Source organism: Terribacillus sp. 7520-G (assembly GCF_002271665.1).
GTDB lineage: Bacteria > Bacillota > Bacilli > Bacillales > Amphibacillaceae > Terribacillus.
In genome coordinates, this window is record NZ_NQFP01000015.1 from 171,630 (window position 1) to 224,979 (window position 53,350).

The following is a 53,350-nucleotide window of genomic DNA, read 5'->3' on the forward strand; positions in this document are numbered from 1 at the left end:
AGAAACAAACGTTGAAAAATGCTTTAGCTGCTGCCAAAGGAATGCAGCAGGGGCTCGAGCTGAGACTTAATAGAAATAGGGTGAACGGATGATGATCGACTTACAGCTTTTCCGTTATATACTCTATGGAAAAGTTACCATGCACGTAAAAAGAAAAGCGCATATCAATACCCGCATCCACCAGCGGCTGTATGAAAAGCTCACTGATTATCGTCCGGCTCCTTCTCTTCGGGATGTACCTTTCGAAGAACAGGATTTTACCGTCTTTGACCTGGAAACGACTGGACTGTTCCCTGATCTGGGACATGAAATCCTCTCGATCGGAGCAGTTCGCATGAAGGGAAATGTCATTCAATCAGAGGATGAATTCTATCAAATGACAAAGCCGCTGCTGAAGACGCCAAAGAAAATCATCAAGCTGACCAAGCTGGATCCCGACAAGATAGAAGAAGCACCATCATTCCCCGAGGCAATGGAGCGTTTCCTGGATTACAGCAAGGATACCATCCTTGTTGCCCATCCAGCTTCTTTCGATATCCGGTTCATCCAGACGATGCTGAAGCTGTATAAGCTTCCGCCATTGTCCTGTTACACACTTGATTCGCAGATGCTGGCGCGGATGTTTTTCAAAAAAAGGCAAAGCCGTCTGGACAGCTTGATCAGCCGCTTCCAAGTCCAGCAGCTGGAGCGCCATCACGCACTGGCAGATGCGAAGATGACCGCTGAGATTTTCGCGCACTTATTGAAGCTCGTATCCGAAAAAGGCATCAAGGATTATGCCGGGCTTCAGCTCCCGCTGGGAAAAATAAAAAGGAAAATCCGGACAACGCCATTTTAGGCGCTGTCCGGATTCTTTAATCCTGGAAAAATGCTTTGTACAATGATTGTACAGCCTCATTGATCTGATGGGCTTTGACACCGAACATCAAAGATACTTCAGAGGAACCTTGGTTGATCATTTCGATATTCACATTCGCATCGGTAAAAGCCTTTGTGGCTGTACTGGAAACACCGATTGTTTCGATCATCCCTTCCCCGACGATCATGATCATCGCAAGATCGCGGTCGATGGACACCTGATCGGCTTTCAGTTCCTCTTTGAGACGGCGGACGACCACTGCTTCTTTATCCGGCGGCAGCTGGCTTTCCCTGAGGATGACACTCATATCATCGATACCGGATGGAGCATGCTCAAAGGAAATGTTTTCTTCCTCGAGAATCTGCAATAGCTTCCGGCCGAAACCAAGCTCCCGGTTCATCAAGTATTTGCTGATATAGATGCTCAAGAAGCCTGTATCACTCGCAATGCCTATGACGGGATTTCCCGATACTTCCCTTTCCGCAACTATCATCGTTCCGGGTGCGGAAGGATTGTTCGTATTTTTCACACATACCGGTATTTTAGCTTGGAATGCCGGAATCAGTGCTTCGTCATGGAAGACAGAGAAGCCTGCATAAGATAACTCCCGCATTTCGCGATACGTCAATGTGTGGATTTCTTTAGGATTCTCCACGATATTCGGATTCACACTATAAACACTATCCACGTCTGTAAAGTTTTCATACAAGGAAGCCTTCACGCCTGCACTCACGATGGAGCCGGTGATATCCGAACCGCCTCTAGGGAAAGTGGCAAGTTTCCCCTCCTTCGTATAGCCAAAGAAACCAGGGATGACAAGCACCCCTTCCCGATCACGAAGTTTATATAAAAGCTCGAAGCTCTCATCAAGTATCCGTGCTCCTCCCAATTCCTCCCTCACAAGCAAACCTGCTTCTTGAGGGTTCACATAGGCAGCTTCGACACCTAATTTCTGAAGATATGCACTGAATACTTTTGCAAGGGAATCTTCCCCCGCCGCCTTCAATGCATCCATCTTGTTCACGGCAGGGATTGCATCGGACAGGATTCCATCCAGATGATCGGCTATCTGTCCGATAAGGTTATCATCAAGCTCCAATTCCTCGACGATGGATCGGAAACGCGATAGTACTTTTTCCACCTGTGTACTGACGTCTTCCCCTTTGTTGTGCGCCTCGCCTATTGCAATCAGCAAGTCCGTCACCTTCGTATCTGCTTTATCCCGTTTACCCGGTGCAGAAACGACGATGAACTTCCGCTCTTGATCGGCTTTCACGATTTGTGCTACTTTGCGGAGCTGCTCCGCACTTGCTACTGAACTACCACCAAATTTTGCTACCTTCATCTGTCTCTCTCCATTACGCTTTTTCTTTACATAAGTAAAATAGTATCACAGAGTTTCTTCTGCTGGCTATATGAAAGACATAATTTTGAGAAAAAATCGACAAAGATGGTTTACATAATAAAATTATGGTTAATAAAAGGCGTTTTCGGCTGTCCGATAAATGCCGTACCTGCAAACCAGAAATCCGATCGGATGACAACTGATTGCACCCAGATCCACTCATTCCATCCATTCCCGTCACCATTCCAGCCTTCTTTTCAATCCGAAATTCCTTGCATAAAAAACCGCACAGCCTTGCTGCTGTGCGGTCCACTTTTTCAGCTGTTCTTCTTCGGGTATCCGATAAGGATAGCGATGATTCCGCAGACACCGATGAGGATAGGATAGAAGGAGTATTGCAAAATGCTGACTGGTGATATACCAGCCACACCGGCAACCGCCAGTAATTGGCCGCCATATGGCAAAAGGCCTTGAATCGCACAGGAGAAAATATCCAATATACTTGCGGTCTTTCGCCGATCTATCCCGTATTGATCCGCAATGTTTTTAGCGAGCGGACCTACGATCAATATAGAAATTGTATTATTGGCCGTAGATAAATCAGTAACTCCAACCAGACCGGCAATGCTGAATTCAGCACCTTTTTTCGATTTAATCCTCCGTGTTGAAAGGTGAAGCAGGTAATCGATTCCGCCGTTATATTTAATGACCTCTACCATTCCTGCTATCAGTATTGCAAGGAAAGCAATCTCATACATATCTGCCATTCCTCCGCCCATCGTCTGCACAAGATCCATTACATGATAGCTGCCATCAACCAAGCCAACTGCTCCAGCTAAAACAACACCAGACGCCAGAACAAGGAAAACATTCATTCCAGATAATGCAAAGACAATAACCAGAATGTAAGGAAGTATTTTTACCCAGCTATAGCTTCCATGATCCACTTGAGCCGTCTCACCCATTGTCATAATGCCTAAGATGATGCTCGTTACAATAGCTGCCGGCAGGACAATCCAAAAGTTCACCTTGAATTTATCCTTCATTTGAACACCTTGTGATCGTACGGCAGTAATGGTTGTATCCGAGATAAAGGATAAATTATCACCAAACATGGAACCGCCAATGATCGCAGCCATTACCAGCGCCATCGAAAGATCGGTATGTTCGCTTATCCCCACTCCGATTGGAGCCAGCGCAACAATCGTACCCACCGAGGTACCCATTGCCAGGGAGATAAAGCAGGCTATGATGAATAAGCCCACGACAAGCAGGTTTTGCGGTACAAATGCTAACGCAAAGTTTACAGTGGAGTCTACTGCACCCATGCCCTCTGCCACCCCTGAAAAGGCACCAGCCAAAAGAAAGATAATGACCATCAGCATGACATTGGAGTTCCCTGCTCCTTGACAAAAGATGTCAACCTTCCGCGAAAATGATTCTTTCCGATTCATAGCAAGAGCGACAGCACCTGCAATGACAATCGCCACTAAGACAGGAAACGCATAAAAGTCACCTGTAATGACCCCTGAACCAATGAATAAAATCAAAAAAACAACAAATGGGATCAGCGCCCATGGATTTCCTTTCTTCATCATTCCACCTCCAAAAATAAAAGCGACAAGTCTTGTCCGTTTTTCCTCTCAAAAAAGGCCCCATCTTGACAAGCAAGAAGAGGCATCCTGGCACTTTTCTTATCTATCAAGCCTCGGCTTGCTGGAGTTGGCACAGCAACTTCATCATAAAGTTCCGCTGCCGAGATTTCATCGGGCCAGTCCCTCCATCTCTCTTAATAAGAAGAAAAAATCGATTTTTTTGTCACAATAAATAAGAGAATACAGGATTCGTATTGCTTTATCAACAAAAATCCCATGGTTATATTATACTTTCGAAGGGATATCGATAGGCAGTGGATAAGATAGGGATTTGTTTGCAAACCAAAAAGGCTGTCCATTAAGGACAACCTTTCAAGATGGACGTCGAAAGCAGAGAATCCATAAGCGGAGGCTTCTTATCCTCCGAGGGTCGCTGATGCAATAACCGCTTTCAGATCCGGTTAGGATTTCAGCAATTCAAGCGCTTACAAAAATCAACGAGTTCAGAGGGATAAATGCTATTTTATTCCTCATACCATGCTTAGCGACCCCGCAAGCTTAATCCTGCGGGGTCGGTGATTAGTTCACGGCTTGGAACTCGATGTTCTGTTTTTCAAAATGGTTGCTTGTGATGGAATCTATCCCTGTATCTGTGTAGACCTTCGAAATCCTATCCAGACCGGTGATTGTGGCGAAAGCACGCTTGCCGAATTTACTGGAATCGGCCAGGAGGATTGTTTGTTCCGCTATCTCGATCATTTGCTTCTTCACGATCGCCTGCTGTTCATTCGAGTCACTCAAACCATGCTCGAGATGGACACTCTTGCACGAAAGGAAAGTTTTATCTACATAATAGGTCGTCAATGATCTCTCCGTCAGCGGTCCGACATAGGATAATGATTTTGACAGCAGCTGTCCGCCGAGCGAAATGACACGGATCTGATCCTTTGTACTGCAGGCAAGTGCCACTTTGATACTGTTGGTTATGATCGTCAGCGGCATATTCGGCAATTCTTTTGCCATATACCATGCTGTCGTGCTGGCATCGAGAATGATTCGTTCCCCGGTGTGGATATCGGAGACTGCCGCTTTGGCAATCGCTTGCTTTTCCTGCATATGCATTACTTCGCGTGCTTCATGCGCAATCTCCGTTGCCCCTTCTTCGATCCGCACAGCTCCGCCATGACTGCGATGGAGCAGCTGCTCCTTTTCCAGCTTCTCGAGGTCGCGCCGTATCGTCTCCTCGGTCACATGGAAGAGGGAGCTAAGCTCGGTGACCCGGACGCTTGCCCGTTCGTTGACCAGCTCGACGATCTTCCTTTGTCTTTCTGCAACTAACATACCTTTTCCTGCCTTTACCACGTTTTGATTATAGTGTAGCATAATCTGGCGTGTTACCGGCGTGCCATTTCATTTCTTTCATACTCTTTGACATGCTGCCACCAGGCAGTTCCGCGGGGTACTTGCATTTCCTGACAGAAGTAATCCCAAATTGCGCCGAATGGGTAGCTTTTCAGTTCTTCCATCAGCATAAGCCTTTCCGTGAATTGCCCTTTCTCCTGATAGTCCTTCAGCTCTTCATGAGGCGTGAGAAGTGCATACAGCAGTGCCTTTTGCATATTGCGTGTCCCGATCACCCAAGCAGCAACGCGATTGATGCTGGCATCAAAGAAATCAAGCCCGATGCGGATATTATCAAGTACTCGGTTCCGGACTAGCTCAAGTGCAATTTCCTTCAGCTCATCATCGAACGTCACCACATGGTCACTGTCCCAGCGGACCGGCCGGGAAACATGCAAGGCAATTTTATCGGTAAATGGCAGCATGCCACTGATCTTGTTGGAAACCATTTCTGTCGGATGATAATGCCCGGTGTCCATCAGCAGATGCTTGCCTCGAGTCAGCGCATAACCCATATAAAATTCATGGGATCCGACGACATAGGACTCGGAGCCAATGCCGAATAATTTGCTTTCCACAGCATCGATATTATATTTTTCATCGATTTCGACAGCAAATATTTGATCGAGTGAGCGTTTCAGACGTTCCCTTGGCGTCAGGCGGTCACTCGGCACATCCTTATATCCATCAGGGACCCAGATATTTGTAAGACTTGCCGTACCTAGTTCTTTGCCGAAATATTCCCCGATCCTGCGTGAAGCGATACAATGCTCGATCCAGAATTGTCGGATTTCTTCATTTGGGTGGGCAAGTGTCAGACCGTCGGCAGCTTTTTCATGCGAGAAGACAGTTGGATTGAAATCCAGCCCCAGCTCATGCTGCTTCGCCCACTCTACCCAATTGCGGAAATGCTCGGGCTTTATTTCATTACGCTCGACATGCTGGCCATCTGTCTCTGCATAGATGGCGTGCAGGTTAATGCGATGCTTACCCGGAATGAGGCGAAGCGCCATTTCAAGATCGGAGCGCAGCTCTTCGGGTGTCGTCGCTTTCCCTGGATAATTTCCAGTTACATCGATACCGCCTGACAGTTCATTCTGCTGCACTTCAAAACCGCCGATATCGTCACCCTGCCAGCAGTGAATGCTTATTGGTATCATTTTCAATTTTGCCAATGCTGCTTCGACATCGACACCTGCTGATTCGTATACTGATTTTGCCATTTCAAACGCTTTGATCACTGTCATCTGTCTTCCCCCTTAATCTAAATGGAATACCTCTTTCATCGTCTCGCTGACCGGACTATCATCGGGATTTGTCTGCATGATATCCTGCATGTATGCCCACCATCGGCGACAGGCTTCCGTCTCTGCAATTTTCGCATGCATTTCCTCGGATTCCGCTTCCAGATAGGCAAACAGCATCGCAGTCGGTTCGTGCAGAAAAATGCTGTAGTTGCTGACGCCATGCCCCTTCAGCACTTGCTCCATCTCCGGCCATAGCTTATCATGGCGTTTTTTATACTCATCGAATTTATCCCGATACACATACATCACACTAGCTTTTCGAATCATGGACCTTCCTCCTTTTCTTATCCGGCAGATAGGTTTCCACAGGGAAGGAGGCACGGATAAGCCGCCTGCCTGCTTCCAAGGAATCCAGCTCCCCTGCGGCTATCATTTGGACGATCAGATTACCGAGCGCTGTCGCTTCTGTAGGACCGGCGATTACCTGCAAGCCGCTGTAATCGGCTGTCAGCTGATTGAGCACCTGATTCCGGGAACCGCCTCCGACTATGTGCAATGTGTGTATGCTTGTTCCTGTCAGCAGCTCCAGCTCCTCCAAAGCTTCCCTGTAAAGCATGGCCAGGTTATGATAAACCGTAAAACTCAGCTCTCCGATGGTGCTTGGCACATATTGATTCGTTTCACGGCAGTAGTCCTGCAGTTCCTCGATCATATTATCCGGCTTCAAGAACCTTTTGTCATTCAGATCTACGGAAGGCACCTGCTCCAAGTCCGTCCGGCTCGCTTCCTCGACCATCTCACCAAAATTATAATCCACCGGATATAGCCTTCTTATCTCCTGAACCATCCACATGCCGATGATATTTTTTAAATATCTGTAGGTTTTGTTTATTCCCCACTCATTCGTGAAATTCTTATCCAAGCTGCTGTCGCCTAAGATAGGCTCGCTTCTCTCTGTCCCGATCAAGGACCAGGTGCCGCTGCTAAGATAGGCCCAGTCCTGTCCGGCTGCAGGCACACCAGCAATGGCAGATGCCGTATCATGGGTTGCGACAGCGATGACAGTGCATGCGGGCAGGTCATATTGCGTTCGCAGGGTCTCCTTGATTTCCCCGATGACGGTACCAGCTTCAATCAGCGGTGCAAACTGATCTGGTTGAAAACCGGTCAAAGCAAGCAAATCTTCATCGAAATCACGTGTAAGCGGATTCAATAATTGCATCGTGGAAGCATTGGTCGCTTCCATCACCTTTTCGCCGGTCAGCCGGTAATGGAGATAATCCGGCACAAGCAGCACAGTTTCGGTCTTCCTGATCAGCTCCTCGCTTTCCGTAAACAGCTGATAGATTGTATTGAAGGGCTGGAATTGGATGCCTGTTTTGCGGTAGACATCTCGCTTTGGCACCCTTTTCCACACTTGTTCCATCACTTCATCCGTCCGGGAATCCCGGTAAGCGATCATCTCACGCAATCGCTCACCATCCTTCCCAAGCAGCACGTAGTCCACTGCCCATGTATCGATCCCTAGCGTGCAGGAATGGATGCCATTCTGTTTGGCAATTTGTAAACCACGCAAAATCTGTTCCTCGAGATGATCAATATCCCAGCATTGATAAGCTCCTTGTTTCTGATAGCCATTCGCAAACCGGTGAATCTCTTGTATGACGAGCTTCCCCTCTGTCAGTTCGCCAGTGACCAGCCGGCCGCTTGATGCTCCAATATCGACTGCAATATGCATCTGATAGCCCCCTATCTAGTAAAGGCAGCCGGCACGCCGCCATCGACCGTAATCATGCAGCCAGTCGTCTTCGATGCTGCATCCGAGGCAAAGAAAGCAATTGATTCCGCAATATCCTTTGGATAAATATTGACACCCAATGTCGTCCGTTTACGATAATGCTCCTCCAGATCATCTGGAGAAATATTATAAGCAGCGGCTCGCTCTTCACGCCATTTGGATCCCCAAATCGCCGAGCCTTGCAGCACGGCATCAGGCAGGACACCGTTTACCCGAATGCCATAGCTGCCGCCTTCTGCAGCAATACATCTGGCCAAATGCATTTCCATCGCCTTCACCGCACTGTAAGCCGCAACATTCTTCCCTGCATAGACGGAGTTTTTCGACCCTACGAACACCATGCTGCCGCCGATTCCTTGCTGCTTCATCAAGCGGAAGGCTTCACGGGCAACCAGGAAATACCCTGTACCCAATACATCCATATTTAGCTGCCATTCTTTTAATGTCGTTTCATCGAAAGGACTGCTCGTTGCAAGCCCTGCATTATTGACGATATGGTCGATTCCTCCATACTGAAGTACAGCCGTCTTGAATGCTTCTGCGATCGCTGCTTCATCGGTCACATCCATTTTGACGGCAATCGCACGTCCTGCACCGTAGGTATCGTTAAGCTCCCGGGCAACCTTTTCTGCTCCTTCGATATTGATATCCGTCACAACAGCATGGGCGCCGCCTTCGAGGAAAACACGCAATGTTGCACTGCCGATGCCGCCTGCTCCGCCAGTGACAAGAACGACAGAGCGGCTGAATCTTGCCTCCGGCGGAGCCAGGGACAGCTTATACAGCTCCAATGGCCAATATTCCACCTGGAACGATTCCGATTCGGACAGTGACACGAAGTCACCCAGTGCAGCAGCTCCCTTCATTACGGCAATGGCGCGATGATACAAGGCTGCACTTATATCAGCGGCCTTTTTGTCCTTGCCTGTCGTGACCATTCCGACGCCAGGAATCAGGACGACTCTTGGCACAGGCTCGAACATGACATCCCCCTCTGATGCATGGCGCTTGAAATACTCTTGATAATCATCGGCAAAGCCCCGGATGCCTGTTTCCACTTTCTGCAGCAGGTCATCCGCATTGTCCGCAGTTGGATCGAATTCAATATACAAAGGCGTCCGCTTTGTATGCACAAGGTGATCCGGGCAAGCAGCACCTACCTGGCTCAGCTGCTGTGCCTGTTCACTGTTCACGAATTCCAGCACATCATCACTGTCATCGAAGCTGAGGATCATTTTCTTTTCTCCGCTCACGGCTCCTCTGATAGCTGGCATCACCTTCGTGATCAGCTTATGCCGTTCTTCCTTATTCAAAGCGGAAACCTTTTCCCCGCCGAAGGCTTTGGCCCCGGATTGTTTCTGACTGATATGGCTTTCCGCTTCATTGATGACAGCAATCGTGCGATCATAGCTCTCCTTTGCTGTATCTCCCCAGACAACCAATCCATGCTTTTCCATCAATACAAGCTCAGCCTCCGGATTCGCAGCCACTGCTTCAGCTATCATCTTGGAAAGTGTGAACCCAGGACGGATATAGGGCACCCATACGAACCTGCTTCCGAAAATCTCCTTGGCGATTTCCTGTCCATTGTCCGCACAGCACAGACTGATGATGCTGTCGGGATGTGTGTGGTCGACATGCTTAAACGGTAGGAACGCATGCAGTAATGTTTCAATCGAAGCACGCGGATGGCTTGCATCGATCATGCATTGGCTTAAGTAGGCAACCATCTCTTCATCAGTCATCGATTCCCTCTCGATAAGCGGCCGGATATCATCCATTCGCAAGCCCGTGAAATTATGCTCTCCCATGGTGGCAAGGTCTGATCCGCTGCCTTTGACATACATCACTTCGACCGGACGCCCGCGAAAATCCTCAACAGTCGTTTTCATCGATGTATTCCCGCCGCCCCAGTTGCAAACGGAACGGTCGCTTCCGATCAAATTGGAACGGTACACCAGCTCCCCCAATCCTTCAAATTTCCTTGCATCTGATTCATTCCACTTATTTTGTACCAATTCTAACACTCCTTCCGCATTTGATGAAGCGCTTTCAATATTTAAACTCATTATACAATAAACGAAAACCTTTTTGTGTATTTATCTTTATTTTTATTTGTTTATTTTTGTTTTGTTAATTCCTTGCTTGGCGAGCAGCTTCCGGCTTTCCCCCATAACGCTCTTCCTGGATCTCTTCCAATGACTTGCCTCGAGTTTCCGGTGCCATTGTCAGACCCACGACAGCAGCGATGAGCAGAAATCCTATCATGATCAAACCCGCTGTCCGGAACCCCAGTGAACTGATCATCACCGGAACAACAAGGGAAATCAGCCCTACAGCTATCCGCGCCAAAGCAAATATGAATCCTTGCGCCTTGGCCCGATAACGGGTATGGAACAATTCCCCCGCCCACAAACCATAGAAAGCCTGCGCACCAAAGCCAGCAGCAATCCCCCAAAGAACCACAAATGTAAACAATTCAAACATCCCCATACCGCCAAACGTAAGAACAAGCCAAGCAGCGATACCCATGGCGGCCCCTATTCCATAAAGCAGCTTGCGATTCACCCTGTCACCGAGTTTGATAAAGACGAAATAGGTTCCCGCCACCGTCAAAGTCCAAAGGAAACCTTGCAGCAAATTCGCCTGCGAAGCCGATAGACCGCCTACTGTTTCATAAATATATGGCATGAAATAGCCCATTACACCCGCAACCAGATTCCAGAATACATAGATTCCAACCAGCAGCACGATTGCCTTTAGATTGGCTTTCACCGTAAAGAGCTGCTTCCATGACACATCTTGTGATCCTGCAGCTTGGCGGCTTTTCTCTTCTGTCCAAATCGCCGATTCATTGATTTGCTGCTGGAGAACCCACGTAATGAGTGCGACGACGAAGAGCTGGGCAAAAATGATACGGCTGCCAAGCAAACCCAAAGGAGCCAGCAATACGGATAGGAACAGCGTGATTGCCGGTCCGATCGACCAAGCGAACTGGCCCCAGCCTACGCGGGCAGCCCTCTCTCGCTTCGGAGCCTCTTCCGCTATGTATGTCCAGGCAGCGGGTATTGCCGCACCGACTGCAATTCCCGTTACAACATAACCGATCAACAGCATCGGGAAATGGAATGCAAATGTAATGAGCAGAATACCCAGCATATATACAAGCAGGTCATATTTATAGATGAACTTCCTGCCGAACCTATCCACCAGGATACCGCCAAGAAATGCACCTATCGCCGAGCCGAAACCATTGGCACTCAACGCCCCCAGCAGCCCGAGCTTTGCATCATTGAGATTCAAATACTCCATCCATAATGTAAGACCGCCAGCACCGGCAACAATCGAACCCGCCTCCAGGTAATTGGACATTGCCACCGTGATGGTCGCCTTCAAACTTCCTTGCTTTGCTGCCAATTTTCTTCCCCCTCCTGTATTTTCATTTTTAAAGCGCTTACATATAGCTTTATGATGGATTATACAATATTTTGTTTTGTTTGTGTCAATTTATTTTTGTTTATTTTTATTTCGAGTCTATTCACTCAAATATTTTAGTTTACATAATTTTATTATAGTAAACAAAAAACCTGTACTATCCATTCACTGATAGTACAGGCAGTCCATAACAGAATACTCCTATCACCAAGCGTATCAGAGTCAATACATGATAAGCCCTTGTGTATCAAAACATTCTTATCAAAATCACTCCTGCCAAAATCATGATCAAACCGATAATCTGGATCCAGTCAACCTGCGTTTTTTGGGAACCCATCCATCCAAAACGCTGTATGAGCAAACTTCCCGCAATTTGTCCGAATAAAACCAATACAACAGTTTGACCCGTCCCGACTTGCCCTACTAAATAAATGTTGATCAGAACATATGCAGCTCCCAAAAATCCTCCCAGCCAGACCCACCAAGGTGCTTTTTGTTTTATTGGATTGCTGACTTTGACAAAGGAGCGTTCTTTTACGCCTACGACAATGATCAATGTGAGCGCTCCGACCACAAAGGAGACAAAAGCTGCTTGTATGGAGGAATCCAGCACAACACCAAGCTGCCCATTGATTGCTACTTGCATCGACATCAGCATTCCAGATACGACCCCGATGATACGCCAGATCCATAAATATAAGTCATTCCCCTTATTTTTTTCCTGCCGATGCCTTACTTCCTGTATGGCAATAGCAAAAAATACCCCCACCAAAACTAAACATATTCCGATTAAACGATAACTATCGAAAGCTTTCCGCATGGAATGGAACCATCCAAAATTATCAATCAGCATCCCCATGATGATTTGACCCAGGATTGGCATGATGGCCGTCTGCACACTTCCAAGCTTAGGGAATAACAAAATATTGACCGTGAGGAAAATGACCCCCAGAACTCCCCCAAGCCAAATCCAAGCTGGCTCATTTCCGATAAGCTTCCATGATATTCCCAGCGGTGAACCAATCACCAAGGATATGACAGTCAAAAAGAGTGCACCAATCACGAATGAGATCATGGATGCCAAGTATGGGGAGATGACAAACTTCCTCAGCTGCGAATTAACAGCTGTTTGAATGGACAGCCCCGTACCAATTAAAATACCTATCAATGCAGTAATCATAAACATAACTCCCTAAAGATAATTTCATCTATAACTTCATCGTTATGATACATTAAGTGTATGACAATGAATCATAGTGATCCTTCCTCGTTTATCTCTTCCTCTCTTAGATGATGAACTTATTTTATACCTCTTATGTAGCTGTAAGTCAACTAAGTCAATCTAATCAGCTCCATGATGAAACGCTCCTTTTATCGGCAACGGATAAAAGGAGCGCAACACATGTAAAAAGGAGAAAACCCTTATTCATTTAAACATTTGCAGAAGAATAGCCACCAGTATCTTTAGTGGTCATTAGGCAGCGTTTGCCGAAGAATGAAGCCTGTGTCGATTTTTATTGTCCGCTTGAACAAGCCTTTAGCCTTATCATCATTTATATTGATACCCATTTGAACTACAGCAACCAAATTCCGATGATGGTAGAAAGTAAAAGTCCGGTAACGACCGGTATAAAACATTGCCGCACTACTTCCATCACCGGCACCCGTGCGAATCCAGCGATCGCTACGATGGAGGACCAGGCAATCAGCGTGCCGCCGCCAACCCAAATCGCGCCCATTTGCCCGATTGCAGCAAGGGTAGAAGCATCCATGCCGACTGCCGGTGCCAGGGCGCCAGAAAGGGCCCCGACAAGAGGAAGACCGGAAAAGCCTGAACCGTCCAAGCCGGTTACCATGCCGACTACCAGCAAACCGAATCCGGCGAAAATTGGATTCTCGGGAATATGATGCTGTCCAGCCTCTACTAAATCAAAAAGAAACGAAGGAGCCTGCGCAGCATCTTCCAGTCCGAATATCCTGGCAGATATCTCTCCGCTCCCTAAAAAGAAGAAACCTGCAATCGGAATGACCGGTCCCATTGCCCGAAAAGCAAATGTAAAGCCATCTACCAAGTGTTCACTTACGTTATGCAAAGATTGTTTCCAATTGCAAGCAATCGCTGCGGCAATCATGAGCAGGATAGCAGCACCTCCGATCAAAGCAGCGCCAGCTCCGCCCTCAAGGGAAGCCGTATTGCTGAAGGCAGCATAGGCCATGTAGATAACGACGACAAGAAAGGCTGCGGGCACCAGAATTGCAAACAAGATACTCAACCTTGATTTTTCAGCTGGATGAGCTGCACTGGGCGCATCGTTCCCGTTCCATCTTTCCAGGTGCACAATGGAAGGGGAAGAGATTTTTTTCCGGGTACGGAAGTATGCCAGCAGCAAGGCTGTGATACCTGTGATAAGAGATAAAATAAGCGCTTTGTCTGCCACCGCAGCAGTATCTGTGCCAGCTGCGGAAGCACTCAGCATCGGAGCAATTTTAATGATATAGTCGGCAGAAAGCGCCATGCCCTGACCGGAAATCGCCATCGCCACACCAGTTGCCAATGGCGGCAGACCGGCTCTGATAGCGACAGGGAGCAGGATTGCACCCACGAGCGGCACGGCAGGTGTAGGCCAAAAGAACAGGGAAATACAATACGTAATGAATGCCAATACCCAAAAGGAAGTATGGCCGTTCGTCATAATATAACCAAAAGGGCGAATCATCCGTTCATCTGCCCGCAATGCTTTTAAAGACTGCAGCAGTGCAGTCATGACGGTAATGATCAAGAAAATATTGAATAATTCCGAGGCAGCTGTGAGACTTGCACTGAAGGTTGCCTGCAATCCTTCTACAAGCGTCCCTGTGTACATCCACCCTACCAAGAAGGTCATCAATAATGATGGAACCAACACATTCTGCCGAATAAGCATCGTTAAAATAATCAAAAGTGTTCCTGCCAGATACATCCAATGGGCCATCGTCAATTCGGTCAAGCGGGTTCCTCCTTCATCTCATCATGTGCCATAGCCTATGTAAGACAGAAGGTCCTGGTGACTATCGTTTAATTCGATGAAGCAAAGTATCGTATGTCACGTGCGCTGATTTTTTCAGTCTAATCAAAAAATGTCCACACAGCAAAAAACGCCCTCCTTTACCGGACAGACCCGATAAATTAGGACGCTCATACATTTTCGAATATTTATTTATACATTGCCGATAGGAGTTTATCGGTATATTTCCGCAGAGTTTAATGTAAGAATCACATAAGAAGAACGGCTTAGGAGGCACGGTGCTCCAGCCGCAAACGGTCCGCCACCATCGCAATGAACTCGGAATTGGTCGGCTTTGCTTTGGAGATGCTTACCGTGTACCCGAACAAGGAAGAGATGGAATCCATATTGCCGCGGTTCCAAGCTACTTCGATGGCATGGCGGATTGCCCTTTCCACACGGGAAGCAGTGGTATTATATGTTTTGGCGATATCCGGATAAAGCACTTTGGTTATGGAGCCAAGCAAGTCGATATCATTGTAGACCATCGTGATGGCCTCACGCAGGTACATATAGCCTTTGATATGTGCAGGCACACCGATTTCATGGATGATGTTCGTGATGCTTGCTTCCAGATTCGGTTTCTTATCCCGTTTCTTCTCTTTTGTCACTCGGATCGGACTTGCTTCGTAGCTTCCGCCATGCCCGCTCACCTGACGGATCTGAGCTGCCAGGTTCTCCAAATCGAAAGGTTTAAGGATAAAATAAGCAGCGCCTAGATCGACAGCCTTCTTTGTCACTTCTTCCTGGCCAAAGGCTGTCAGCATGATCACATGCGGCATCGGTGCGGATGTTCTCTCCCGCAGTGTGCGGAGAACCGCCAGACCATCGACATGCGGCATGATGATGTCAAGGACGACGACATCCGGCTGGAGATCTTCCAGCATATCTAAACAATCTTTTCCATTATAAGCAGTGCCAATTACCTCTATATCGGATTGGTCTTCGAAATATTCCTCCATAAGCTGCACAAGCTCTCGATTGTCATCGACCAAAACTGCTTTAATCTTTTCCATTCCCAGCTTCCTCCCTTAATATCCCTTATGATTCCACGTTATAGTTTCGACACATCAAGGTCAATTCCTGCCAAATTGAAAAAAACCTCGCTTTTATTTCCAGCGGATGAAATTCTGCCCATCATTCGACAGCATCCGACGCAGTGTGTTCCGAACAGATGTTTCTTGTCTTTACAGTATAACGTATGACTTGAAAAAGAAAAAGACAATCCCATTCGTGAACGAACAGGAATTGCCTTTTTCAGCTAGCTTTTTTATCGCTTTTATAAATGTCGATACCTGCTTCCTGCAGCATCCATTCGATATGCACACCGTAGCCGGATGTCGGATCATTAACGAATACATGTGTCACGGCACCGATCAATTTACCATCCTGGATGATCGGGCTTCCGCTCATTCCTTGGACGATTCCGCCGGTCTTGGCAAGCAGACGCTTGTCTGTCACCTTGATGATCATTCCCTTTGTTGCCGGGTGATCCTGTGGTACACTGTTGACGATTTCCACATCGAATTCTTCAATCTTTTCTCCATCCACCACTGTCCGGATGACTGCCGGTCCTTTCTTCACTTCCTCACTCAATGCAATGGGCAGTGCTTTTGCTTCTTCCTTTTGACGCATATCACTTTCCAATTTGCCAAAAATACCAAAAGGGCTATTTTTCGTGATGGTTCCGATATAATTGCGGTTCATGCTGAATTCAGCGAGTTTTTCCCCTGGTTTGCCATTGTTTCCTTTTTGGATGCTCGTCACATTTGATCTGACGATTGTCCCGTCATGAATTTCAATTGGCTTTTGTGTATCCATATCCGAAATGACATGGCCCAAAGCACCATAGTTTTTCGATTCTGGATCATAGAAAGTCATGGTCCCGATACCTGCGGCTGAATCCCTGATATAGAGACCCATCCGGTATTGCTTGTCTTTTTCATCGAGTGCCGGATTCAATTCGGTTGTCAATGTCTGATTGCCGCGTTTCACTTTAATGCTGACTGGTTTCCCTGCCTTGCCAGCTTTTTCGATCAGCGGAGCCACTTCTTCCATTTTGCGGATTTCCTGACCGTCTATTTCCAAAAGGATATCCCCGGTATAAATGGCAGCATCCTCGCCAGGCGAAACAGTTTCCACCGCAGTCCGCACTTGATGATGGCCGACAACAAGAACACCCAGTGTATGGAGCTTCACCCCGACGGAATGACCGCCCGGGACGATCCGTATATCGGGAATGACGTTTACAGCAACCTTTTTGACAGGTATGCTGCCCAATGTATAGACAAGGTCTTGCTTACCAGTCGATTGACCGCGGAAAGCCTCCTGATCAAGTGCTTCTACAGCTTTTCCGTCACCAAAAACCGGAAGAGCTTCGGAAAGATCATTATTTGAAAACAAGGTCAATGTTTTGGGTATGCTCAGAAAGGACTGTACAGGTTGGGTCAATGGCGCCGCTACCAGCAAAGCAAGCAGGCAAAGACCAATGGCGAAGCGCAGTGCGTCTATCCTTTTCTTCATTTTCTCATCTCCTAGAAGTCCTATCCCTCAGCAGTTCAAGCTTGTTTATGTACTTCTAGTTTGACTTTCACGAGAGCATTTTAAACCCAGAAAACATCAGAAAAAGCGCCTATCTTTTCCTATGTATAAAACAAAGATCCTGCCGATATCAGGCAGGATCATGTTTGTTTGTATTGGCCGGCAAGCGTTATAAGTTCCTTTGCATGCTCTTTTGTCTTTTCCGTCAGCACCGTTCCGGTCATCATTCTGCTGATTTCCTCCACAGCAGCTTCCTGTCCGAGCTCGGTGACGGAAGTATGCGTGCTATCATTTTCCACATGTTTTTCGATCAGCAGATGCGTATCAGCCATTGATGCCACCTGCGGCAGATGTGTGATGCATAATACTTGAGATCCGACAGAGATACCGTAAATCTTCTCTCCTATCGCTTGTGCAACACGGCCGCTGACACCAGTATCCACTTCATCAAAAATGACACTCGTCACCCCTTGATGTCGCGAGAAAATACGCTTCAGTGCCAGCATGATACGGGATAATTCCCCTCCTGAAGCAACTTTGTGCAGCTCTTTCAGCGGTTCTCCCGGGTTTGTGGAGATATGGAATGTAATCGCATCAAAACCGTCTGCCGTTAATTGGACAGGCATCCCGTCGATTTCGGGATCGCCAGGCTTCCCGGCTTTGTACTGCACATCGACATGGAAACGGGCTTTCTCCAAGTACAGATCCTTCAGTTCCTCATGGATCGCATCCGTAAGCTGGCTAGCAGCTTGTACACGCAAATCATGCAGCTGCCTTGCCTCCAGCAAAGTATCTTCGCTGAGTTCCGCAATTTGCTGCTCCAGCTGGTGGATATGGGAATCACGGTTCTGAATACGATCGATTTCATCCTCTATACTGGCTGCATATTCCAGGATTTCTTCGACTGATTGCCCGTATTTCTTTTTCAATCGGTTTATTTCATTCAATCGCATTTCAATTTCGTTCAATCGTTCCGGATCATACGAGAGTGCGTCCAGCTGGCTGCTCAGTTGGAAAGTGAGATCCTCCAGCAAGTAGTATTGCTCGCTGATCATTTGATGATGCTTCTGGATATCGTCATCATAGGAACTCGCCGATTCAAGGCTGGCTAAAGCATGCCCTACCCAGTCCAAGCCTTTTTGTTCCCCGTAAAGTGCATGATAGGCATCATGGAGCGATTGATATATCCGTTCAAAGTTCATCAGCTTCGTCCGCTCTTCTGTAAGCTGCTCATCCTCACCCGGCTGAAGTGCAGCTTCTTTCAATTCATTATATTGAAATTGAAGCAAGTCAAGACGCTGCGCCATTTCCTGTTCATTTGTATTCCATTCCTTATATCGTTTTTTCAATTTCTGAAGCTCTTTGAATTGAAGCGTATAAGCCTCTTTTGCTTTGCCGATTGCATCGGCATCGTATAAATCAAGCAACTCGATATGCTTATCCGCATCCATCAAGGATTGCGTTTCATGCTGGGTATGGATATCAATCAATGATTTCCCGAATTCACGCAAAATCGCCAAAGTCACCAGCTTGCCATTGACACGGCAAATGCTTTTTCCGCTGGTTGTCATCGTCCTCTCCAGCACGATCATCCCATCATCGATATCGACACCGAATTGTTCTCCGATGGCATATATCGGATGATCAGGCGAATCAATGATGAATAACCCTTCCAGCTCGGCTTTCTTCTGACCATGGCGGATAAATTCCACGGAACCCCTTCCGCCGCTTAACAGCTGGACTGCATCAATGACAATGGACTTACCTGCACCAGTCTCTCCGGTCAGCACAGTAAGCCCTTCTTTGAAATGGATCCTTATATGGTCGATGATCGCAAAATCCTTGATCGAAAGCTCTGTAAGCATAATATCCCCTCATTTCACTTCCGTTTACAGCATGGACAGCAGTTTATCTTTGATAAGTTCCGTATCTGCCTCAGTACGGCAAATGATCAGAATCGTGTCATCCCCGCTGATTGTACCTAGGATCTCTTCCCAATCCAAGTTATCCAAAAGGACGGCCAGTGCATTCCCATTACCCGGCAGCGTCTTAAGCACAATGAAATGGCTCGTCGTATCAATGCTGACAAAAGCATCCATGATAAGCCGTTTCAGTTTTTCAAGCGGATTGAATCGATTATCCGCCGGCAAGCTGTACTTGTAAGACCCCTCCAATGTCGGAACCTTGACAAGATGCAATTCCTTGATATCACGGGAAACGGTCGCCTGGGTCACATTGAACCCGAGATCTTTCAAATGTTCGACCAATTCATCCTGCGTCTCGATATCATTATGTGTAATCAATTCGCGAATTTTGATATGCCGTTGAATTTTACTCATTGTCTTCCTCCATCGCTTCCCTTGATACGCCTTTTTTCGCAGATAGCTGCTGATGCGCATCCTCGACGACTGATTTGATTGCCTCTGTATCAGGGAAGTCACCTGCATTATCTTTATCCCAAGCCAAGTGTGCCAGGAATTCGATATTTCCGTCCCCGCCGGTTATTGGCGAAAAAGTCAGTCCTTCAAACTGAAAACCAAGAGATTGACCGAATTTCAGGGTATCTTCCAATACTTCCATGTGTACGCTGCGATCACGAACGATCCCTTTTTTACCGACCTGTTCACGTCCTGCTTCGAATTGCGGTTTGATGAGCGCCACCACATCACTCCCTGAAGCAAGGATGTCCTTCAATGCAGGTAAAATCAAACGAAGGGATATGAAAGATACATCGATCGATGCGAAATCCGGCAATCCTTCCGTCAGCATATCCGGTGTGACATAACGAAAATTGGTCCTTTCCATTACCACTACACGCGGATCGTTGCGCAGTTTCCAATCAAGCTGATTGTAGCCGACATCGATGGCATAGCTGCGTGCAGCACCACGCTGCAAGGCGCAATCGGTGAATCCCCCCGTCGAGGAACCGATATCAACCATCGTCCTTCCCGTAACATCGATGCCGAAATAGTCCAAAGCCTTTTCCAGTTTGAGACCGCCCCGCCCAACATAAGGGATGACCTTGCCTTTTACAGTCAAGTCAGCGGTATCATCAACTTTCATGCCTGGTTTATCCAGACGGTCCTGGCCGGAATATACGAGTCCTGCCATGATTGTCCGTTTTGCTTTTTCCCTTGTTTCAATTAGTCCCCTCTCGACGAGAAGAACATCCAATCTCACTTTAGCCATTCACTCAAGCCCTTTGCTGTTCATTCATTCGTACTATTTTCCGGAGTTTGTCAGCTGCATTTTCCTTCGTCAATCCAACTTCCTCCATCTGTTCCGGTACGCTTCCGTGCTCAACGAAGTAGTCAGGCACACCCATTCTCCTGACAGTAGATGCATCATAGTCATTCTCTTCGGCGAATTCCATCACGCCGCTGCCGAAGCCGCCTTTGAGAACGGCTTCCTCAATAGTCAAAATCGGCAGTCCTGAGGCAAAAATCCCATGCAGCATTGCTTCGTCCATTGGTTTGATGAACCGGGCATTCACGACACGGACAGAAATACCATCAGCTGCAAGTGACTCGCTCGCATCCAAGGCCAGCGGAATCGTTGTCCCGAATGTCAATATGACAGCATCCGTTCCTTCTCTCAGCACTTCCCAGCTGCCGATCGGCAATGCATGCGTGGTATCATCCACTGGAATACCAAGCGCATTACCGCGCGGATAACGCAATGCGATCGGTCCTTCTTCATGCGCCAATGCTGTATGCACCATATGCTGCGCTTCATTTTCATCCTTCGGCATCATGATCGTGAAATTCGGCAGCGCACGCAGGAATGAAATGTCGAATACACCCTGATGCGTCTCTCCGTCTGCGCCGACAAAGCCTGCCCGATCGATACCGACAAAAACATTGAGATTTTGTCTGGCAATGTCATGAAGCAGCTGATCATAAGCTCGCTGCAGGAAAGTGGAGTAAATGGCCAGGAAGGGTTTCACACCTTGAGTCGCCATGCCGGCAGCCATGGTTGTGGCATGCTGCTCAGCGATTCCGACGTCGAAAAGCCGATCCGGCATTTCTTTTTTGAAATTATCCAGCTTCGATCCGAGGATCATTGCGGGTGTGATGACTGCAATCCGTTTATCCATACGTGCCTTTTCCAGTACTGCTTCACTGATCACCTTGCTCCAGGCTGGTGCAGTGGCAAAGCTTTTGATCTTTTCACCGGATTCGATCTTATAGGGGCCGACACCGTGCCAATTATCTGTCGTATCTGTTTCGGCAGGTTGATAGCCTTTCCCTTTCTGGGTGACAACATGAATGATTTTTGGTCCTTTTGTCTTTTTGGCATAGCTTATCGCCTCTTCCAGGTCCCGGAAGTCATGCCCGTCAACAGGCCCGAAATAAGTAAAGCCCAGCTCTTCAAAGAACATGCCGGGAACCATGAAATATTTCATGCTATCCTTCATACGCTCTGCGGCAGTAGCCAGCTTGCCGCCGACAGCAGGGATTTTTTTGAGCAGCGTTTCCATTTCATCCTTTGCACGCCTGTACTTACCGGCACTGCGCATTCTGCCAAGCACATGATGCAGGGCACCGACATTATTCGCTATCGACATCTCATTGTCATTCAGTATGACGGTGATATTCTTTTTTTCATCCCCGATATTGTTCAGTGCTTCCAAGGCCATACCGCCTGTCAGCGCACCATCCCCAATGATAGGCACTACCTCATAATCCTCGTCCATCATATCCCTTGCCGCTGCCATTCCCATTGCAGCAGAAAGCGATGTGGAACTATGTCCTGTTTCCCACACATCATGTTCGCTCTCGATTCGCTTCGGGAAGCCGCACAACCCTTTGTATTGCCGCAATGTATCGAAGTCAGCTGTTCTGCCGGTCAATATCTTATGGATATATGCCTGATGCCCCACATCCCAAATGAATTTATCCTGCGGACTGTTGTATGCTTTATGCAAAGCGAGTGTAAGTTCCACAACACCCAGATTCGCTCCCAGGTGCCCTCCTGTGATGGACAGCTTTTCGATCAGGAATGTCCGGATGGAAGCTGCAAGCTCACGAAGCTCCTCATTGGACATTTCCTTCAAGAATGCCGGATTCTTAATTGCTGTTAAATCCATATTACCTTCCCCTTTTGTCATCAGCCTGATCAGCCAGACAGCATAGTATAAATAGGTACATTTCTGCGCCGGACGAAGAATTTATTCCTGTAGGCCTTTACCCTGTTTTATCCTGCCTACATCATATCCAGACAATTTCTGCACTTTCGGCCGTGCAGGAGCCTATTTAAAAATAGCCGCTAGCACATATGTGATAACGGCGTTTTCTATGTTCGTACGTATCAGTTCTGTCCTATATTCCTAGTAGCAATATATCACAGTTGGCCTCAAGCTTACAATCAATAACAGTCAGCTCGTCCTCCTGCTCAAATAGACAGTCAGCTCATGCAGTCTGGATGACTTGATATTCGCTTGCTCCAGGCATTGATGGGCAAGGTCGACATACTTCTCCATTTGTTCTTTTGCTCCTTCAAGACCAAGCAGTTTTGGATACGTACTTTTTTTGTTCGCTTCATCACTGCCGACCGGCTTTCCGATCACGGATTCATCACCGGTCACATCCAGGATATCATCTTGTATTTGGAAGATCAGGCCGATATACATACCGAACTGCTTCATCAGCTCCAGTGTTTCCTGCTTGGCTCCAGCCAAAAAGGCACCGGCAACGATCGCATATGTTAATAACTTGCCCGTTTTCAGAATATGTATTTGCTCTAATTCATGCAGCAGGCTCTCTTTTCCTTCTGCTTCCATATCAAGAGCTTGTCCGGCAATCATGCCCGTCGCACCGGCTGCTTCCGACAGATAGGACATAAGAAATACCTTCTCCTCGGGCCTCAATTCGTCCGCTTGCCCGATGATGGAAAAACTTCTTGTCAATAGTGCATCGCCTGCCAAAATGGCTGTAGCCTCCCCGAACTTCTTGTGATTCGTCAGCTGTCCGCGGCGATAATCATCATCGTCCATTGCCGGCAGATCATCATGGATCAAGGAGTAAGTATGCACCATTTCAAGTGCGGCAGCTGCCGGCAGAACCTTATCGCCTTGACCGCCGAAGGATTCGAATGCTGCCTGCATCAAAATCGGGCGGAGGCGTTTTCCCCCAGCCCGCATGCTGTAAAGGACGGATTCCGATAGAGCAGCCGGAAGCATCTTATCCTTTTCGAGCAAACCGATCATATACATATTGATGCGATGCTGCTCCGTCTTCAAATAATCCTGCAACGATTCACTCACTCAGTCTTCCTCCTGTACAGTGAATGGCTCGGTTTCACCGGCATTATTCACGATTTCCACCATTTGCTTCTCGACTTGCTCCAGTTTATCGCCGCAAATCTTGGAGAGCTTCATACCTTCCTGGTAATAGCCGATTGCCTGCTCAAGCGGTACATCACCTTGCTCGAGCTTGCTCACAATCTCCTCCAGCTGCTGCATCGCTTCCTCGAAGCTTTGTTTTTTCTCCTCAGCCATTTGTATCCTCCTTTACTTCCTTGACGATACAATCTATCGTGCCATCTGCAAGATGGATTTGCACATCATCGCCTTCGGTAACCTGATCCACGCTCTTCAAAAGGGTTTCCTCTTTATAGGAGATGCTATATCCCCGTTTCATCGTCTCCAATGGGTTCAATAAGGATAGCTTATTGATTTGATGAAGGAACTTCTGCCGCTCTCCTTCATGTCTCTTTTGCATAGCCTGCTGCAGCCTGTTTTGCAATACTGCCAGCTGCTGTCCATGATGCTGCGCCTGCTTGCCCGGATGTACAAGGGCAAGGCGATTCATCAGTGCCGTAAAGTGCTGCCTCCTTGCTGAAACAGCAGACGCCCCTGCCCTGCCCAGCCGATCGGAAAGCTTATCCAGTTCTATTTCCTTCTGCCTTAACAGCTGTTCAGGATAGCGGAAGGCATATGATCCCCGAAGCTTGGCTAGCCTGTTTGCTTCCTGCCGATAAGATTGACTTACAACGTACTGCATCCTATTGGTGAGCTGCGCTATGCGGTGCTGCAGCTCCTCCCGTGCCGGAACAGCCAATTCAGCGGCTCCGGTCGGGGTAGCGGCCCGGACATCGGCTACGAAATCACTGATCGTGAAATCCGTCTCGTGCCCGACAGCCGAGATGATCGGTATGCTTACACGGTGGATGGCACGGGCGACCATCTCTTCGTTGAAGCTCCAAAGCTCTTCGATCGAGCCGCCGCCACGTCCGATGATCAGGACATCGAAATCATGCTCTTCTGCATAAGACAGCGCATGGACAAGCGACGGAGCGGAACGATCACCTTGCACGGAAACAGGAAGCACCGTCACTCTGACAATCGGATAGCGCCGTTTGATCGTTGTCAGGATATCCCTGACAGCTGCTCCGGTCGGGGATGTAATGACGCCGATATGCTCGGGATAAGCAGGAAGGGCTTTTTTATGATCAGCAGAAAACAGCCCTTCCTTTTCCAGCTTCTCTTTCAGCTGTTCATAGGCCTGGTAAAGTGCCCCAACTCCATCCGGCTCCATATGCTGGATATAAAGCTGATATTGACCCTGGGGCTCATATAAGCCAATCTCACCGCGGATAAGGACGGTCATGCCGTTCTCCGGGACGAATTTCAGGCCTTTATTTTGTCCGGCAAACATGACGGACTGGATCCTGGCTCCGTCATCTTTCAATGTCATATACATATGGCCGCGGCTGTGATGCTTGAAGTTGGATATCTCCGCCCTGAGCCAGATATCCTTCAAATGCTTGTCCGTTTCCAGCTTCCGCTTCATGTAACGGGTCAGGGCGGTCACGGTCAAATAACGATCATCACTCATGCTGGATTTGCTCCTTATACGACTGCCGCTGCCTGGCGTCTGGCTGCTTTTATCGTATTGTGCATCAGCATGGTGATGGTCATCGGTCCTACACCGCCTGGTACCGGTGTGATGATCGAAGCCACTTCTTTCGCGTGTTCGAAATCGACATCACCTGTCAGCTTACCGGCTGCATTTCGATTGACACCGACGTCGATCACGATGGCACCTTCCTTGATATCCTCCGCCTTGATCATATGTTCACGGCCGACTGCTACGACAAGGATATCTGCTTGCTTCGTAAAGCTTCTGAGGTCCGGCGTGCGTGAATGGGTATGGATGACAGTCGCATGCTCATTGAGCAAAAGCTGTCCGACTGGCTTGCCGACAATATTGCTGCGTCCGACGATGACAGCAGTCTTGCCTGCAATATCAACATTTTTCGATTTGAGCATCTGAATGATGCCATAAGGTGTGCATGGATAATATGTATCTTCCCCGAGCATCATTTTCCCTACATTGGCAGGATGGAACCCATCTACATCCTTCTCCGGATCGATGCTGTCGATGACAGCTTGTTCATCGATATGGGCTGGAAGAGGTAATTGGACCAGGATTCCATTCACGTCCTTATCCGAGTTCAGACGCTGTATGAGATCCAGTAATTCCGTCTGTGTCGTCGAGCTTGGCAGCTCGATCAGCTCTGAGCTGATCCCGATTTCTGCGGATGCCTTCTCTTTTCCTTTCACATAAGATCTGGAGGCAGGATCGTCTCCGACTAGAACAACGGTCAGATGAGGCAGAATATCTTGTTTTTTCAATGCTGCTGCTTCTTGTTTCAGTTCTTCCCGAATAGTTGCTGCGAGTTCTTTACCATAGATCAATTCTGCTGTCATGCTCATCCGCTCCCTTAGTTTTTAATGATTCTGGATAGTACTCCATTAACGAATTTACCGGATTTTTCATCCCCGAACAAGTTGGATATCTCAATGGCTTCGTTGATGACTACGCCTTGCGGTACATCTGTGTGATGAAGCAGCTCATATACGGCTATACGCAATGCCGTCTTCTCCACACTGGCAAGCCGATCGAATGACCAATTCTCCAAATGCTCGGCAATTTTCGCATCGATTGCAGCTTTATGCTCCAATACACCGTTGATGAGGCTTGCCAAAAAAGCATTCTCAAGCGGCTCTCCTAATACATTTTCCACAGCCTCTTCCGGCTGAATATCGTTCATGTCCAATTGAAAGAGGACCTGGAAGGCAGTTTCCCGTGCCGTACGTCGTTTCATATTCTATCTCCTTTTAACTTATCTCATCAAATCATAACATGATATATAGGGTTAAATCTATCTTTGAACAAAAGAAAAGACCTCGGGGCGGAACCAGCCAAGGTCTTTTCCAGCGAATACGGTCTATTCGACAGTGTCCGCTTTTTGTTCGAGTTGTATACCTACAATATGGACATTGATCTCTTTCGTCGCAAGTGCCGTCATCGTCTGTAAAGCCTGGCGAATGTTCTGCTGGACGTTTTTTGCAACTTCAGGCATCCTGCAGTCGGCACTGACGGTGACAAAGACGTCGATGGCGACTCCTTGCTCCGTCAGTTCTACTTTGATGCCTTTCCCATGCGCCTTCTTGCCCAGCTTTTCTGCGACTCCCGTAGCAAACCCGCCGCGCATCGATATGACACCTTTCACTTCACTTGCTGCAATTCCTGCTATCACCTCGATGACGGCAGGCGATACCATGACATTGCCAAGCTCGCCTTTATGACCGATCGATACGAAAGATTGCTCTTGCAAAGATCTCACATCCTTTAGGTTTTTCACTCCATGATTGTATAATTCTCAAGGAAATTCGTATTGAAATCCCCTTCAACGAATACCGGATGCTCCATCATGCGGGCATGGAACGGGATTGTCGTATGGACACCTTCAATGACGAATTCACCCAATGCCCGTTTCATCCGAGCCACGGCTTCATCGCGTGTTTTACCAAATGCAATCAGCTTCGCAACCATACTGTCATAGAACGGCGGGATTGCATACCCCGGATAGGCCGCACCGTCCACACGGACACCATAGCCGCCAGGAGCAAGGTAAAGATCGATTTTACCTGGTGAAGGCATGAAGTTTTTGAACGGATTCTCTGCATTGATCCGGCACTCGATGGCCCAGCCCTCAAAAGTGATGTCCTCTTGTGTATAACGCAAGGTTTCGTTGTTGGCGATATGAATTTGTTCCTTGATCAAGTCGACACCAGTAACAAGCTCCGTCACTGGATGTTCCACCTGGATACGTGTGTTCATCTCCATGAAGTAGAATGTTTGATCTCTGCGATCGAAGATGAATTCAATCGTACCAGCACCGGAATAATCAACAGCGAGCGCCGCTTTGACAGCTGCTTCCCCCATTTTCTCACGGATTTCCGGGGTAAGGGCAGGTGAAGGAGATTCTTCGATCAGCTTCTGCATACGACGCTGTATTGTACAATCACGTTCACCTAAATGGATGGCATTCCCGTGATTATCAGCAAGCACCTGGATCTCCACATGACGGAAATCTTCTATGTATTTCTCTAAGTAGACACCAGGGTTTCCGAAAGCTGTAGCTGCTTCCTGCTGGGTGACACTGATACCTTTTACAAGCTCTTCCTCGGTGCGGGCGATTCGGATACCCTTGCCGCCTCCGCCGGCTGTTGCTTTGATGATGACCGGATAACCGATTTCCCGGGCAACCTGCTTGCCTTCTTCAGCGTCTGCAACGATACCGTTGGATCCTGGTACGACTGGGACACCAGCTTCGCGCATCGTTTCACGCGCAACGTCCTTGGTCCCCATTTTATTGATGGCATAAGCGCTTGGACCGACGAACGTGATGTTGCATTCGGCACACAGCTCTGCAAAATCAGGATTCTCCGCCAGGAAACCATAACCTGGATGGATGGCATCGACACCAGTCAATGTCGCTACACTGATGATATTCGAGAAATTCAAGTAACTGTCCTTACTTGCTGCCGGACCCACGCAATATGCTTCGTCCGCCAGCTGTACATGCAATGCTTCTTTATCTGCTTCCGAGTAGATGGCCACTGTCTCGATGCCCAGTTCCTTACAGGCACGGATAATCCGGACAGCAATCTCTCCTCGGTTGGCAATCAATAATTTCTTAATCACAACGAGTCAACCCCTTAGTTAGCTTTCACTCTGAACAGAGGTTGTCCATATTCAACAAGCTCTCCGTTTTCCACAAGCACTTCGACGATTTCACCAGATACATCTGCAGTGATTTCATTGAATAATTTCATCGCTTCCACGATGCATACGACTGTGTCTTTTTTCACTCGATCGCCTACTTTGACGAAGACATCGGAATCTGGGTTCGGTTTGCTGTAGAACGTTCCGACCATGAGTGAAGTGATTTCGTGATCATAATTTTTCGCAGCGGCTTCTGGAGCTTGCACTGCCGGTTCCGGCTGTGCTGCAGCTGCAGGAGCTTGCGGAGCGCTTGCCGCCGGCTGGATTGGTGCTGGCGCAGCTGCGACTTGTACAACCTCACTTTTTTTGCGAAGGGAGACTTTTTCCCCTTCGGTTTCATAATCGAATTCATCTATCGAAGATTGGTCAATCAAGGTGATAAGTTCTTTCAGTTCTTCTAATTTAAGCATATTGGCACTCCTTTACAATGGTCCTGCATAATGATTCAGACATGATTATCACTAACATATTTTACGCAAAGGTAAAAAAAATCGCAACACCTAACGATTCACGACGGTCTCAGCTGGTGGAAGCATGCTGCTTTTTCTCGTTCTGCAGCGCTGCATAAAAACCTTTTTGCTTCATGAGCTCCTGATGGTTTCCCTGCTCGATCAACTCACCATCCTGCAGCACAAAAATAGTATCAGCCTGTTCGATTGTATTGAGCCGGTGCGCCACCACAATACTTGTACGACCTTCCATCAAAACCTGCATCGCTTGCTGAATCCTATGCTCCGTTATTGTATCGATACTGGAGGTCGCCTCATCCAGCAAGAGGATATCCGGATCCCGCAGCAATGCTTTGGCAATGGAGAGAAGCTGGCGCTGACCGTGACTGAGTCCGCCGCCGTCCTGACCGATTAAAGTATCATAACCATCGGGAAGCCGGGTGATGAACCGATGTGCATTGGCCGCTTTGGCTGCCTCGATCACTTGGTCATCCGTGGCATCCAATCTGCCATAGCGAATATTATCCATGATGGTTCCCTTGAATAGGAAATCCTGCTGTAAGACCACCCCTATCCGATTTCGGTAGCTGCCCAAGTCCAGCTTGGACAGCGGCATGCCATCCATCGTGATCTGACCGCTGTCAGGCTGGTAGAATCCTGCGATCAAATTCATGATCGTCGTCTTGCCCGAACCCGTCGGTCCGACAAAAGCGGCTGTCTGCCCCGATCGGACAGAAAAGCTGATATCTTTCAGCGCCGGCTCCCCTTCATAAGCGAAGGTCACATTCTCGAACCGAATATTTCCTTTAAGCCGCGGTACTGTTTGTTTCGCCGTTTCCTCATGTTCTTCCTGCTCATCCAAAATTCCAAAAACCCGTTCAGCACCGGCAAGTGCCGAGAACAACGAATTGAATTGGTTTGCCAAGTCGTTCAGCGGACGTGTGAACTGCCTTGAATATTCCAGGAAGATAACGATCGTTCCGATTGTTATACCGGCCCATCCATTTCCAATCAAAAGGGCGCCGACACCGGCAATGACCGCAAAGCTGATGTTATTCAGCATATTCATCCACTTGGGGATGAAACCTGAGAATGTTTGGGCCCAGAAACCGGCTTGCTGCAGCTGCTTTGTCCTATCACGGAAAGCACCGATCACTCTGGATTCCTGGGCATAGGCTTTGATGACGGCTTGACCGGAAATGCTTTCCTCTGCAAAACCGTTCACGCTGCTGACAGCCTGCTGCTGTATCCGGAAGGCATGACGAGTGCGGTTGGTGATCCATTTGATTCCGATGAACATGATCGGCACAACCAGCAGGGTAATGATCGTGAGAATCGGGCTCAAGCTCAACATGACTCCCAGTATGCCGATAAAGGTGATGATGCTGGAAACGACCTGGACCATCGACGTATTCAGCGTCGTCGAGATATTATCCACATCATTGGTCATGCGGCTCATCAGCTCTCCATGCTGCCGTTTATCAAAGAAGGAAAGCTTCAGCTTCTGCAGATGCATAAACAAATCCTTCCTGATTGTGTATACAGCTGTCTGGGAGATGGTGATCATCCAATACCCCTGCAAAAATGTCATCACAGCAACAGCTGTATAAACGAGCAGCAGCCAGCCCAGCTGCCTCAGCAAATATCCTGCCGTATAATCCCCGCTGACAAAATGGTCGACGACATGACCAAGGATGACAGGTCCGATCAGTGCTAAGACAGAGCTGACAACTATCATGCCAAGTGTACTGAAAAGCAGCCGCTTTTCCAGGAGCATATAACGCCAGATCCTTAGGAGTGTCTCTTTTGGATTGTCTACCTTCGCTTTTTGTTTACGGGAACCGGCCGAATATACCGGCCGTTTGTACCGAAACGCTGCTGATAGCTTTTTCATGACGTCGCCTCCCTCTGCTTCTGCGAAGCCTGGATTGCGCGGAATAACGCTGATTGATCGAGAAGTTCCTCCGCAGTGCCATACGCTGTTCGTTTTCCGTCTTCCACAATGAGGATCCGATCGCATTGCATGGCTGTGCTGAGTTTTTGTGTCACCAGCACTGTCGTACACTCATATCGTTTGAGCGCATCCAATAATTTGCGTTCCGTCTGCAAATCCAGTGCACTGGTACTATCGTCAAGCAGCAATAGAGATGGATCCAACAGCAAAGCCCTGGCAATCGTCAGCCGCTGCTTCTGTCCGCCGGAAAGATTGATGCCATTTTGCCCGAGTTCCGTATCAAGCTTATCAGGCAGCTTGGCAATCGTATCGTAAATCTGGGCATCCTTTGCAGCGCGGGTGATGGCTTCATCGCTGGCATCTGGAATGCCCCAAGCGATATTCTCCCGGATCGTGCCGGAAAACAGCTGTACATCCTGAGAGACAAAACCTACCTGCTTCCTGAAAGACTTGATATCCAAATCGGCTAACGGTATGCCATCGGCCAGCACTTGTCCGTGATCGGGTTCGAATAAACCAATCATCAGCTGCAGCAAGGTCGATTTTCCAGAGCCTGTTTCACCTAGTATGGCGACCCTTTCTCCAGGTTTGATTTGCATCGAGAAATCTTCGATGACGGCAATTTTGCCATTTGGATATCGATATGTCACGTGCTGCATGTCTATGCCGCCGCGAAAATCCTCAGAGGTCATCATGCCTTTGCCTGTCATAATATCCAATTCAAGAACATCGCCGATCCGTTCACCGGACGCTTTTGCCCTGGCATAGAAGGTGATCAGCATACCGACGACACTCAATGCCCCCGTGATCCTTGTTGCATAGTTCACGATTGCTACAATATCCCCGACATTCGTTCGCTGCTGGATCCCGCCAATATAAAGAATCCCCAAAATAGCGATATTCATCACCAAAGTGAGCAGCGGTACCGACAGCTCCGTATATCGAAAGGCCCGAAGCATGTTTTGCCGCAGTTCATTGCTCGTATTTTCAAAACGCTTCTGTTCCTGCTCCTCCCTGACGAAAATCCTGATCAGACGAAGACCGACAAGATTTTCCCGCATCACATGGTTCACCTTGTCCACACTCCGCTGCACAACACCGAAATAACGGATGCCGCGCTTCATGATGAATCGGAGCACCATCAAGAGAATCGGGATGACGATCAATAAAATGAGTGCTATCTTCACGTTGACGACAAAAGCCATGACCGTCCCCCCGATGATCAGGAAAGGAGCCCTGATCATGAACCGGAAGAACATGACAAGTGTCAACTGGATCTGGTTGACGTCATTTGTAAGCCGCGTGAGGAGTGTACTCGTGCCAAAGCGCTGGATATCCTGCAATCCAGCCTGCTGCAGGCGCTCATACATGTGATCGCGCAGCTCTTTTCCCACACTCTGACCAAGGTGATCGGCAAAGAATATATTGATGATGCCTGCCCCGAAGCCTATTATCGCAATGGCCGCCATCCCCAGCCCCAGCTCGATCACCAGTCCATCATCACCAGCGGCAATCCCGTCATCGATCAGCTTTTGCAATAGGAATGGCTGCACCAGTTCCACGGAAAGCTCCATCAGGATAAAAATCAACGAAGTGATGATGATGAGCCAATAAGGTTTAAGATAACTGAATAATGTCTTCACTGCTTACGCCTTCCCCCTGCATATGTATAGCCTGCTGCTAATCATACCCTAGCATACCACCACTTGAAACAAAACTGTATAGAACGACTTCCAATGGAAAAAGGAGCATTCGCTGAATGCTCCCCACCTTTATTTCTGCGGTATATATTTGACATCCACATTTGCACCGGCGAATTCATCTGCCGCCATCTGCATGATGCTGTTAGCTTCTTGAGCAGTCATTTCATCTGCTTTCACCGTTATTTGCACATGTCCTTCTTCTGCCCTGACAAGCACTTCCTCATAGCCTTTTTCAGCAATGATCGATTCTTCCAGGATGGATTCCTTCGATGCGTATTGCTCCATCAGTTCAATCTGATTGACTGCTTCATTCTTTTCTTCTGTGCTTGTCGAAGAGCTGGCAACGATTTCTTCAAGTCTGGTTTTGGCCTCGCTTCGCTGATCCATCGTCTGCATCCGGATGCTGGCAAAAAGTTCATCGACATTGGCTGGTTCAGTCGTCACATCCTTTTCGCCTTCTTGCCCTTCCTCACCTGACTCGGAATCCCCTGATCCTCCTGAGTCACCTGAGTCCCCAGCAGTCGTGCTTGTCCCATTTTCTTCTGTATTATCATTGATGAAAGCCAGTTCATCCCCGTTAGGAGAAGTCATATAATAGACACTCAACACGATCAGCAAGCTCAGCATCGTCAATAGCCACACTGTTTGTTTCTTCAACATCCCAATTCCCCCTCAATTTTTCGGCATGACCGAAATACGATGTGTCGGTACATCCAGCACTCTTGATACTGCTTCCACAACCCATTCCTGTACAGTTGCTTGTTCGGCCCCTTTCGCAACGACAAGCACACCTCTTACTTCCGGCTTTCTCGTTTCCACCAGCAGCGGCACCTCTTGGTCACCCTGTCTGACGAGCACGACCTGCTGCTCCTCGTTTTCATCTTCCACGACTCGTTCACCGCCGTTTTGATCTGTCTCTTCAGAGGTCTGCCGGCCGATGATCAAGTTTTTTTCGTAGATTTTTTGGTGCGTGCTGTTCAGATTGACCATGACTTCCACTTCCGAAACACCTTTGATCTTTTCCAGCAGCCCGACTAGATCTTGTTCATATGCTGCTTCCAAATCAGCTGAAGAAGAGGAAGTGTCATTTTCTTTTTTGGCAAAAGTCTCTTCTGTATCCTCCTGTGCTGTATGCTGATCCTGCTGCGGTGTTTGTCCATCCGGCTCCTTCTGTTCTGTGAATAGGCCGCTTACGAGCAAAAGCAAAGCGCCAAGCAGCCCGATGATGACCAAATAACCAAGCTTTGTCGGTTTCCTGTTCTGGGAATCCTTCAGCTTCCATTGTTCCGAAAGCTTATCTAATAACTTTTTCATCCTGTCCCCCCTTTTTGGGTGACCTCAAGCGGCAGATCCTCGAGCTCCCAAATGTCAGCAAGATGGGATTTCACTCTCTCCAGTTCCTCCGTCTGCTCATTTGCTTCAATCGGATGGGAACTGTCGATGACTACGTCGCGGATTTCTCCTTCCGGTAAGTCCTGCTCGGTATCCTGCACCGTTACATGGATGGAATCGATTGCTTCGGCCGTTTCCTCATCCTCTCCCTCCTTAAAGGCGACTGCGATGTCCGTGATTTGCATATGAAATTTCTCTTGCAGCGTTGGATTTGCTTGGTCCTTTAATTGGACAGCCATCTGTTCCTCAATATATGCACGCTGTACGGAATCTATTTCACTTTTCTTTTGTTCGATCGAATTTTCCATGGATGGGGCATCTGTCAAAGCAGCAAAGCCGGCCATCGCTTCCTGTACCGCCCTGGTGGAATCGACTTGGAACAAGGCAAAGACAGGTTTAAGGAATAACAGCAGCAGCATCAGCCCCATCACCAATTTGACGTATTTGCGGATGTCTGTATCCGGCAGCACCATATCCAAAACAAAAGCAAGGAGGATGAACAGAATGATCTGCATCACCCAGGATTGCAATGTTTCCAAGTGATCAGCTCCTATCTCAGCATTAATGTGACATTGCTCGAAGCGACAATGATGACGATGGCAATAAAGAACATGAATGCGACAACGAGCAAGCAAGCGAAGATATACAGGATGTACTTACTCATCACCTGCATGGATTTGATTATCGGACCGTCACCCAGCGGCTGCAGCAGAGCGGCGGCTATCTTGTAAATCAGGGCGATGGCAAGAATCTTGATTGCCGGGAACAGGGCGATAGCCAAGACGATCAGTACCCCGACGATTCCGATGGCATTCTTCAAGAGGAGCGAAGCACTCAGCACCGTATCCGTTGCATCGGTGAACATACGGCCGATCACCGGGATGAAGTTGCCGGTGATGAATTTGGCTGTCTTCATCGCCACCCCATCCTGAACGGCCGTGACGGCACCCTGTACGGAAATGACACCAAGAAAGACGGAAAAGAAAATACCCAAAAGCCACAATCCGACATTTTTCAGTAAGTCAGCAAGCTGTGTGACAGGATATTCTTTGTTGATCGTACTGACCAGATGTAAAAGTGCACTCATGAGGAATAACGGAATGATGACTTTGGAGATCAGTAACCCACTGGCATGGATGAGGAACACGATGATCGGATGAAAGAAAGCGACAGCCGAAAGACTTCCGAATGATGCCATCAGCCCAAGGAGGAGCGGTATCAAGGCGAGCATGAAATCACTCATGCCATCGATGGCTTCCATCGTATAGCTAACCGATAAACGGAAGCTATTCAAAAGAAGTGTCAGCAGTACCATACAGACGATCAAATAGGCTACTTTACTGATGGAGCCTTTATTAAAGGCAGTCTGGATCGTCTGCAGGATGCTGCTGAAAAGCGTCAGGAGGATTAAAATCCCGAGCAGCTTGCCATTGAGTAGCAGTTCATACAGCAAATATTCAAAAAGCCCCTTCAGCCATGATTCGATGGAAATATCCCCTTGCTGCTGGATGAATTCCAGTAAGGAGCCTTTCTCCAATTCCGGGATATATTGTCCATATTTATCGGATAAAAGCTCCCAGTACCCGTTGATTTCCTCTGTCGGCAGGCCTTCAAAGGCTGTTACTGCCGCTTCCACTTCTTCTGACTGATTCGTCTCCCCGAAAGCTGCTGACGGATATACAAGTAAAGCGCTTAAAGCGAAAAGAATGACCAAGCAGCGTTTCAACATATCCAGCTCCTTATCCGCCCGGCATGAAACTGATTATTGTTTCGATGACTGCTGTCAGAATCGGGATGGCCACCGTGATGATGATGATTTTTCCGGCAAGCTCTATCTTTGCGGCAATGGCTGACAAGCCGGCATCCCGGGTCAAATGCGCCCCGAATTCCGTGATGTAGGCAATGCCGATGATTTTCAAAATCGTTTTGATATAAAGCCCCTCCACATTCGCCCTTTCACCCAGCTGCTCGATCAGGAGCAGGATGCCAGCGATTTTTTGCAGGATGAACAGGAAAATGATGATACCCGTCACCACGACAACAAAGAATGCAATGGAGGAATTCTGTTCCTTTACAATCAAGGCAAGCAAGCTTGCCACAATACCAATGGATACGATTATGATGATATCCATTTCGATCGCCTCATCCCTGGAATAAGAACACCGACTTGATCTGCTGGAATAACTCTGACAACTTGCCCAGGACGATGAGCAGCACAAGGATGAATCCCATCAGTGTCGTAAATTGTGCAATCTCTTCCTTCCCCATTTGCTTCAGCACTGTATGGATGATGGCAACGATCATCCCGATACCTGCAATTTGAAATAGAATCATTGCTTCTGAGAGCATAACGGACTCCTTTCCTAACTCGTTCAAATAAGCAGCAGCACGATAAGCAGTCCCGTCAGGAAGCCAAGGTTGCGAAACATTTTCCCATATCGCTGGTTTGCTTCTTCCGATTCCTCCAGCTCGCGTTCCAAATGGGTTCTGGCCAACTGGATATGTTTTTGCTGCTGCTCAAAATCATGCTGCCCGAGCGTACGGCCGAATTGCAGCCAGATATCCTTCTCAGCAGGTTTCAAGGCAGTGGTTCCTATCCAATTTTCTGTTGTCTCCTCCCAGCAGTCATACAATCCAGCCGGGTGCAGCTGCAGCTTATCCGAAAGAGAGCGGAAAAAAGAAGCTGCAGGCTGCGGAATTTGCTTAGCCAAATTATCACTGGTTTCGATGATGCTTGTCTGACTGTATAAGATTTCTGCCTCCATGACTTGCAGGCTGCTGATGAGCTGACGGATTTGCTTCGGTCGCTGCTGCAGTTTGCGGGATAGTTCAAACCCCGCCCAGGTTGCTGCTATGAGCACAAGGATCGCCCCTATCAGCTTCATCCGTTTACACCTGCCGGACTTGCTGTGTCGAGCAAAGCTTGTACCACTCCAGGTGAGGTGCCTTTCTTCAATATCACGATGCGTTCAAAGACCTTATGTTCAAACAGCGGTCGCAGGGATGGCCTGTGACGGATGGATTCCAAGCTGTCCCCATGGACACTGCAAACAATCGTCACACCTGCATGCAATGCCTCCATCAATGCTTGCACATCCCGTTCGCTTCCGATCTCATCTGCCACAATCACATCCGGGGACATCGACCGTATAAGCATCATCAATCCATCAGCCTTTGGGCACGCATCCATGATATCGGTTCTCCTTCCCAGGTCATGCTGCGGAACGCCGTTGATACTCCCCCCGATTTCGGACCGTTCATCGACGACTGCTGTTTTCAACGCCGGGTATTGCTGCCAGCCGGTGGATAGGGTACGGACAATATCGCGCAGAATGGTCGTTTTCCCGGACTTGGGCGGGCCTATGACAAGCGTGTGACGGCAGGAGCCATTGAAATGGTATAAGGATGGCATGATTTTATTCGCTGCACCCGGTTTTGCCTTCGCGATTCTTATATTGAAAGAAGATATATGCTTTAGCGCTTTGACCATTCCGCCTTCTGTGTTCACTTGACCGCTCAGTCCGATACGATGTCCGCCTGCAATGGTGATATATCCCTCCCGTAATTCATTTTCAAGTGCATATAAAGAGAAATCACTTAGTTGATTCAGCATGAAACGAGCATCATCCGCATTCATGAACGATGTTTCTATCCACTCGGTCGTGTCATCGAAGCATAACTCAAGCTGTTGATTCGTCCGGCATCGTATTTCCTGCAGCTTATTCCATCGATCCCCGATTTTTTCTGTTAACAGCGCTTGTAAAGGCGGTCGAAACAAGTTTTGGATTTCCTTCATAAGTTGTTCACCTCTGGCTTCGATTGGACATGTTGTCCATACTGTAATGTATGTGCCTCTTATTTGTTTATGCACAAAAAAGAGCCCCTCCCCAAGGTTGGGAAGAGACTCTTTCACGTTTGCTTATGCACGTGATACGTATTTACCATCGGATGTGCTGATGATCAGTACATCCCCTTCATTGATGAAGAAAGGAACTTGGACGCTCAAACCTGTTTCCAGGACAGCTGGCTTCGTACCGCCGCTCGCTGTATCCCCTTTGATGCCAGGTTCAGTTTCCACAACTTTCAATTCCACGTTGTTCGGCAGATCCACACCAAGTGTTTCGCCGCCATATGTCATCACGCTGATTTCCATGTTTTCTTTCAGGAATTTAAGTTCGTATTCGATCTGCGCTGTTTGAAGCTCCAGCTGCTCGAAAGACTCATTATCCATGAAAGTATGCGTATCACCAGCAGAATAAAGGTACTGCATTTTTTTGTGTTCGATATGCGCCCGGGAAACTTTTTCTCCGGCACGGAATGTTTTCTCCTGGATGTTGCCATTGCGCAGGTTGCGCAGCTTGGAACGGACGAAAGCCGCACCTTTACCAGGTTTTACGTGCTGGAAATCAAGTACCTGCCACAGGCCATTGTCTACTTCGATTGTAAGGCCCGTACGAAAATCGTTAACTGAAATCATTGTTTTCCTCCTTCGAAAACGGCTGTTACAAAGTAATTAAATCTTTGGTGGAGAACGTCAGGCGTTCGCTGCCATCCGCTGTCAGCACAAGATCATCTTCGATACGGCATCCGCCTACTTCAGGTATGTAGATCCCCGGTTCCACCGTCACGACCATACCCGGCTTCAGCACCGTGTCTGAGCGGAAGGATAAAGCTGGCGATTCGTGCACATCCATACCGAGTCCATGTCCGGTTGAATGCCCGAAGTATTGGCCATAGCCTTTTTCGCTGATGTAATCCCGTGTCAGTGCATCGGCTTCCTTACCAGTAATGCCTGGTTTCACCCCTGCTACTCCTCGAAGATTCGCCTCTAGTACTATATCATAAATCTCTCGTAATTTGTCACTTATCTCGCCTACTGCGAAAGTTCTGGTAATATCCGAGCAATATCCATTGTAAAGAGCCCCATAATCGAGTGTGACCAATTCACCCTTTTGAATCTCTTTTTCAGAAGCCACACCATGTGGCAAAGCGGAACGATAGCCTGACGCGACAATCGTATCGAAGCTGGATTGAGTCGCGCCCTGTTTGCGCATGAAGAACTCCAGCTCATTGGAAACCTCGATCTCCTTCATACCCGGTTTAACGAAAGTCAGGATATGTGTATAGGCAGCATCCGCAATCTCCGCAGCGGTTTTCATGATCTGCAGCTCTGCTTCTGATTTGATCAGACGCAATTCCTCGATCAACCCCGAAGCCGGGATGAGATCTGCTTTGACTGCATCCCGGAACTGCTGATACAGTGCGAAAGTGACATCTTCGTGCTCAAACCCGACCTGCTGCGCACCTTCTTTCAGCAGCTGGGCGGCAGTTTCGAGGACGATGGACTGTTTATGCTCGATGATTTCAAAATCAGGCGCTTGCTCGGCTGCCTGCTCGATATAGCGAAAATCGGTGATGAACAGCTGTTTGGCTTTGGTTATGACAAGAAGTCCCGCACTTCCGGTAAAGCCTGATATGTATCGGCGGTTCTGCCCACTCGTCACGATCAGTGCATCCAAATCCTTTTTTTCCATCAAAGCACGTAATTTCTCGAGTTTCTGCATTTGTTTCTTCCTCTCCCCTTCTTATTTCTCCAGCAGTGCCATAGCTGCATATCGATAGCCCTTGATACCCAGGCCGACGATCTGCGCTTTACACACGGATGCCAGCATCGAATGATGCCTGAACTCCTCCCGGGTATGGATATTGGAAATATGGACTTCTATCACCGGAATCGGGATACTGGCAATCGCATCCCTGATGGCAATGCTCGTATGTGTATAAGCAGCTGCATTGAGGATGATTCCGCTGCACGTGCGTCCCGCTTCCTGTATCTTATCCACCATCGCCCCTTCGTGGTTCGACTGAAAGTCTTCCAGCTCGTAATCAAAACTGTCCGTTACCTTCTTGACCTCCGCCACCACGTCCGACAATGTATGACTTCCATAAATACCAGGTTCCCTCGTGCCGAGTAAGTTCAAATTGGGTCCATTGATTAGCATTAAGCGATTCACTTTCTTCATCCTTTGGTTACATTATTTTAACTTTCACATAGTGTAACATAAGACGAAGATTTTGTGATTGAAAATTCGAAATGCTCATCCCTTCTCCTGATATGCCTCACTTTGCTGGTATTCAAAGCTGATACTGTATCCGATGAATACAGCATAAAGCAAATACAGGCACATTGTCGTTATATTTGTATCGCGATCGGCTTGAAGGGCACTATCCACTCCATGGATGATCGGCGCCAGCACAAGCTGGACAAGGACCCATAGTACCACGCCGAAGATCAAGCTAGGCATGATTCCTTTCTGCTGCTTCAAAAATAGGAAATACAGAAAAGCAATGAGAACCGAAAGGAAACCGACCAGGATTATGCTGATCAGTTCTCCGACCCATGTCTCGGCCCACGGCATCCATACCCATGAGCGCAGGACGAAATCCGCCACCGATAAATCGGTAAAATGAAAAAAGTAAGCTACCCAGGCAACCGCTGACCAGAGCACACCCCCGACGAATCCGGTCACGACCGCACTTCGGTTGAAACGGGATGCGGTTTTCCGATTTTGCTGCATATTCCTCACCTCATTACGTAGCATGCCTTGAATATACAATTTTAATCATGGCTGCCATCTAGTGTTCTCTGTATTTTTTTAGTAAAATAGAAGGAAATCGAAACGAGGCTGGTGAAATTATGTCAGATAAACAAACCAATACCTATGGCGGGCAAGCCGTCGTTGAAGGTGTCATGTTTGCGGGAAAAAACAGCTTCGTTACTGCCGTTCGCAGAAATGACGACAGCATTGATTACTTAACCGTCGAACGGAAAGATAACCCGAAACTATCCAAATTGAAAAAAATACCTATATTGCGGGGACTTGCAGCCATCGTACAGGCCAGCGCCAATGGAACGAAGCATTTGAATTTTTCTTCGGAGCGTTATGGTGTCAATCCCGAAGATGATGCAGATATCGTGCCTGAGGAGAAGAAATCCAGACTGGCAATGATCATCGGGATCGGTGCGGTGGGTGTGCTATCCTTCATTTTCGGAAAACTGATTTTCACACTCACCCCTGCATTAGTCGCGGATTTCTTCGAGAAATGGCTCCCTTCCCGCTTTGAACAAGTTGCACTGGAAGGATTCCTGAAGCTGATTCTGCTTCTTGCATACGTTTATCTTGTGTCATTGACACCAATAATTAAACGTGTATTCCAATATCATGGCGCCGAACATAAAGTGATCAATTGTTATGAAAACGGACTGCCGCTCACTGTCGAAAATGTACAGAAGCAATCCCGCCTGCATTATCGGTGCGGATCCAGTTTCATGCTGTTCACCGTCATAGTTGGTGTGATTGTATATATGTTCGTTGCAACGGATCCGCTATGGTGGCGCATGGTAAACAGGATCCTGCTCCTGCCGGTTGTCATCGGACTATCCTTCGAAGTGCTGCAGCTCACGAATAAGGTCAGGAATGTCCCTGTCCTTCGCTTCCTTGGATATCCCGGTTTATGGCTCCAGCTGCTTACGACAAAAGAGCCAAAGGATGACCAAGTGGAGGTTGCGCTCGCTTCTTTCAAAAAAGTGCTGGAAAATGATTCTGTACCGGTGAATAGTGGTATAAAGATAGTAAGATAACGAAACCATGTCTCCACCAAGGCATGGAAAGGAGGAAAATGGGTTGCGTAGATCTGGGTCTTCCATCATCGTTTTTGTTTTGATTGGGCTTGCTGCCATCGGCGTCGTCATGCAGCTCGTGACGAATCCAGGAGCATTCTTCCAGAATGTGCTCGTTTGGATTGGAGGTGCCGTCCTTTTCGGTGCAGTGCTTTATTTCATTCTTACACGCATGCGCGGCCGCGGCCCAGCTGGCGGCAGCAGCAGCGATATGCAGAAATATAAAAAGGCAGTGAAGCAGTCAAAACAAAAATACAAGCAGCCGAAAGCCCGTCCTGTCAATAAGCCAGCAAAATCTGCTGCCAGCATTAAAAAAGCATCTGCCTCAAAAAGAAAACGATCCATCAAAGATCGGTCCCGCGGTCCGCAGCTCCGTGTCATTGAAGGCAACAAACAGAAACGGAAAAAGTCGAGCATCTGATGCCCGACTTTTTTTATGGCCAGCGTTTCAGAAACTGCTCCGCCTTGTCCCTGCCGACTGCTATCAGCTTTTCCTTTTCAGCGGCAGAGATATGGAAATCGGCCATTCCGATGCCCTCCACCGGAATGAAAATGATATCTTTTGCGGTGTCCTGATTGATATGCCGCATATCATGCGCAACCTTCATCGTCTTGAAAAGCGCGTAAAATAAATCAAAGGATTGGTGGACCTTCTGCACTGGGATTTTCTGTACAGATTCACTCAGCTTCATCCCCAGGATCGGCCGTCTCAAGAGCCGGTCATCGCCCTCCAAGGTCCAAAGCGGAAAATTGCTCAGCAGCCCGCCATCCAGCAGCAGGCTTTTTTTCCGATTCCTATATATCAGTCTTGCCGGCATGAAAATGTACGGAATACCAGCACTCATCCGAATTGCCCGCGCCACCGGAAAACTGCCCCCGTCGATTCCATATGTCCCCGCCAGATCATCCGGGAACACGATCAATCGCCCGAGCGTGACATCGGCTGCAATCACTTTCAGTGTCTTTTGCTTCAAATCCTGGAATGTGTATACCTGCTTTTTGGCCAGGGCTTCGTATAGCCATCTTTCCAAGGCATTGCCCTTGTACAACCCCATCTTGAAATACAGTGTCAGCCAGTTGGCGAACGGGATGAACTTCGTCAGCTTGATGGGATCTGTGAATTTGCTGATATCCGTTTCCTGCAGCAAGGCCTCCAATTCTTCCCCGTCATAACCAGCTGCCAGCAAACCAGCAACAATCGCACCGGCAGAAGTGCCTGCAACATTCTCGAACTCGTATTTCTCCTTCTCCACCGCCTGAATGGCACCAATGAATGCGAACGCCTTCACACCGCCACCTGAAAAAACGCCGTCTATTTTCATTGAGCACGCTCCATGATGACTTTTTACTATACCTAATCAAGGAGCCGGTCTTTTAGAACAAAAAAACCATCCGAATTGGATGGCTGTTAAGACTTTTGGTCTTGCTGAACTTTGATTAATGCTTCTTGACGTCCTTTATCTTCCTGGAAGAATTGAACAAGATTGCCGATCCGTTCGATGGAATTCCAACTCAAGTGATGCTCGATCCCTTCTACATCATGGTAGATATTTTCTTCCTCGACACCAATGATCCGAAGAAAATCCTCCAAGAGTTCATGCCGGTAAACCAGGCGCTTGCCGACCCTCTCCCCTTTATCTGTAAGTATCAATCCCCGATATTTTTCATATTTCAGATATTCATCTTTATCCAGCTTCTGCACCATTTTCGTGACAGAAGAAGGATGGACCTGCAGATTCTCGGCTATATCCGAGACACGAGCGTATCCTTTTTGCTCCATCAATATGTAAATTTGTTCAATATAGTCCTCCATGCTGGGTGTAGGCATAAAACTCCTCCATTCAAACCACTGCGGCTTTTACATCTTTACATGATACACCTTTTCCATCAGACAAACAAGCCAACAAAGTTGAATCAGGACAAAAGTGTTACACTTACTTAAACGGCTGTAAAAATTCTTTGAAAATAAGTACATGATTGCTATAATATAAGCTGGAGTATCAGCAGATGGGGGAAATGACATGGAAGCAGTACTGGTTATCGGCATTGCACTCGTTGTATTCATTCTTTATAGTGTAATCCGTTATTTCATTCAGAAGAGACATTTAAAGACTCTTACAGAGGAAGAATTCAAAGCTGGCTACCGTAAAGCACAGCTGATTGATGTCCGTGAACCAAAAGAGTTCGATGGCGGACATATCCTGGGTGCCCGTAATATCCCGCTGACACAGCTTCGCTACCGTATGGCTGAGATCCGTAAGGACAAGCCAGTTTACTTATATGATCAAAACGGTACACGCACTGTCCGAGCTGCAGCAATGCTGCATAAAAAAGGATGTCAGGATCTTAATCAGCTTAAAGGCGGTTTCAAAGCCTGGAGCGGTAAAATCAAACGTAAAGGCGATTGAAAAGAGCTTTGCACATTGTGTGCAAAGCTCTTTTTTCATTCTGGGATATAGCGCAGGATAGGCTTTCTCGCAGCAGTCGTTTCATCCATTCTGCTCACGACTGTCGTATGCGGCGCCTCCTGGACGATTTCAGGATCATGCTCTGCATCTGCAGCAATTTCCAGCATCGTATCAATGAAACCATCCAATGTTTCCTTTGCTTCCGTCTCGGTCGGCTCGATCATCAGTGCTTCTTCGACGTTGAGCGGGAAGTAGATGGTCGGAGGATGGTACCCAAAATCAAGCAGTCGTTTCGCAATATCGAGTGTGCGGACACCCAGTTTTTTCTGTCTGCGTCCGGAAAGCACGAATTCATGCTTGCAATGCTGCGTATATGGCAAATCAAATGCTTCACTCAAGCGGCGCATCATATAATTTGCATTCAGCACAGCGTATTCACTCACCCGCTTCAACCCTTCCGGTCCCATTGTCCGGATATACGTATACGCACGGACATTGATACCGAAGTTGCCGTAATAAGGCTTCACGCGTCCGATGGAATCCGGGCGATTTTCGTCAAGGATGATTTCTTCCCCTTGCCTGCGAACGACCGGCTTTGGCAAAAAGGCCGCAAGCTCTTCAGAAACCCCGACTGGTCCGGAACCTGGACCGCCGCCGCCATGGGGACCGGTGAACGTTTTATGCAGATTCAAATGCACGACATCGAAGCCCATATCACCCGGGCGTGTATAGCCCATGATGGCATTCAGGTTGGCACCATCATAATACAGTTTACCGCCTGCTTCATGGACGATCTTGGCCATTTCCAGGATATCCTTTTCGAATAAACCCAGTGTATTCGGGTTTGTGAGCATCAGTGCCGCTGTATCTTCTCCGACGACACGACGCAAATCTTCCAAATCGACCAGTCCCTGTTCATTGGATTTGACCGTGACAGATTCAAATCCTGCCACTGTTGCCGAAGCGGGATTCGTACCATGGGCGGAATCCGGTACGATGACCTTGGTCCTCTGCGTCTCTCCGTTTTTCTCATGCAGCGCCCTGATCATCATCAGCCCAGTCCATTCCCCATGTGCTCCTGCAGCTGGCTGCAGGGAGACCTCATGCATGCCGGTGATTTCTTTCAGCTGCTCCTGAAGGTCAAACATGAGCTCCAGTGCACCTTGTGCCGTTTTGGGATCCTGATATGGATGTACGTGGCTGAAGCCTTCCATCCGGATGACATCTTCATTGATCTTCGGATTGTACTTCATCGTGCAGGAACCAAGCGGATAGAATCCGGAATCAACACCATAATTCCTCCGGGACAATGCTGTATAGTGCCGGATGATCTGAAGCTCGCTCAGCTCGGGCAGTGCAGCCGGTTCGGTACGGATGTAAGCCGGATCAAAGACTTCATTGATATCGGTTTCCGGCACATCAAGCGGCGGCAGGCTGTATCCTGTCCTTCCTGTCTTCGATAGCTCGAACAGCAATGGGAAATCAGTATTATTTTGCATGGAATGCCGCCACCTCTCTAACGAATGTATCAATCTGTTCCTTCGTACGCTGCTCCGTCACAGCAATAAGCATATGGTCCTTCCATCGATCATCCATCCGTCCCAAGTGATACCCCCCGATAAACCCTTGTGCAATCAGATGATCCTGCAATGCATCAAAATCCGTTTCCACCTTGATGACCAATTCATTGAAGAACGCGCCTTTAAACACAACTTCGAGACCATATGCTTCCAGCTGCTGCTTCATGTACAAAGCTTTCTGTACATTCAAGTGTGCCATCTCCGCAACGCCTTTTTTCCCCAAGGCGCTCATTGCCACAGATGAAGCCAGCGCATTCAGCGCCTGATTGGAACAAATATTCGATGTCGCCTTGTCCCGGCGGATATGCTGCTCCCGGGCTTGGAGTGTCAGGACGAAACCCCTTCTGCCTTCCTCATCCTTTGTCTGTCCGACAAGTCTTCCGGGCAATTTGCGCATCAGCTTGGCAGAGCTCGCAAAATATCCGCAATGCGGGCCGCCATATTGTGCCGGGATACCGAACACTTGCGTATCACCAACGACGATATCGGCCCCGAAGCTTCCTGGCGGTGTCAGGAAACCTAAAGCTAATGGATTGCTGGAAACGACCATCATCGCTTTTGGCTGTGCATCGATGATTTTTCGAATGTCAGCAAGCGGTTCGACCTGGCCGAAGAAATTCGGATATTGGATGATGACACTAGCTGTATCTTCATCCACCGCTTCTTCCAGCGCTTGCAAATCAGTCAATCCGTCCTTGAGCGGAATGGTGACAATCTCCAAGTGCTGCCCTCTTCCATAGGAATCGATCACTTGCCGTGATTCGGGGTGGACTGCTTCGGATACAATGATTTTTCTCTTTCTGGTATGCCCCGCGCTTAATGTCGCTGCCTCCGCAAGTGCTGTTCCGCCATCGTACATGGAACTATTGGCTACATCCATCCCTGTCAGCTCGGCAATCATGGTCTGAAATTCAAAAATGGCTTGCAGCTCCCCTTGGGAAATTTCAGGCTGATATGGCGTGTAAGCTGTATAAAACTCAGATCTCGAAATGACATGATCGACGATGGAAGGAATGTAATGATCGTACACACCTGCTCCAAGGAAGGAAGCATGTGTTTTCATCGTGACATTTCGATTGGCCAAAGCGGCAAGCTCCTCTTTCAATTCCCCTTCACTCTTCGGTTCCTTTATCCGAAGAGGCTCTTTGAGCCGGACCTCCTCCGGAATATCGGAGAAAAGCTCCTCCGTATCCTGCACACCTATCACTTGCAGCATTTCTTCTTTATCTTGGTCTGTCATTGGTAAGTACCTGAAATCCATGGCGTATCCCCCTATTTCCGCTTATAGAATGGTATTGCGACAACCTTGGCCTGCAATCTTTTTTTTCGGATTTGCACCTCCACAATATTTCCTTCTTCACAAGCATCCGCTTGCAGGAGGGCAAGACCGATTGATTTATCCAGCGTAGGTGATTTGGTGCCTGTTGTTACTTCACCAATCTGTACATCGCCTTTAAAAATCGGATATCCATGACGAGGGATTCCTTTATCCAGCATCTCGATACCGGCCAGCTTTCGCTCCGTTCCGTTCTCTTTTTGCTTTTTCAAGACTTCTTTGCCGATGAAGTCGGCGGACTTATTCGTTTTCACCGCAAAGCCGATGCCTGCTTCGACCGGTGTGATTTCTTTTGTCAATTCATTGCCGTATAAAGGCAAATTCGCTTCGAAACGCAATGTGTCCCTCGCACCCAGACCGATTGGCTGAAGATCATATTGCCCGCCTTTTTTTAACAGCAGTTCCCAGACAGCCTGGCCGCTTGCAGACGGTCCATAGATTTCAAAACCATCTTCGCCCGTATAGCCAGTGCGCGAAATCAGGAAATCCCCGTCTATCCCCTCCAGATTCACAGGATAAGCAAACCGGAAAAACGAAATTTCAGACAATTCCGTTCCTGTCAGCTGCTGAAGGATTTGCTCTGCCTTGGGTCCTTGGAGGGCAATCTGCATATAAGCCCCTGACTGATTTTCGATCTCCACGCCATCACGCTTATGGGTAAGCAGCCATTCGAAATCCTTTTCGATATTGGCAGCATTGACAACCAAAAGATAACAATCATCGTCCAGCATATAAACAATCAGATCGTCCACCGTTCCGCCATCCTCATAACACATGACGCTGTATTGCGCTTTGTTTGGAACAAGCAGTTCCAAGTCATTCGTCAGGACATACTGCAGGAAATCCTTACTCGCCGGCCCATGAACCAGGATCTCTCCCATATGGGAAACATCGAATAAGCCGGCAGCCTGCCGCACGGCATGATGCTCTTCCTGGATGCTGGTGAAATGGACCGGAAGCTCCCATCCGCCGAAATCGATCGTCTTGCTGTTTGCCTGATAAGCAGGATAAATCGGTGTTCTTTTCAACTCGCTCATCATCCTTCTCCTCTCTTTTGTACCTCGCAACGAAAAACAGAGCCACCTCGAAAAAACTTTGAGGGGCTCTGTCCATTTACCAGAAAGTTTCTTATCGTCCTTGGACCATAATTGCTTCTTGGGTGGCTCCCATTACGGAAGCACTCTCCAGAGTTGCGTCGTGCTGGAGTTCTTTTGCCTGAGAGATTCACTCAATATTTGCTCCTTCGGCGCCGCTTGCTGCGGTCTCTCCTCCAACATTCACTCGCGGTTTATGAAATTGTAAATCGCGGGCATACTAACAGACAATCAACCTATAAAAAAGCAAAATCCAAACATTCTAACAAAAAATATTGATAATGTTTGGTTTCAGCCCAATTATAACATAACAATTTTTGATTGTGTCTATCTTTTTTATGCTTTTTTCATGAAACTCCGAAGAATAAGGAGATGAGTTCACCATGCAAGCGGAAATACACGACGATGAACACTTCATCAATATGATGGATGAGGTACTGCAGAAAGAAGGAGAAACAGCATCCTGGGAGCATTTCCAAATGGCCTATACAGCTGCCAAAGAAACGAATATCGATACATTCACCGGCTTGGTCGCGCCCGGCTATCTGCCTCACATGACCTTCCACCCGCACCAGCTGGAAGCAAGCCGGCGGGTAGTCGAAGAGATGAATGGGCGCGCCATCCTTGCAGATGAAGTGGGGCTTGGTAAGACGATCGAAGCGGGTCTGGTATTGAAAGAATTGATGATACGCGGGTTGGTGAAAAAAGTGCTGCTGCTTGTGCCAGCATCCCTGGTCAATCAGTGGGTGAACGAATTGAATTCCAAGTTCCATATACCTGCCGCATCCCAGCGAAAGCAATATGTGTGGGAGCATTATGATGTGATCGTGTCCTCTATCGACTTGGCAAAACGCTCACCCCACCGTGAGATCATCTTGGAGCAAGACTATGATTTCGTACTTGTCGATGAAGCACACAAACTGAAGAACAGCCGAACAAAGAATTATGCCTTCATCCAGTCGTTAAAAAAGAAATATTGCCTGCTGCTGACAGCAACACCTGTCCAAAATAGACTGAGCGATATTTATAATCTCGTATCCTTGCTGAAGCCTGGCTACCTTGGCAGCTACAAGCAATTCAAAGATACATATGGAGATGATCGCAAAGATGCAGAAGAGCATCATTATCTGAAAGAACTCATCCGCAAAGTGATGGTCCGCAACCGCCGGGAGGAAACGGGACTGCAATGGACGAAGCGGAAAGTCGAGACCATTTGGATCGATTTCACCGAGGCAGAGCGCCGGGTGTATGAGAATATGCAGGATTCCACCAGCGCCGCAGCGACTTTCGCAAAAATCACCCTGCTCCGGGAGCTATGCAGCTCCAGGGAAGCTGCATATTTGTCCATGAAGAAAATGGTCGAGGAAAATCCGGAATCCGGCACTGCCTATCTGCCGCTCATGAAAGAAATCGAACAGCTGCCTCAGCATAGCAAGGCGTTAAAGGTTGTCGAGCTTATCAAGGCCGCCCCGCCCGGGGAGAAATTCATCATCTTTACCGAATATCGGGCAACGCAATTTTATTTGCAATGGACACTGAAGCAGCACGACATATCCTCCGTGCCTTTCCGGGGAGGATTCAAAGCCGGCAAAAAGGACTGGATGCGTGAGCTGTTCGAAAAGCACGCCCAGGTCCTGATTGCGACCGAAGCTGGCGGCGAAGGAATCAACCTTCAATTTTGCAGCAATATGATCAATTATGATCTGCCTTGGAATCCGATGCGGCTGGAACAGCGGATCGGCAGGATCCATCGTTTCGGTCAGCAAAAAGATGTGCAAATTTATAATTTTGCAGTACGTGACACATTGGAAGCACACATACTTGAATTGCTTTATAAGAAAATCAATTTATTCGAACGCGTGATCGGCAATCTCGACCATATCCTTGCCGAACTCCAGCTATCCGATATGGAAAAGGAAATCAAAAGGATCTTCGCTGATTCCCATTCGGATGGTGAAGTCAAAGTCAAGCTCGACAATCTGACTGCGGTCATCACCGAAACGGGACACCAGCTGGAAAGGGAGAAATTACATGGATAGACAAACACTTCATCGATTCCTGCGAAAATTTTTTGTATCGAATGGCTGTCAGCTGCTGGAGGAGAAGGACGGACTGCTTCGTTTCCTGCTTACCCCGGAGTTGGATGAAGAATTGATGAATCGGCCATTCTATTGGCGTTACAAGAAACGGCTCGGCCAGGAAGGCGAACCGATGGAGCTGACACTTCTGACCGATCCGAATCAATCAGCCGAGAAAGCCGAGCATATCCATTTCGGCAGCCCGCGCCTGCATAAGATTTTCCGGCTGATCCGGGAATCTGCCCAAGTGGCACGTCTGTACGAAAAAGTTGATTCAGCTTCCCGGACACCATTGTACCCGTGGCTCATCCGGAACATAAGCGTTCATTTTTCCGGTAAGCGCAAACGAACCGAAACGCACTCGGTAGGCTTGCAGCTCTTGAATGGGCAGCTTGTCACGAATTGGATGGAGAACTTCTCCCAGGTGGAATTCAAGCAGCAGATCAGCGATCAATGCTATTGCCTCTCCCCCATCATCCGATACCAAAGCGGCTACCAGCGGATCAGCAGCTATATGCATACGTATTTGGATGCACTTGATGATGGATGGATAAAGGAAACCGCAGACACACTCAAACAGGAAGAAGCTTTGCTTCAGCATTTCTTTGACCAAAGCAATCAAGGAGAAATGGAAGAGGAAATGCAGGAAGAAAGAGCAGCCTTGTACCAAAACGAGCTGGACGCCCTGCACAAACGACTCATCCCCTCCATCCGAATGGAAACGATCAATGCCGGCATTTTTTATCTTTCGGAAGAGACGACCCAAAAACTTCTACAAAAAAAAGAGGCCTGAACCTTGTCCGGGCCTCTTATCGTTTACGACGGAACAATAGCTTGAAAGCGAAAGGCAGGACGCCGAACCACTTTCCATGCAGCTGATGCTTTTCCTTATCCTTCGGTTTCTTTTTCTGCTTCGGTGCATCCATCTTTTTCACCAGCTCCTGCGTGACGAATCGGAAATAATCATTTGATGACAAATCCCATCCCTCCTTACTTTTTACTTGTAGCGTGACCAATTTCAATTCTTTCCATACAGCATGAAAAAAGATGCTTGAATTTTTCAAGGATATATCTTTTTTAAGCTTGCTCACATGGAAGATTACTGCATTTTCACGATATGACGGCTCTTTGACCTTGTAGTAATGTATCAGCCAAGGAGGTGACATACGTGCAGGATAGTCCTTTGCATTATGCAGAAAATCTGATGGAGGAAGCGATACAGCAGCAAGCCTCCGACATCCACTTTACGCCGGAGGCGAATGAAACTAGCGTTTATATACGCATCCATGGAAAACGCATCCTTCACAGCCGTCTATCGACCATGCATTTTCGCAAATTGATTGCATACTACAAATTTGTCAGCGGCATGGATATCGGAGAAATGCAAAAACCTCAGGACGGCGCGATGCCATTTTCCTATAAAGGCCAACAGCAATATTCCCTCCGGCTATCCACCTTGCCGCTTAAGAAAACAGAAAGCCTGGCCATAAGGATCCTCCCCCAAAGTGAAGCCCCTCTGCTCGACCAGCTGTTGTTATTCCCTTTTCAAATCCATAAGCTGCGGCAGCTGTTGATGGAAAATACCGGAATACTATTGTTCACCGGACCCACCGGCAGCGGCAAGACGACGACAATGTATGCACTGCTTCAGGATTTATTGCAAATGAAAGCATATCAGGCTATCACTTTGGAGGACCCGATTGAAAAAAGAATGGAGAATATGCTGCAAGTGCAAGTGAATGAAAAGGCAGGCCTTACCTACCAGGCAGGGTTGAAAGCGGCTCTGCGTCATGATCCTGATGTGCTGATGATCGGGGAAATCAGGGATGAATCCACCGCAAGTTTTGCATTTGAAACAGCAAGGACAGGGCACCTGGTCATCAGCACCCTGCATGCAAAAGATGCGGCGGGCGCCATTCATCGTTTAAGAGAAATGGGCCTACCAGAAGCGGATTTACACCATACCTTGATCGGTGTAGCTTCACTGGAGCTTCTCCCCATCACTGTGCCCCACCCTTCCCGTGCTGCCATCATGGAGCTGGCAGACTCTGCTCAAATCGGCTGCTTGCTGAAATCGTACAATACCTCTTTCCTGACATTTGCTGAACTTAGGAGGAAAGCCTATGCATATGGCTTTATCACGAAAGAAACTTATCAGATTCAGGAAGGGAGACAGACTGCTGTCCCTTGAACAGCAGACGCACTTCCTTCAACAGCTTCATCGAATGCGATTGAAAGGCTATGATATGGCCCATTCACTTGATTTCCTGCACTGGCAGCCGCAATGGCAATCAGTGACTCAAAAATTACGTGAAGGTTTACAGCAAGGTCTGCGGCTGGATGAAGCCTTCTCCCATGCTCGCTTTTCACCTTTCATCGTCATCCATATTTACGTGGCCCATCACGATGGGAACCTGGAAAATGCATTGGAAAGAAGCTACACCACTTTACAGAAACAGATGCAGCAGCTGGCGAAGTTCAAAAAAGTCACTCGTTATCCAGTTTTTCTCCTAATCAGTATCCTATTGCTTCTGTTATTCGTGAAGCTTTACGTCTATCCATCTTTTCTCTCCCTCTTCGCTTATTCAACCGAGTCTGCGAACCTTCTTGGCTTCTTTTCCAGTTTGGTGAATGTATTCTTGTATGGAAGCCTAGCCTTAGGAGCGATCGGGATCTGTCTATTCCTCTCCCAAGATCACCTCCGAAAACGATTACCATCAGAAAAGAAACGTTATTATCTGGAAAACGTGCCTGGTATGCATCGCATTGCCCGTACACGGATAAGCTTTCAGTTTGCCATCCAGCTTGGCAACCTCCTTACAGCAGGACTTTCACTATATGAAAGTCTCCAGCTGCTGTCTAAGCAGCAATATCATGACATGCTGCGGCTGTATAGCAGCACTTTGCTGGCCCACCTGTCTTCCGGCCGGACGATGGACGAGTGTCTGCCTAGCTTCACGCTGCTTGATCGGCAGCTTCAGGGCATCCTTTTAAATCAAGCCGATGTATCTTCTCAAGCGAAGGATCTTTTGATGTATGCGGAAATCATGACTTCCAAAATGGAGGAACGAACGAAGACTTTTCTTCATCTCCTGCAGCCCATTCTGCTTGGTATCATGGCAATATGCATCATCATCGTTTATTTATCTTTGCTGCTTCCCATGTTCCAGATGGTCCATACATTATAGGAAGAGGTGATCTAATGCGAAACGAAAAGGGATTCACATTGGTCGAAATGCTTATTGTCTTACTCGTCATTTCCGTTTTGATGATCCTTATCGTGCCGAATCTGGCCGATAAGAACGACCGTGTCCAATCACAGGGCTGCGAAG

General features: G+C 47.9%; 54 protein-coding genes and 2 riboswitches (1 of these 56 running past the window's edge). Of the genes, 10 read left to right on the forward strand and 44 right to left on the reverse strand.

Annotated elements, in window-relative coordinates; genetic code table 11:
- On the forward strand, positions 1-92 hold the 3' portion of the coding sequence (locus tag CHH53_RS06660; protein ID WP_095215340.1) for a DUF294 nucleotidyltransferase-like domain-containing protein. The gene continues 1,822 nt to the left of window position 1, outside the view; only the last 92 of its 1,914 coding nucleotides appear in the window; the start codon falls outside the window, past its left edge; its stop codon occupies positions 90-92.
- On the forward strand, positions 89-838 hold the full coding sequence (locus tag CHH53_RS06665) for a 3'-5' exonuclease (protein WP_095215341.1): 750 nt from the start codon (positions 89-91) through the stop codon (positions 836-838). Before CHH53_RS06660 ends, CHH53_RS06665 begins: the two co-directional genes overlap by 4 nt.
- Positions 839-854: 16 nt before the next feature.
- Here CHH53_RS06665 and CHH53_RS06670 read toward each other — a convergent pair whose 3' ends face one another.
- The 38 genes from CHH53_RS06670 to CHH53_RS06855 form a co-directional block, all read right to left on the reverse strand.
- Entirely contained in the window at positions 855-2,204 is a 1,350-nt protein-coding gene (locus CHH53_RS06670) for an aspartate kinase (RefSeq protein ID WP_095215342.1), read from the reverse strand.
- A 317-nt stretch (positions 2,205-2,521) separates the two neighbouring features.
- On the reverse strand, positions 2,522-3,802 hold the full coding sequence (locus CHH53_RS06675) for a Na+/H+ antiporter NhaC family protein (RefSeq protein ID WP_369819866.1): 1,281 nt from the start codon (positions 3,800-3,802) through the stop codon (positions 2,522-2,524).
- A 93-nt stretch (positions 3,803-3,895) separates the two neighbouring features.
- Positions 3,896-4,003, reverse strand: a riboswitch (SAM riboswitch).
- Positions 4,004-4,378: 375 nt separating this feature from the next.
- On the reverse strand, positions 4,379-5,140 hold the full coding sequence (locus CHH53_RS06680) for a DeoR/GlpR family DNA-binding transcription regulator (RefSeq protein ID WP_095215344.1): 762 nt from the start codon (positions 5,138-5,140) through the stop codon (positions 4,379-4,381).
- 53 nt (positions 5,141-5,193) lie between these two features.
- Positions 5,194-6,447 (reverse strand): L-rhamnose isomerase, encoded by a 1,254-nt coding sequence (rhaA, locus tag CHH53_RS06685; protein WP_095215345.1) that lies wholly within the window; start codon positions 6,445-6,447, stop codon positions 5,194-5,196.
- A 12-nt stretch (positions 6,448-6,459) separates the two neighbouring features.
- On the reverse strand, positions 6,460-6,774 hold the full coding sequence (gene rhaM / locus CHH53_RS06690; protein WP_095215346.1) for an L-rhamnose mutarotase: 315 nt from the start codon (positions 6,772-6,774) through the stop codon (positions 6,460-6,462).
- Positions 6,758-8,185 (reverse strand): rhamnulokinase, encoded by a 1,428-nt coding sequence (gene rhaB, locus CHH53_RS06695; RefSeq protein WP_095215347.1) that lies wholly within the window; start codon positions 8,183-8,185, stop codon positions 6,758-6,760. Before rhaB ends, rhaM begins: the two co-directional genes overlap by 17 nt.
- An 11-nt stretch (positions 8,186-8,196) precedes the next feature.
- Positions 8,197-10,263, reverse strand: a complete 2,067-nt coding sequence (locus CHH53_RS06700) for a bifunctional aldolase/short-chain dehydrogenase (protein ID WP_095215348.1) — start codon at positions 10,261-10,263, stop codon at positions 8,197-8,199.
- 115 nt (positions 10,264-10,378) lie between these two features.
- On the reverse strand, positions 10,379-11,617 hold the full coding sequence (locus CHH53_RS06705; RefSeq protein WP_095215398.1) for an MFS transporter: 1,239 nt from the start codon (positions 11,615-11,617) through the stop codon (positions 10,379-10,381).
- Between the two features lie 310 nt (positions 11,618-11,927).
- Positions 11,928-12,860, reverse strand: coding sequence for a DMT family transporter (locus tag CHH53_RS06710; RefSeq protein ID WP_095215349.1), 933 nt, complete (start codon positions 12,858-12,860; stop codon positions 11,928-11,930).
- A gap of 394 nt (positions 12,861-13,254) precedes the next feature.
- The gene (locus tag CHH53_RS06715; protein WP_233134887.1) at positions 13,255-14,667 is read right to left on the reverse strand and encodes a hypothetical protein; all 1,413 of its coding nucleotides are present in this window, start codon (positions 14,665-14,667) and stop codon (positions 13,255-13,257) included.
- Between the two features lie 284 nt (positions 14,668-14,951).
- Complete coding sequence (gene spo0A, locus CHH53_RS06720) at positions 14,952-15,740, reverse strand: sporulation transcription factor Spo0A (RefSeq protein ID WP_095215350.1); 789 nt, start codon at positions 15,738-15,740, stop codon at positions 14,952-14,954.
- A gap of 241 nt (positions 15,741-15,981) precedes the next feature.
- Entirely contained in the window at positions 15,982-17,247 is a 1,266-nt protein-coding gene (gene spoIVB, locus CHH53_RS06725) for a SpoIVB peptidase (RefSeq protein WP_095215351.1), read from the reverse strand.
- Positions 17,248-17,405: 158 nt separating this feature from the next.
- Positions 17,406-19,130 carry a DNA repair protein RecN gene (recN, locus tag CHH53_RS06730; RefSeq protein WP_095215352.1) on the reverse strand — a complete coding sequence of 575 codons (1,725 nt, stop codon included), beginning with the start codon at positions 19,128-19,130 and terminating at the stop codon, positions 17,406-17,408.
- 24 nt (positions 19,131-19,154) lie between these two features.
- Positions 19,155-19,604 carry a transcriptional regulator AhrC/ArgR gene (gene ahrC, locus CHH53_RS06735; protein WP_095215353.1) on the reverse strand — a complete coding sequence of 150 codons (450 nt, stop codon included), beginning with the start codon at positions 19,602-19,604 and terminating at the stop codon, positions 19,155-19,157.
- Positions 19,597-20,454 carry a TlyA family RNA methyltransferase gene (locus tag CHH53_RS06740; RefSeq protein WP_095215354.1) on the reverse strand — a complete coding sequence of 286 codons (858 nt, stop codon included), beginning with the start codon at positions 20,452-20,454 and terminating at the stop codon, positions 19,597-19,599. The genes ahrC and CHH53_RS06740 overlap by 8 nt, the downstream gene beginning before the upstream one ends.
- A gap of 4 nt (positions 20,455-20,458) precedes the next feature.
- Positions 20,459-22,354: a 1-deoxy-D-xylulose-5-phosphate synthase gene (gene dxs, locus CHH53_RS06745; protein ID WP_095215355.1), complete on the reverse strand. Its 1,896-nt coding sequence runs from the start codon at positions 22,352-22,354 to the stop codon at positions 20,459-20,461.
- A gap of 288 nt (positions 22,355-22,642) precedes the next feature.
- Positions 22,643-23,530: a polyprenyl synthetase family protein gene (locus CHH53_RS06750; RefSeq protein ID WP_233134889.1), complete on the reverse strand. Its 888-nt coding sequence runs from the start codon at positions 23,528-23,530 to the stop codon at positions 22,643-22,645.
- Positions 23,531-23,764, reverse strand: a complete 234-nt coding sequence (locus CHH53_RS06755) for an exodeoxyribonuclease VII small subunit (RefSeq protein WP_093728508.1) — start codon at positions 23,762-23,764, stop codon at positions 23,531-23,533.
- The gene (gene xseA, locus CHH53_RS06760; protein ID WP_095215356.1) at positions 23,757-25,103 is read right to left on the reverse strand and encodes an exodeoxyribonuclease VII large subunit; all 1,347 of its coding nucleotides are present in this window, start codon (positions 25,101-25,103) and stop codon (positions 23,757-23,759) included. Before xseA ends, CHH53_RS06755 begins: the two co-directional genes overlap by 8 nt.
- Before the next feature lie 14 nt (positions 25,104-25,117).
- Positions 25,118-25,978 (reverse strand): bifunctional methylenetetrahydrofolate dehydrogenase/methenyltetrahydrofolate cyclohydrolase FolD, encoded by an 861-nt coding sequence (gene folD / locus CHH53_RS06765; protein ID WP_095215357.1) that lies wholly within the window; start codon positions 25,976-25,978, stop codon positions 25,118-25,120.
- A 14-nt stretch (positions 25,979-25,992) separates the two neighbouring features.
- The gene (nusB, locus tag CHH53_RS06770; RefSeq protein ID WP_095215358.1) at positions 25,993-26,376 is read right to left on the reverse strand and encodes a transcription antitermination factor NusB; all 384 of its coding nucleotides are present in this window, start codon (positions 26,374-26,376) and stop codon (positions 25,993-25,995) included.
- 123 nt (positions 26,377-26,499) lie between these two features.
- Positions 26,500-26,898: an Asp23/Gls24 family envelope stress response protein gene (locus CHH53_RS06775; protein WP_369819867.1), complete on the reverse strand. Its 399-nt coding sequence runs from the start codon at positions 26,896-26,898 to the stop codon at positions 26,500-26,502.
- Between the two features lie 14 nt (positions 26,899-26,912).
- Entirely contained in the window at positions 26,913-28,262 is a 1,350-nt protein-coding gene (gene accC / locus CHH53_RS06780) for an acetyl-CoA carboxylase biotin carboxylase subunit (protein ID WP_095215359.1), read from the reverse strand.
- Between the two features lie 14 nt (positions 28,263-28,276).
- Positions 28,277-28,753: an acetyl-CoA carboxylase biotin carboxyl carrier protein gene (accB, locus tag CHH53_RS06785; protein ID WP_095215360.1), complete on the reverse strand. Its 477-nt coding sequence runs from the start codon at positions 28,751-28,753 to the stop codon at positions 28,277-28,279.
- Positions 28,754-28,862: 109 nt separating this feature from the next.
- A complete protein-coding gene (locus CHH53_RS06790; RefSeq protein WP_095215361.1) occupies positions 28,863-30,686 on the reverse strand; it encodes an ABC transporter ATP-binding protein in 1,824 nt (607 codons plus the stop codon).
- On the reverse strand, positions 30,683-32,389 hold the full coding sequence (locus CHH53_RS06795) for an ABC transporter ATP-binding protein (protein WP_095215362.1): 1,707 nt from the start codon (positions 32,387-32,389) through the stop codon (positions 30,683-30,685). Before CHH53_RS06795 ends, CHH53_RS06790 begins: the two co-directional genes overlap by 4 nt.
- A 129-nt stretch (positions 32,390-32,518) precedes the next feature.
- On the reverse strand, positions 32,519-33,109 hold the full coding sequence (locus CHH53_RS06800; RefSeq protein WP_095215363.1) for a SpoIIIAH-like family protein: 591 nt from the start codon (positions 33,107-33,109) through the stop codon (positions 32,519-32,521).
- Positions 33,110-33,121: 12 nt separating this feature from the next.
- The gene (spoIIIAG, locus tag CHH53_RS06805; RefSeq protein ID WP_095215364.1) at positions 33,122-33,763 is read right to left on the reverse strand and encodes a stage III sporulation protein AG; all 642 of its coding nucleotides are present in this window, start codon (positions 33,761-33,763) and stop codon (positions 33,122-33,124) included.
- Complete coding sequence (spoIIIAF, locus tag CHH53_RS06810) at positions 33,760-34,380, reverse strand: stage III sporulation protein AF (protein ID WP_095215365.1); 621 nt, start codon at positions 34,378-34,380, stop codon at positions 33,760-33,762. Before spoIIIAF ends, spoIIIAG begins: the two co-directional genes overlap by 4 nt.
- Positions 34,381-34,391: 11 nt before the next feature.
- On the reverse strand, positions 34,392-35,570 hold the full coding sequence (gene spoIIIAE / locus CHH53_RS06815; RefSeq protein WP_095215366.1) for a stage III sporulation protein AE: 1,179 nt from the start codon (positions 35,568-35,570) through the stop codon (positions 34,392-34,394).
- Between the two features lie 10 nt (positions 35,571-35,580).
- Positions 35,581-35,973 carry a stage III sporulation protein AD gene (spoIIIAD, locus tag CHH53_RS06820; RefSeq protein WP_093728497.1) on the reverse strand — a complete coding sequence of 131 codons (393 nt, stop codon included), beginning with the start codon at positions 35,971-35,973 and terminating at the stop codon, positions 35,581-35,583.
- A 10-nt stretch (positions 35,974-35,983) separates the two neighbouring features.
- A complete protein-coding gene (gene spoIIIAC / locus CHH53_RS06825; protein WP_093728496.1) occupies positions 35,984-36,190 on the reverse strand; it encodes a stage III sporulation protein AC in 207 nt (68 codons plus the stop codon).
- Positions 36,191-36,213: 23 nt separating this feature from the next.
- Complete coding sequence (gene spoIIIAB / locus CHH53_RS06830) at positions 36,214-36,726, reverse strand: stage III sporulation protein SpoIIIAB (protein ID WP_095215367.1); 513 nt, start codon at positions 36,724-36,726, stop codon at positions 36,214-36,216.
- Positions 36,723-37,637: a stage III sporulation protein AA gene (spoIIIAA, locus tag CHH53_RS06835; protein ID WP_095215368.1), complete on the reverse strand. Its 915-nt coding sequence runs from the start codon at positions 37,635-37,637 to the stop codon at positions 36,723-36,725. Before spoIIIAA ends, spoIIIAB begins: the two co-directional genes overlap by 4 nt.
- Before the next feature lie 123 nt (positions 37,638-37,760).
- Entirely contained in the window at positions 37,761-38,318 is a 558-nt protein-coding gene (gene efp / locus CHH53_RS06840; protein WP_095215369.1) for an elongation factor P, read from the reverse strand.
- Positions 38,319-38,343: 25 nt separating this feature from the next.
- A complete protein-coding gene (locus tag CHH53_RS06845; RefSeq protein ID WP_095215370.1) occupies positions 38,344-39,405 on the reverse strand; it encodes a M24 family metallopeptidase in 1,062 nt (353 codons plus the stop codon).
- 21 nt (positions 39,406-39,426) lie between these two features.
- Entirely contained in the window at positions 39,427-39,855 is a 429-nt protein-coding gene (gene aroQ / locus CHH53_RS06850; RefSeq protein ID WP_143594475.1) for a type II 3-dehydroquinate dehydratase, read from the reverse strand.
- 84 nt (positions 39,856-39,939) lie between these two features.
- On the reverse strand, positions 39,940-40,419 hold the full coding sequence (locus tag CHH53_RS06855; RefSeq protein ID WP_158221504.1) for a YqhR family membrane protein: 480 nt from the start codon (positions 40,417-40,419) through the stop codon (positions 39,940-39,942).
- A 119-nt stretch (positions 40,420-40,538) separates the two neighbouring features.
- Between CHH53_RS06855 and CHH53_RS06860 the strand changes: the two genes are divergently transcribed.
- Both CHH53_RS06860 and CHH53_RS06865 read left to right on the forward strand, forming a co-directional pair.
- Complete coding sequence (locus tag CHH53_RS06860; RefSeq protein WP_095215373.1) at positions 40,539-41,483, forward strand: DUF1385 domain-containing protein; 945 nt, start codon at positions 40,539-40,541, stop codon at positions 41,481-41,483.
- A gap of 43 nt (positions 41,484-41,526) precedes the next feature.
- A complete protein-coding gene (locus tag CHH53_RS06865) occupies positions 41,527-41,943 on the forward strand; it encodes an SA1362 family protein (RefSeq protein ID WP_233134890.1) in 417 nt (138 codons plus the stop codon).
- A gap of 13 nt (positions 41,944-41,956) precedes the next feature.
- Here the strand turns inward: CHH53_RS06865 and CHH53_RS06870 are convergent, their stop codons facing one another.
- Together CHH53_RS06870 and mntR are read right to left on the reverse strand one after the other, a co-directional pair.
- Positions 41,957-42,844: a patatin-like phospholipase family protein gene (locus tag CHH53_RS06870; RefSeq protein ID WP_095215375.1), complete on the reverse strand. Its 888-nt coding sequence runs from the start codon at positions 42,842-42,844 to the stop codon at positions 41,957-41,959.
- Positions 42,845-42,930: 86 nt separating this feature from the next.
- On the reverse strand, positions 42,931-43,350 hold the full coding sequence (gene mntR / locus CHH53_RS06875) for a transcriptional regulator MntR (protein ID WP_095215376.1): 420 nt from the start codon (positions 43,348-43,350) through the stop codon (positions 42,931-42,933).
- A 193-nt stretch (positions 43,351-43,543) separates the two neighbouring features.
- On the opposite strand from mntR, the gene CHH53_RS06880 reads away from it, so the two are divergent.
- A complete protein-coding gene (locus CHH53_RS06880) occupies positions 43,544-43,930 on the forward strand; it encodes a rhodanese-like domain-containing protein (RefSeq protein WP_095215377.1) in 387 nt (128 codons plus the stop codon).
- Positions 43,931-43,965: 35 nt separating this feature from the next.
- Here the strand turns inward: CHH53_RS06880 and gcvPB are convergent, their stop codons facing one another.
- The 3 genes from gcvPB to gcvT are packed head-to-tail and all read right to left on the reverse strand — an operon-like array spanning position 43,966 to position 47,883.
- Entirely contained in the window at positions 43,966-45,429 is a 1,464-nt protein-coding gene (gene gcvPB, locus CHH53_RS06885) for an aminomethyl-transferring glycine dehydrogenase subunit GcvPB (protein WP_095215378.1), read from the reverse strand.
- Complete coding sequence (gene gcvPA / locus CHH53_RS06890; RefSeq protein ID WP_095215379.1) at positions 45,419-46,771, reverse strand: aminomethyl-transferring glycine dehydrogenase subunit GcvPA; 1,353 nt, start codon at positions 46,769-46,771, stop codon at positions 45,419-45,421. The genes gcvPB and gcvPA overlap by 11 nt, the downstream gene beginning before the upstream one ends.
- 11 nt (positions 46,772-46,782) lie before the next feature.
- Positions 46,783-47,883: a glycine cleavage system aminomethyltransferase GcvT gene (gene gcvT, locus CHH53_RS06895; protein ID WP_095215380.1), complete on the reverse strand. Its 1,101-nt coding sequence runs from the start codon at positions 47,881-47,883 to the stop codon at positions 46,783-46,785.
- A gap of 156 nt (positions 47,884-48,039) precedes the next feature.
- A riboswitch (glycine riboswitch) is annotated at positions 48,040-48,127 on the reverse strand.
- 196 nt (positions 48,128-48,323) lie between these two features.
- Here gcvT and CHH53_RS06900 point away from each other — a divergent pair.
- The gene (locus tag CHH53_RS06900; RefSeq protein ID WP_095215381.1) at positions 48,324-49,979 is read left to right on the forward strand and encodes a DEAD/DEAH box helicase; all 1,656 of its coding nucleotides are present in this window, start codon (positions 48,324-48,326) and stop codon (positions 49,977-49,979) included.
- Positions 49,972-50,811: a YqhG family protein gene (locus CHH53_RS06905; protein ID WP_095215382.1), complete on the forward strand. Its 840-nt coding sequence runs from the start codon at positions 49,972-49,974 to the stop codon at positions 50,809-50,811. Before CHH53_RS06900 ends, CHH53_RS06905 begins: the two co-directional genes overlap by 8 nt.
- 16 nt (positions 50,812-50,827) lie before the next feature.
- Here the strand turns inward: CHH53_RS06905 and CHH53_RS06910 are convergent, their stop codons facing one another.
- Complete coding sequence (locus CHH53_RS06910) at positions 50,828-50,995, reverse strand: YqzE family protein (RefSeq protein WP_095215402.1); 168 nt, start codon at positions 50,993-50,995, stop codon at positions 50,828-50,830.
- Positions 50,996-51,186: 191 nt separating this feature from the next.
- Between CHH53_RS06910 and comGA the strand changes: the two genes are divergently transcribed.
- From comGA to CHH53_RS06925, 3 genes are all read left to right on the forward strand, one after another.
- Positions 51,187-52,209: a competence type IV pilus ATPase ComGA gene (comGA, locus tag CHH53_RS06915; RefSeq protein WP_233134895.1), complete on the forward strand. Its 1,023-nt coding sequence runs from the start codon at positions 51,187-51,189 to the stop codon at positions 52,207-52,209.
- Positions 52,142-53,206 (forward strand): type II secretion system F family protein, encoded by a 1,065-nt coding sequence (locus tag CHH53_RS06920; RefSeq protein WP_095215383.1) that lies wholly within the window; start codon positions 52,142-52,144, stop codon positions 53,204-53,206. The genes comGA and CHH53_RS06920 overlap by 68 nt, the downstream gene beginning before the upstream one ends.
- A gap of 14 nt (positions 53,207-53,220) precedes the next feature.
- On the forward strand, positions 53,221-53,350 hold a 130-nt coding region (locus CHH53_RS06925; protein ID WP_143594476.1), incomplete at its 3' end, for a competence type IV pilus major pilin ComGC.

Coding starts and splice junctions, on each gene's coding strand:
- gcvPA (WP_095215379.1), bottom strand. CDS start 46,771: ATGGATTTCAGGTACTTACCAATGACAGACCAAGATAAAGAAGAAATG.
- CHH53_RS06880 (WP_095215377.1), top strand. CDS start 43,544: ATGGAAGCAGTACTGGTTATCGGCATTGCACTCGTTGTATTCATTCTT.
- folD (WP_095215357.1), bottom strand. CDS start 25,978: ATGACAGCAGAATTGATCTATGGTAAAGAACTCGCAGCAACTATTCGG.
- CHH53_RS06855 (WP_158221504.1), bottom strand. CDS start 40,419: ATGCAGCAAAATCGGAAAACCGCATCCCGTTTCAACCGAAGTGCGGTC.
- CHH53_RS06680 (WP_095215344.1), bottom strand. CDS start 5,140: ATGTTAGTTGCAGAAAGACAAAGGAAGATCGTCGAGCTGGTCAACGAA.
- CHH53_RS06870 (WP_095215375.1), bottom strand. CDS start 42,844: ATGAAAATAGACGGCGTTTTTTCAGGTGGCGGTGTGAAGGCGTTCGCA.
- CHH53_RS06755 (WP_093728508.1), bottom strand. CDS start 23,764: ATGGCTGAGGAGAAAAAACAAAGCTTCGAGGAAGCGATGCAGCAGCTG.
- mntR (WP_095215376.1), bottom strand. CDS start 43,350: ATGCCTACACCCAGCATGGAGGACTATATTGAACAAATTTACATATTG.
- CHH53_RS06740 (WP_095215354.1), bottom strand. CDS start 20,454: ATGGCTAAAGTGAGATTGGATGTTCTTCTCGTCGAGAGGGGACTAATT.
- accB (WP_095215360.1), bottom strand. CDS start 28,753: ATGCTTAAATTAGAAGAACTGAAAGAACTTATCACCTTGATTGACCAA.
- CHH53_RS06920 (WP_095215383.1), top strand. CDS start 52,142: ATGCATATGGCTTTATCACGAAAGAAACTTATCAGATTCAGGAAGGGA.
- spo0A (WP_095215350.1), bottom strand. CDS start 15,740: ATGGAAAAGATTAAAGCAGTTTTGGTCGATGACAATCGAGAGCTTGTG.
- CHH53_RS06705 (WP_095215398.1), bottom strand. CDS start 11,617: ATGTCCAATTACCTGGAGGCGGGTTCGATTGTTGCCGGTGCTGGCGGT.
- CHH53_RS06675 (WP_369819866.1), bottom strand. CDS start 3,802: ATGATGAAGAAAGGAAATCCATGGGCGCTGATCCCATTTGTTGTTTTT.
- CHH53_RS06900 (WP_095215381.1), top strand. CDS start 48,324: ATGCAAGCGGAAATACACGACGATGAACACTTCATCAATATGATGGAT.
- CHH53_RS06710 (WP_095215349.1), bottom strand. CDS start 12,860: ATGATTACTGCATTGATAGGTATTTTAATTGGTACGGGGCTGTCCATT.
- efp (WP_095215369.1), bottom strand. CDS start 38,318: ATGATTTCAGTTAACGATTTTCGTACGGGCCTTACAATCGAAGTAGAC.
- CHH53_RS06665 (WP_095215341.1), top strand. CDS start 89: ATGATGATCGACTTACAGCTTTTCCGTTATATACTCTATGGAAAAGTT.
- rhaM (WP_095215346.1), bottom strand. CDS start 6,774: ATGATTCGAAAAGCTAGTGTGATGTATGTGTATCGGGATAAATTCGAT.
- CHH53_RS06905 (WP_095215382.1), top strand. CDS start 49,972: ATGGATAGACAAACACTTCATCGATTCCTGCGAAAATTTTTTGTATCG.
- nusB (WP_095215358.1), bottom strand. CDS start 26,376: ATGAAACGACGTACGGCACGGGAAACTGCCTTCCAGGTCCTCTTTCAA.
- CHH53_RS06845 (WP_095215370.1), bottom strand. CDS start 39,405: ATGCAGAAACTCGAGAAATTACGTGCTTTGATGGAAAAAAAGGATTTG.
- gcvPB (WP_095215378.1), bottom strand. CDS start 45,429: ATGCAAAATAATACTGATTTCCCATTGCTGTTCGAGCTATCGAAGACA.
- CHH53_RS06790 (WP_095215361.1), bottom strand. CDS start 30,686: ATGAAAAAGCTATCAGCAGCGTTTCGGTACAAACGGCCGGTATATTCG.
- CHH53_RS06860 (WP_095215373.1), top strand. CDS start 40,539: ATGTCAGATAAACAAACCAATACCTATGGCGGGCAAGCCGTCGTTGAA.
- spoIIIAD (WP_093728497.1), bottom strand. CDS start 35,973: ATGGATATCATCATAATCGTATCCATTGGTATTGTGGCAAGCTTGCTT.
- spoIVB (WP_095215351.1), bottom strand. CDS start 17,247: ATGAAGAAAAGGATAGACGCACTGCGCTTCGCCATTGGTCTTTGCCTG.
- spoIIIAE (WP_095215366.1), bottom strand. CDS start 35,570: ATGTTGAAACGCTGCTTGGTCATTCTTTTCGCTTTAAGCGCTTTACTT.
- CHH53_RS06670 (WP_095215342.1), bottom strand. CDS start 2,204: ATGAAGGTAGCAAAATTTGGTGGTAGTTCAGTAGCAAGTGCGGAGCAG.
- spoIIIAC (WP_093728496.1), bottom strand. CDS start 36,190: ATGCTCTCAGAAGCAATGATTCTATTTCAAATTGCAGGTATCGGGATG.
- recN (WP_095215352.1), bottom strand. CDS start 19,130: ATGCTTACAGAGCTTTCGATCAAGGATTTTGCGATCATCGACCATATA.
- dxs (WP_095215355.1), bottom strand. CDS start 22,354: ATGGATTTAACAGCAATTAAGAATCCGGCATTCTTGAAGGAAATGTCC.
- ahrC (WP_095215353.1), bottom strand. CDS start 19,604: ATGAGTAAAATTCAACGGCATATCAAAATTCGCGAATTGATTACACAT.
- xseA (WP_095215356.1), bottom strand. CDS start 25,103: ATGAGTGATGATCGTTATTTGACCGTGACCGCCCTGACCCGTTACATG.
- spoIIIAB (WP_095215367.1), bottom strand. CDS start 36,726: ATGAAGCTGATAGGGGCGATCCTTGTGCTCATAGCAGCAACCTGGGCG.
- gcvT (WP_095215380.1), bottom strand. CDS start 47,883: ATGAGCGAGTTGAAAAGAACACCGATTTATCCTGCTTATCAGGCAAAC.
- rhaB (WP_095215347.1), bottom strand. CDS start 8,185: ATGCATATTGCAGTCGATATTGGAGCATCAAGCGGCCGGCTGGTCACT.
- CHH53_RS06800 (WP_095215363.1), bottom strand. CDS start 33,109: ATGTTGAAGAAACAAACAGTGTGGCTATTGACGATGCTGAGCTTGCTG.
- spoIIIAG (WP_095215364.1), bottom strand. CDS start 33,763: ATGAAAAAGTTATTAGATAAGCTTTCGGAACAATGGAAGCTGAAGGAT.
- rhaA (WP_095215345.1), bottom strand. CDS start 6,447: ATGACAGTGATCAAAGCGTTTGAAATGGCAAAATCAGTATACGAATCA.
- spoIIIAA (WP_095215368.1), bottom strand. CDS start 37,637: ATGAAGGAAATCCAAAACTTGTTTCGACCGCCTTTACAAGCGCTGTTA.